The organism is Streptomyces sp. SAS_270, from assembly GCF_052543295.1.
Window position 1 is genome coordinate 115604 of the sequence record NZ_JBMNDS010000007.1, and the last position, 56705, is coordinate 172308.

Consider the following 56705-nt stretch of genomic DNA (forward strand, 5'->3'; position numbering starts at 1 on the left):
CACCGAGCGCCACCCCGTCCAGGGCGACCACGACGGCCGTACGGCCTTCCGCCTCCGCCGCGGCCTTGGCCCGGGCCGGTCCGTCGGGGAGCACGTCGGCGCCGGCGAACCGACCGACGGTGACCTCGCGGCCCTCCACTCGCCCGCGCACCCCGAGCCCGGGCACGTTCTCGAAGTGCTCGACCGCGGGAAGGGCCCCTGTGCGCTCCTCGGCGCCCGCCGCGACCGCCTGGGCGATCGGGTGCTCGGAGGCGTGCTCAAGGGCGCCTGCGAGCCGCAGCAGCTCGTTCTCGGAGGTGCCGTCGGCCGCGTACACCTCGTGGAGGGTCATCCGGCCGGTCGTCACGGTTCCGGTCTTGTCCAGGACGACGGTGTCGACGCGGCGGGTGGACTCCAGGACCTCGGGGCCCTTGATGAGGATGCCGAGCTGGGCGCCGCGACCCGTGCCGACCATGAGGGCGGTCGGCGTGGCCAGCCCCAGCGCGCACGGGCAGGCGATGATCAGGACCGCCACGGCGGCGGTGAAGGCGGCGACCGTGTCCCCGGTGACGCCGATCCACACCCCGAAGGTGCCGAGCGCGAGCACCAGCACCACCGGCACGAAGATCCCGGAGATCCGGTCGGCCAGGCGCTGCACCTCGGCCTTGCCGTTCTGTGCGTCCTCGACGAGGCGTGCCATGCGGGCGAGCTGGGTGTCGGCGCCGACGCGGGTGGCCTCGACGACGAGCCGGCCCCCGGCGTTCACGGTCGCGCCCGTCACCGTCGAGCCCGCCGAGACGTCGACCGGCACCGACTCGCCGGTCAGCATCGAGGCGTCCACCGCCGAGGTGCCCTCGACGACGGTACCGTCCGTGGCGATCTTCTCGCCGGGCCGTACGACGAAGCGGTCGCCGACGGCCAACCGGCTGACAGGAACGCGTACTTCACGGCCTCCCCGGAGCACGGACACGTCCTTGGCGCCCAGTTCGAGCAGTGCCTTGAGCGCGGCTCCCGCACGGCGCTTGGAGCGGGCCTCCAGATAGCGGCCGAGCAGGATGAACGCGACGACTCCGGAGGCGACCTCGAGGTAGATCGACGACGCGCCGTCCGTGCGGGAGACGGTGAACTCGAAGCCGTCCTTCATGCCCGACATCCCCGCGTCGCCGAAGAACAGCGCCCACAGGGACCAGCCGAAGGCGGCGAGCGTGCCGACCGAGACGAGCGTGTCCATGGTGGCCGCGCCGTGCCGCGCGTTGGTGAACGCGGCCCTGTGGAACGGCAGCCCGCCCCAGACGACGACGGGTGCGGCGAGCGTCAGCGACAGCCACTGCCAGTTGTCGAACTGGAGGGCCGGGACCATCGCCATCAGGATGACGGGGACGGCGAGCAGGACGGAGACGGTGAGGCGCTCACGCAGGGAGGCCAGTTCGGAGTCCTTCGAGGGCGGGGCCTCTTCCTCGTCCCGCACCGGCGCGGGCGGCGGGGGCTCCTCGGCCGTGTAGCCCGTCTTCACGACGGTGGCGATCAGGTCGGCGACCTGTACCCCCGCCGGGTACGAGACCTTCGCCTTCTCCGTCGCGAAGTTCACCGTGGCGGTGACGCCGTCCATGCGGTTGAGCTTCTTCTCGACACGCGCCGCGCAGGAGGCGCAGGTCATGCCGCCGATGGCGAGTTCGACCTCGGCGGCCGCCTCTGTCTGCGCGGTCCGCGCTATGGGGCTCTCGGGTACTGCGGTGGTCATGTCCGGCTCCAGTGGGTGAACCGGGCCGTACGGAGCCAGTATCAGCTGGTCGGTACGGCCCGGTGTGGAGAGGTGCGTTCCCTCTGCCCGAGGGGGCGAGGGCGCTCAGGCCTTGACGACGAGCTCGAAGCCGGCCTCGTCGACGGCGGCGCGGACGGCCTCCTCGTCGAGCGGCGCGGCGGAGACGACGGTGACCTCGCCGGTCGAGGCGACGGCCTTCACCGAGCTGACACCGGCGATCTCGGAGATCTCGCCGGACACGGAGCCTTCACAGTGTCCGCAGCTCATCCCGCTCACCTGATAGACGGTCGTGACGGTGCCGGGGGTGTCGGTCTGGGCGGTCATGGCGTTACTCCTCGTCGAGGCGTGCGTGGCGTGCGTGTGCGGGAGGGGGTCCCTGGGTTCCAGGGTCCTCGCCCCATGCTCGCCACACTATACCCCTAGGGGGTATTTCTCCAAGTGGGGTCGCGCCGGGCCAGCGATCGCACCCAGGCCACCCCGGCCAGCGAGACGAGGACCAGGCCGCCCATCGAGAAGAGCGTGAAGAGATGCTCCTGGTCGTCGCTCGGCGTGGGGATGTAGCCCTGCGCGAAGAGGCTCCGGTCGAGCCCCGCGCCGGCCAGCCGTGCCACCAGCCAGATCGCGATGCCGTGCGTCGAGTCCCACAGAGCGTGCAGCAGCGAGACGCCGAGGTAGGCGCCGAGCACCGGCGCGGCGAGGTGGAAGCGCCCGTTCGGGCGGCGGTACGCCAGCAGCACGGCACCCGAGATCGCCGTCCACAGGCCGTGCCCGAAGGGGGCGAGCACCCCGCGCAGGATCTCCGTCTCCAGCAGGGCCCGCAGATCCACGCCCTTCATCGAGACGGCGGCGTTGAACGCGTACCCCGAACTCTCCAGCGCCGCGAAGCCGAAACCGACGGTCGCCCCGAGCACCAGCCCCGCCCGCAGCCCCCGGATCCGGGTGTGCCGGCGCAGCACGAACATCAGTGCCGCGAGCTTGGCCGCCTCCTCGATCAGTCCGACGCCGACGTACATCCCCAGTGAGGGGTGCAGCAGGTAGTACTCCATCGCCGACGCGCCCAGCACCCCCAGCGTCCCGCCGATCAGGAAACAGCCGAGGATCAGATGCACGCCCAGGTCACGCCCGTGCCGCTCGTACGCCCACAGCACGAAGGTGACCGGGACGAGGAAACCGCCGAGCAGGATCAGGGTCGGCAGGAGGGTCGTGTTCCTTGTCGCGTACGTGACGACCGCGGTCAGCGCCCAGAGCGCGAGCCCGCCGCCCAGGCACTGCCGCCACAGTCCGGCGCGGATGCGGGGGTAGGGCGGCGGGGGCTGCTTCGGTCCGGGAATGCGGGCTCGGGGCGCGCCGGGCGGCGGAGACTGGGTCACGTCACATCCCTCGGGCTCGACACATCGCATACGGATATGCGGATTTATCCGCACCTTATGGTGAATCTCCGCTATGCCGCAGTCCGGAAGGGGCATCCGGATCAAGCCCGCTGTCAGGTCTGTCGGCGTGGGCGACAGGAACCGGTGGAGGTCCTAGCGTTCCTCCGGACGGTGTTGATCTCCGGGCTGAGGGGCGAGACGGATGCGGGCAGTGGTGTTCGAGCGGTACGGGGAGCCGGCCGAGGTGCGCGAGGTGGCGGACCCGGAGCCCGCGGAACACGGCGTCGTGGTGCGGGTGGAGGCCACCGGGCTGTGCCGGAGCGACTGGCACGGCTGGATGGGCCACGACCCGGACATCACGCTGCCGCACGTCCCCGGACACGAACTCGCCGGGGTCGTCGAGGCGGTGGGCGCCCGGGTCACCGGCCGGCACCCCGGCGACCGGGTCACCGTGCCGTTCGTGTGCGCCTGCGGCAGCTGCCCGTCCTGCGCCGCCGGTGACCAGCAGGTGTGCGAGCGGCAGACCCAGCCGGGGTTCACGCACTGGGGTTCGTTCGCGGAGTACGTCGCGCTGGAGCACGCCGACGTGAACCTGATCGCGCTGCCGGACGAGCTGTCCTACGGGACGGCGGCGTCGCTGGGCTGCCGGTTCGCCACGGCGTTTCGCGCGGTCGTCGCGCAGGGCAGGGTGGCGCCGGGGGAGTGGGTGGCCGTGCACGGCTGCGGGGGCGTCGGGCTGTCGGCGGTGATGATCGCGGCGGCCGCCGGAGCGCGGGTGGTCGCCGTCGACGTGTCCGCCCAGGCCCTGGACCTGGCAAGGAAGTTCGGAGCCGCGGAGTGCGTGGACGCCGGACGGGTCGAGGACACCGCCGAGGCCGTACGCGAACTGACCGGAGGCGGCGCCCACCTCTCTCTCGACGCCCTGGGCTCACCCGTCACGTGCGCGGCCTCGGTGAACGGCCTGCGCCGCCGCGGCCGCCACGTCCAGGTCGGCCTGCTCCCCTCGCCGACGGGTTCGAGCGCCGTCCCCATGTCCCGCGTGATCGGCCTGGAACTCGAAGTCCTCGGCAGCCACGGCATGGCGGCCCACGCCTACCCGTCGATGCTGGAACTCGTGACTGCCGGGGTGCTGCGCCCCGACCTCCTTGTGACCTCGGCCATCACCCTCGACGCGGCGCCCGCCGCGCTGGCGGCGATGGGAACGGCACCGGGGGCGGGCGTGACGGTCATCGAACCGTGGAGCTGACCGCGGCGATGTCGGGGTGCCCGCGGTGGACCGCCCAGTCCTGCGCGAGGACCGCCATGACCGTCTCGTCCAGCAGGTCCTCGCCGCGCACCAGCGCCTGCCGTCGGACACCTTCCTCCACGAAGCCGACCTTCTCGTAGACACGGCGGGCCCGGTGGTTGTCGCTGAACAGCTCCAACTGGATCCGGTTCAGCCCCAGTTGCTCGAAGCCGTACCCGACGATCAGCCGGGTCGCCTCGGTGCCGAGACCCCGGCCGCGTCCGCGGGGCCCGACGAGTGTGCGGAAGGTGCAACTGCGGGCGTCGGGGTCCCACTCGTACAGGACGACCTCGCCGACGAGTTCCCCGGTCGCCCGGTCCGTCACGGCGAGGTCGAGCCGGTCGGTCTGTGCGTTGCGGGAGGCGTACCAGGAGCGCAGCCGCTCCTCGGTGAGCACGGTCGACGGCTCGAAGGTGAAACGGATGACCTCGGGGTCCTCGATGATCTCGGCGATCCGGGTCGCGTCGTCCTCGGTGAACGGCCGCAGCAGCGACCTCTCCCCGGTGAGCACGGGCTTGACGGAGAAGTTCATCCGGCGATCCTCGGCGGCGCGGCGGCACACCTGCAACCGAATAGAACTGTGCCCCACGCGGGGGTGGGGCACAGGAGGGGTGGCGTGCTCAGTCGTCTCTTCGGCCGCGGTTGCCGGGCCGGGAGGCGACCCAGGCCCGCACGGTGTCGGCGTACCAGTAGGGCTTCCCGCCCTCGACGTGATCGGGCGCGGGCAGCAGCCCGTGCTTGCGGTACGACCTCACGGTGTCCGGCTGCACCTTGATGTGCGCAGCGATCTCCTTGTACGACCAGAGCCGACGGTCGGTCATGAGTGGCACCTCCCTGCGCGCGCCGCGGCGGCGGCCGGGGGCGGCCGTCGGGGGAGCCGGGCGCTGCGCTGGCGATCACAAAGCCTGTGCCCCGTGAACGACGCAGCGTGAGCGCCGGGCAGCCCCTGTCGACCGGGTGTGACACAAGACCCGCGTACACGGGACATGTGTGACAGGAGTGCGTTATTTGTGACAGGAGTGACGCAAACGGCCCACGTCGGTGCGGTCGGTGCGGTCGGTGTCGGGCGAGGGCTACGCCCCGCACGACCTCAGAAACGCCCGGGTCCGCTGCGCGATCGGCAGCGGGCGGTCCGGCTCGCACGGGTACATGTCCTGCTCGACGATCGCGAAGAGATCGACGTCCAGTTTCTGTGCCGCCGCCAGCACCGGCTCCAGCGCGGGCACCCCGGACGGCGGCTCGCACATCACGCCCTTCGCCACCGCGGGTCCGAACGGGATCTCCTCGGCGCGCACCTCGGCCAGGATCGCCGGGTCCACCTGCTTGAGGTGGAGGTACCCGATCCGCTCCCCGTACGTCTCGATCAGCTTGACGCTGTCCCCGCCGCAGTAGGCGTAGTGCCCGGTGTCCAGGCACAGCGACACCAGCGACGAGTCCGTCCCGTCGAGGAAGCGGACGACGTTCTCCTCGCTGTCGATGTGGGTGTCGGCGTGCGGGTGGACGACGATCTCCAGCCCGTACCGCTCCCGCACCTCGTGTGCGAGCCGCTCGGTCTGGGTGGTGAGGTGCCGCCACTGCGTCGGTGTCAGCGTGCTGTCCTCAAGGACCTCGCCGCTCTTGTCGTCGCGCCAGAAGGCGGGGATGACGACGAGGTGCGAGGCGCCCATCGCCTGGGTGAGCGCCGCGATGTCCGAGACGTGCGCCCAGGTGGAGTCCCACACGTCCGGCCCACGGTGCAGCCCCGTGAAGACGGTGCCGGCGGACACGGTGAGCCCGCGCCGCTCGGTCTCGTCCTTCAGGACGGCCGGGTCGGTGGGCAGATAGCCGTACGGGCCCAGCTCGATCCACTCGTACCCGGACGCGGAGACCTCGTCGAGGAACCGCTGCCAGGGCACCTGCCGGGGGTCGTCGGGAAACCAGACTCCCCAGGAGTCGGGAGCCGAACCGACCCGGATGCGGGACAGTGAGGACTGAGGCGAAGGCGCAGGCGAGGACTGGGGCGAAGGCCGCGGTGACAACGACGTCATGGGCGTCAGCTTCCGGCCGACCGGGAGAGGTGTCAAGCTCTGGTCCGAATGTCTGGACAAAACATTGACAGGGCTCCCCGCGGACGACTAGACCATGGGGGGACAGCGGCAGCGAAGGGAAGTCGATGGCGTACGACCTGATCACCATGGGACGGATCGGTGTGGATCTGTACCCGTTGCAGACGGGCGTGCCCCTGCCGCAGGTGTCGTCCTTCGGGAAGTTCCTCGGAGGCTCGGCGACGAACGTCGCGGTGGCCGCGGCCCGGCTCGGGCGGCGCACGGCGGTGGTCACCCGGACGGGCGACGACCCCTTCGGCACGTATCTGCACGAGGCGCTGCGCGACTTCGGCGTGGACGACCGCTGGGTGACCCCGGTCCCGGGGCTGCCCACTCCGGTCACGTTCTGCGAGGTGTTCCCGCCGGACGACTTCCCGCTGTACTTCTACCGGCAGCCCAAGGCCCCGGACCTGGAGATCGACGCGCACGACCTGGACCTGGACGCGATCCGCGAGGCCCGCGTCTTCTGGATGACGGGGACGGGCCTGAGCGAGGAGCCCAGCCGCACTGCGACTCTCGCGGCGCTCGCCCACCGGGCGAAGTCGGGCACGACGGTCTTCGACCTCGACTGGCGCCCGATGTTCTGGAAGGACCCGGCCGCGGCCCGCCCCTTCTACGCGGAGGCCCTGCGCCACACCACGGTCGCCGTCGGCAACCTGGACGAGGTGGAGATCGCCACGGGTGAGCGCGACCCGCACACCGCGGCCCGCGCGCTCCTGGACGCCGGTGTCGAACTCGCGGTGGTCAAGCAGGGGCCGAAGGGCGTCCTCGCGGTGCACCGCGACGGTACGACGGCCGAGGTCCCGCCCCTGCCGGTGGAGGTCCTCAACGGCCTCGGTGCCGGCGACGCGTTCGGCGGCTCCCTCTGCCACGGCCTGCTGGCCGGCTGGGATCTGGAGCGCATCATGCGGCACGCGAACGCCGCGGGCGCCATCGTCGCGTCCCGCCTGGAGTGCTCCTCCGCGATGCCGACCCCGGCGGAGGTCGAGGAGGCGCTCGCGGCGGGGGCGGTCCGATGAGGGCGGGTCACGTCGCAGGAGCGGGCGGCGGCACCCCGGGCATCCCGCGAACCCCCGGCTCTTTCAGCGGCGTCGACATCCCCGCCCTGGTCCGCACCCGCACCCACCACCCCGAGGCCGTCGCCGAGGCGGCCGCCCGTCGCCTGCGCCGTCCGCTCCTCGGCGACACCGGCCGTCTGATGATCATCGCCGCGGACCACCCGGCCCGCGGCGCCCTCGCCGTAGGCGACCGGAAGCTGGCGATGGCGAACCGGGCCGGCCTCCTGGAGCGGCTCTGCCTCGCGCTCTCCCGCCCGGGCGTGGACGGCGTGCTGGCCAGCGCCGACGTCCTCGACGACCTGCTGCTGCTGGGCGCGCTCGACCACAAGGTGGTCATCGGGTCGATGAACCGCGGCGGACTCGCGGGCGCCGCCTTCGAGCTGGACGACCGGTTCACCGGGCACCGCCCCAGGGACCTCCAGCGGCTCGGCTTCGACGCGGGCAAGCTCCTGCTCCGCATCGACTACGACGACCCGGGCTCCCTGCGCACCATGGAGTCCACCGCCCGGGTGATCGACGAGATGGCCGAGCGTCGGCTCCCCGTCTTCGTCGAGCCGTTCCTCTGTCACCGCGACCCCGTCACCGGCGCCCTGCGCAACGACCTGCGCGCCGAGGCCGTCACCAAGTCCCTCGCCATCGCGAGCGGCCTCGGCGGCAGTTCGGCGTACACCTGGCTGAAGGTGCCCGTCACCGAGAACCCGGACGACATGGCCCGGGTCATGGAGACGTCCACGCTGCCCGCCGTGCTGCTCGGCGGCGACGTCGGGGAGGACCAGGACGGCGCGTACGAGAAGTGGCGCGGCGCCCTCCAACTCCCCACCGTCCAGGGGCTGGTGGTCGGACGCTCACTGCTCTACCCGGCGGACGGCGATGTGGCCGCGGCCGTGGACACCGCCGTAGGACTGCTGTGAGGGCCGCATGACCAACGACCTGTACGTCCCCAAGGGCGCCACCGCCGGCCCGCACTACGCCGTCGACATCGACCCCAAGCGCGCGGGCTGGACCCACAGCAGCCTGCGCGTGGTCGAGCTCGCGCCGGGCGGCACGCACACCTTCACCACCGGTGACAGCGAGTGGATCGTGCTTCCGCTCAACGGTGCCTGTAGCGTGCGAACAGGGGACGGTGCAGAGGATAGAGAGTTCCAACTCCTGGGCAGGGAAGGCGTGTTCGCGTCGGTCACCGACTTCGCGTACGTGCCCCGTGACGCCCGGGTTCAGATCGCCTCCGGCGCGGGAGGCCGCTTCGCCCTGGCAGGAGCGAAGTGCGAGCGCCGACTCCCCGCCCGCTACGGCCCCGCGCCGGAGGTTCCCGTCGAAGACCGAGGCAGTGGCAACTGCGCCCGCACGGTGCGCAATTTCGCCTCCGCCGACGCCTTCGACTGCGACAAGCTCATCGCCGTCGAGGTCATCACCCCCGGTGGCAACTGGTCCTCCTACCCGCCGCACAAGCACGACGAGAACCGCCCCGGCGAGGAGACGGAACTCGAGGAGATCTACTACTTCGAGATCGACGGACCGAACGGATTCGGCTATCAGCGCGTATCTCCTTCACACGAGGGCGGTTCCGACGTCCTCGCCGAGGTCCGCACCGGCGACGCCGTCCTCGTCCCCGACGGCTGGCACGGCCCGTCCGTCGCCCAGCCCGGTCACGCGATGTACTACCTGAACGTGATGGCGGGGCCGGGTGACGAGCGGCAGTGGCGGATCTGCTTCCACCCGGACCACGTAGACAGCACAGGGGGATACCGATGACGGTGCAGACCTCGACGACGAGGCTCACGGTCGCGCAGGCGCTCGTGCGCTTCCTCGCCGCCCAGTACACCGAACGCGACGGCAGCCGGCAGCGGCTGATCGGCGCCACCTGGGGGATCTTCGGCCACGGGAACGTCGCCGGGATCGGCCAGGCGCTCGTCGAGTACGCCGACGACATGCCCTACCACCAGGGCCGCAACGAACAGGCCATGGTGCACGCGGCCGTCGGCTACGCCCGCCAGTCGGGCCGCCTGTCCACCCATGCCGTCACCACCTCCATCGGCCCCGGCGCCACCAACCTGGTCACCGGCGCCGCCCTCGCCACCATCAACCACCTCCCGGTCCTGCTGCTGCCCGGCGACACCTTCGCCACCCGCCCCGCCGACCCGGTCCTCCAGCAGCTCGAAGTGCCGTACGCCGGAGATGTGTCGGTCAACGACTGCCTGCGCCCGGTGTCGAAGTACTTCGACCGCGTCACCCGCCCCGAGGCGCTGATCCCGGCCGCCCTCCAGGCGATGCGCGTGCTCACCGACCCCGTCGAGACGGGCGCCGTCACGCTCGCCCTTCCGCAGGACGTCCAGGCGGAGGCGTACGACTGGCCGGAGGAGTTCTTCGCCGAGCGGACCTGGACCGTACGCCGCCCGGGCCCCGACACGAGCGAGCTCGCCGAGGCCGTGAGCGCGATCCGCGCCGCCCGCCGCCCGCTGATCGTCGCCGGTGGCGGGGTGCACCACAGCCGCGCCGAGGAGGCGCTCGCCGAGTTCGCCGCGACGACCCGCATCCCCGTCGCCTCCACCCAGGCCGGCAAGGGCTCGCTGCGCTTCGACCACCCGCAGGACGTGGGCGCCGTCGGCCACACCGGCACGGCGACCGCCGACGAGCTGGCCCGCACCGCCGACCTGGTGATCGGCGTCGGCACCCGGTACACGGACTTCACCACCGCCTCCGGCACCCTCTTCACCGGCGAGGGCGTCCGTTTCCTCAACCTCAACATCGCCCCCTACGACGGCCACAAGCTCTCCGGGCAGCCCCTGATCGCGGACGCCCGCAGCGGCCTCGCGGAGCTCACGGTGGCGCTGCGGATGCACGAGCACCGGGTCGCGGCCTCGTACGTCGCCGAGTACACGGAGGACAAGGAGCGCTGGGAGTACCGGGTCGACGCCGCGTTCGAGGCCGAGGACCCGGACCTGCGCCCCACCCAGCCCCAGGTGCTCGGCCTGCTCGACGAACTGGTCACCGAGGAGGACATCCTCATCAACGCGGCCGGTTCGCTCCCCGGCGACCTGCACAAACTGTGGCGGGCGCGCTCCGCGGACCAGTACCACGTCGAGTACGGCTACTCGTGCATGGGCTACGAGATCCCGGCCGCGATCGGCGTACGGCTGGCCGCGCCCGACCGTCCCGTGTGGGCGCTGGTCGGCGACGGCACGTATCTGATGATGCCGACGGAGATCGTCACCGCCGTGCAGGAGGGGATCGCGATCAAGCTCGTGATCCTGCAGAACCACGGGTACGCCTCGATCGGCGGCCTCTCCGAGTCCGTGGGCGGCGAGCGGTACGGCACCGCCTACCGCTACCGCTCCGAGGACCGCACGTACACGGGGGCGCCGCTGCCCGTCGACCTCGCCGCCAACGCGGCCAGCCTGGGCATGCGTGTCCTACGCGCGAAGACGGTGCGTGACCTGCGCGCCGCCCTCGCCGAGACACGCGCCGCCGACACTCCCACATGTGTCTACGTGGAGACCGAAACGGCAGACACTGTGTCGGGCGCGCCCCCGGCCCAGGCCTGGTGGGATGTACCTGTGGCCGAGACCGCGACCCGTTCGTCGGCGGTCAAGGCACGCGAGGAGTACGACCGGCACGTCTCAACCCGACGCCGCCATCTGTGAGGGAGTTTTCGGCATGACGAAGATCGTCAACCACTGGATCGGCGGGAAGACCGTCGAGGGCGCGTCGGGTACGTACGGGCCGGTCACCGACCCGGCGACCGGCGCGGTGACCACGAAGGTCGCCTTCGCGAGCGTCGACGAGGTGGACGCCGCGGTCGCCGCGGCGAAGGACGCCTACGCGACGTGGGGCACCTCGTCGCTGGCCAAGCGGACCACGATCCTCTTCAAGTTCCGCGCGCTGCTCGACGCGAACCGTGACGCGATCGCCGAGCTGATCACCGCCGAGCACGGCAAGGTGCACTCGGACGCGCTCGGCGAGGTCGCCCGCGGTCTGGAGATCGTGGACCTGGCGTGCGGCATCACCGTGCAGCTGAAGGGCGAGCTGTCGACCGAGGTGGCCTCCCGGGTCGACGTGTCCTCGATCCGCCAGTCGCTCGGTGTCGTCGCGGGCATCACGCCGTTCAACTTCCCGGCCATGGTGCCGATGTGGATGTTCCCGATCGCCATCGCGTGCGGCAACACCTTCGTGCTGAAGCCCTCCGAGAAGGACCCCTCGGCCGCCATGAAGGTCGCCGAGCTGCTCGCGGAGGCCGGTCTGCCCGACGGCGTCTTCAACGTCGTGCACGGGGACAAGGTCGCCGTCGACCGCCTCCTGGAGCACCCGGACGTCAAGGCGGTCTCCTTCGTCGGCTCGACCCCGATCGCCCGCTACATCCACACCACGGCCGCCGCGAACCACAAGCGCGTGCAGGCGCTGGGCGGCGCCAAGAACCACATGCTGGTCCTCCCGGACGCCGACCTGGACGCGGCCGCCGACGCCGCCGTGTCCGCCGCATACGGCTCGGCCGGCGAGCGCTGCATGGCGATCTCCGCCGTCGTCGCCGTCGGCTCGATCGGCGACGAGCTCGTCGCGAAGATCAAGGAGCGCGCCGAGAAGATCAAGATCGGTCCCGGCAACGACCCGGCCTCCGAGATGGGCCCGCTGATCACCGCCGCCCACCGCGACAAGGTCGCCTCGTACGTGACGGGCGCCGCGGCGCAGGGCTCCGAGGTCGTCCTCGACGGCACCGGCTACACGGTCGAGGGCCACGAGGACGGCCACTGGATCGGCCTCTCGCTCCTGGACCGCGTACCGGTCACCTCGGACGCCTACCAGGACGAGATCTTCGGCCCGGTGCTGTGCGTGCTGCGCGTCGACACGTACGAGGAGGGTGTCGCCCTCATCAACAACTCGCCGTTCGGCAACGGCACCGCGATCTTCACCCGCGACGGCGGCGCCGCCCGCCGCTTCCAGCTGGAGATCGAGGCGGGCATGGTCGGCGTGAACGTGCCGATCCCGGTCCCCGTCGGCTACCACTCCTTCGGCGGCTGGAAGGACTCGTTGTTCGGCGACCACCACATCTACGGCAACGACGGCACGCACTTCTACACCCGCGGCAAGGTCGTCACCACCCGCTGGCCCGACCCGTCCGAGGCCCCGACGGGCGTCGACCTGGGCTTCCCGCGCAACCACTGAGCGTCACCCGCCGGGCCCGAGCGGCCGTCCGCCATGCGGACGGCCGCTTTTTTTTGCGCGCGCCCGCTGCGGTTCCCGTAGGCGCGGAAGGAACCGCTCGGACTGACCAGTTGCGCTCTGTACGACAGTCGAGGGGCGTGTCGTCAACGGATTCCGTAGGTAAACACCCATTGACGTGACGGTTTTCGTCGAGGTTCTATTCGGCAACCGGGAGCGGACAGATGACGTACGACACGAGCCGCCGGAGGCGATAGCGCTCCCGCCCGAATCACCTGACGCACGAGTCGATCGGAACCGCTTCATGACGGACACGCTCCGCCCTGTCGAGACCGCCGCCCCGCAGGCCGCCCCCACGGCCACCGGGAATCCCCAGAAGCTCAAGCGCTCCATAGGCATCGTCGGCGGCACCCTCCTCACGCTCTCGTGCGTGACCCCCGCCTCCACGCTCTTCGTGGTCGTCCCCGACCTCTTCGGCTCGCTCGGCACCGCGACGGCCCTCACCATCGCGATCGGCTCGCTGCTCTGTATCGCCGTGGCGTTCTGCTACTCGGAGCTGGGCACCCTCATCCCCAGCGCGGGCGGCGAGTACGCCATGGTCTCCACGCTGGCCGGACGGCTCGCGGGCTGGCTGGTCTTCGTGCTCTCCCTGCTGGTCGTGATGATCGTGCCGCCGGTGATCGCCATGGGCACCGCCGACTACCTGGCACCGATCGTGCACCTCAACGCGTCCATGGCAGGCGCCGGCGTGATGATCCTCGCCACCCTCGCCGGACTGCTCGACCTGCGCGCCAACGCCTGGATCACCGGTGTCTTCCTGGTCCTCGAAGTCATCGCCGCCGCCGTGGTGGCGGTCCTGGGCTTCGCCCACAGCGAGCGCGGGGCGGGCAGCCTGGTCTCCCTGCAGGTCGCGGGTTCCGGCGGCCACACGGACACCGTCACGGCCATGCTGATCGTCTCCGGCCTCGCCATCGCCCTCTTCGTCACCCAGGGCTTCTCGACCGCCGTCTACCTCTCCGAGGAGCTGGAGAACCCGCGCCGCAACGTCGCCCGTACGGTGCTGGCCACCCTCGCCATCTCCTCCGTGATCATCCTGGTCCCGGTCGTCGCGATCACCATGGGCGCCTCCGACCTTTCGACCCTGACCGGCGGCGACATCAGCGCCATGGTCACCGCTTGGTCGAACTCCGCCGTCGGCACCTTCGTCAGCCTCTGCGTGGCCCTCGCGATCATCAACGCGGGCATCGTCATGGTCATCCAGAACTCCCGCGTCCTGTTCGCCTCGGCCCGCGACAAGGCCTGGCCCGAGCCCGTCAACCAGGGCCTGTCCCGCCTCGGCCGCTTCGGCTCCCCCTGGGTCGCCACCCTCCTGGTCGGCGTCCCCGGCGCCGCCCTCTGCTTCGTCAACCTGGACACCCTGTACGGCGTCACGGGCGTCTCGGTGACGGCGATGTACCTGCTCGTCGCAGTGGCCGCGCTGCTCGCCCGGCGCGGGCACCACCGCCACACGCCCGCCTGGCGCATGCCGCTGTGGCCCACCGTGCCTGTGCTGCTGATCGCCGTCCTCGCGTACATCCTGAGTCAGCAGGAGACGACGTACCTGCTGTGGACCGGCGGCATCACCGCCGTGGCCACCCTGTACTGGGCCTTCTACCTGCGCCCGCGCCGCGACACCCGCTGGCTGGTGTCGATCCCGGAGGACGCTCAGGCGTAGGTCCTCGGGACTACCCGAAGTCCCACGTCACCACCGTGCACGTCCCGTCGTCCTTGCCACCCGCGCTGCGGTAGGTGGCGAGGGCGACGTCGTTTCCGGTGTCGACGCCGACCCACATCCCGTAGCAGCCGTGCTCGCGGGCGAGGGCGGCGAGCGTACGGATCAGGGCCCGGCCGGTGCCGCGCCGCCGGAACGGTTCGGCGACCGCCAGCTCGTACAGGAACATCTCCGTGCCCTTGTCGGGGTGGACCGTCTCGACACCGCTGACGAAGCCGACGGGAGCGTCCTGCTCGTAGGCGAGGAAGAGATGGTGCCCGGCGGTGGTCAGGAAACGCTCGGCCCACTCGGGGCGCACCGGGTTGTCGAAGAGGTGCTCGGCGGCGGACAGTTCGTCGACGGTGGTGGCGCGGCGAATCTCCATGCGGTGTTCGTACCACGGCCGCGGTATGCGGGGAGAGCCCCGTACTCCCGCAGGAGGGCGAGGGGTTCAGACCGGTGGCTGCATCGGTTGTCGGCGGCGGCCCGTACCGTTGACACATGGATCTTCGACTGCCCCGACTGCGCGGGCCCGCACTGCGGGGGCCGCGGCGCTGGATCGCCGCCGCGGCCGCCGTCGTCGTGCTCGCCGGCGTGGGCACGTGGACGGCCGTCGCCTCGGACGACGCCCCGCCCGTGCACCGCGCCGACCGTGTGATGGCCCTGGGCGACGGGGTGCGGATCGACACGTCGTACTTCACCGAGGGCTCCGGCCGCCGCCCCGCCGTGCTCCTCGGGCACGGCTTCGGCGGCAGCAAGGACGACGTGAAGGGCGAGGCGGAGAAACTCGCCCGCGACGGGTACGCGGTGCTGACCTGGTCGGCCCGCGGCTTCGGCAGGTCCACCGGGAAGATCGGGCTGAACGACCCGAAGGGCGAGGTCGCCGACGTCTCGAAGCTGATCGACTGGCTGGCGAAGCGCCCGGAGGTCCGCCTCGACAAGGCCGGCGACCCGCGCGTGGGCGTCACCGGCGCCTCGTACGGCGGGGCGATCTCCCTGCTGGCCGCCGGGTACGACAAGCGGGTCGACGCGATCGCCCCCTCGATCACGTACTGGAACCTGTCGGACGCCCTGTTCCCGAGCGGCGTCTTCAAGAAGCTCTGGGCCGGGATCTTCATCAACTCCGGCGGCGGCTGCGACCGGTTCGAGGACCGGCTGTGCGCCATGTACAACCGGGTCGCGGAGTCCGGGAAGCCCGACGCGGCGGCCGAGAAACTCCTTGAGGAGCGCAGCCCCTCCGCCGTTGCCGGCCGCATCAAGGTGCCCACACTGATCGTGCAGGGCCAGTCCGACTCCCTCTTCCCGCTCGGCCAGGCCGACGCCATGGCCAAGGCGATCAGCGCCAACGGCGCACCCGTGGACGTCGACTGGATCTCCGGCGGGCACGACGGCGGCGACCGGGAGGCGGACCGCGTCCAGGCCCGCGTCGGCTCCTGGTTCGACCGCTACCTGAAGGACGAGCCGAACGTCGACACCGGCCCCGCCTTCCGCGTCACCCGCACCGGCGGCATCGACTCCACCGACGGCGCCGCCCGGCTGCGGGGCGCGAGCGGCGACGCCTACCCCGGACTGTCGAGCGGAGAGCACACAGTCGCGCTGAGCGGCGGCGAGCAGAGCTTCGAGAACCCGGCCGGGGCGAGCCCGCCCGCGATCTCCGCGCTGCCCGGCCTCGGCGGCACCGGCGGCCTCTCCCAGCTCTCGGCGCTCGGCGTGGGCGTCTCCCTGGACTTCCCGGGTCAGTTCGCGAAGTTCGACTCCGCGACGCTGACGCGCGACCTGCGCATCACCGGCTCGCCCACGGCGACGGTGCACGTGAAGTCGACCACCGACGACGCGGTCCTCTTCGGGAAGGTGTACGACGTCGGCCCCGGCGGCACCCAACAGGTGCTGCCCTCCCAACTGGTCGCCCCGCTCCGCGTCGAGAACGCGAAGTCCGGCAAGGACGTCACGTTCACCCTCCCGGCCGTCGACCACGAGGTGCAGAAGGGCCACCGGCTCCGCCTGGTCCTCGCCTCCACCGACCTCGGCTATGCCTCACCGGCGGCCCCGGCGACGTACACCGTCACCCTCAAGGGCGACCTGCACGTCCCGACCGCCCCCGGCGTGACGACCGCCGCCGCCCCGCTGCCCGCCTGGGTCTGGTGGCTGCCGCTGGCCGGAGCCGTCCTCGCCCTGGCGCTCCTGCTGACGGGCCGCCGCCGTACGACGACCCCGGCGCCCGATCCCGGACTGGCCGAAGTCCCGCTGCAGATAACCGACCTGAGCAAGCGGTACGCGAAGTCGGCGGACCGGTACGCGGTGCGTGAGCTCGCGTTCCGCGTGGAGAAGGGCCAGGTCCTGGGCCTGCTGGGCCCCAACGGCGCGGGCAAGACCACGACACTGCGCATGCTGATGGGCCTGATCAAGCCGGACGGCGGCGAGATCCGCGTCTTCGGCCACGCGATCCGCCCCGGCGCACCCGTACTGTCCAGGGTCGGCGCCTTCGTTGAGGGCGCGGGCTTCCTCCCGCACCTGACCGGGCGCGAGAACCTGGAGCTGTACTGGCAGGCCACCGGCCGCCCGCCCGAGGACGCCCACCTGGAGGAGGCCCTGGAGATCGCGGGCCTCGGCGACGCACTGGCCCGAGCGGTGCGCACGTACTCCCAGGGCATGCGCCAGCGCCTGGCCATCGCGCAGGCGATGCTGGGCCTGCCGGACCTGCTGATCCTCGACGAGCCGACCAACGGCCTCGACCCGCCGCAGATCCGCGAGATGCGCGAGGTGATGATCCGTTACGCGGCGGCCGGCCGCACGGTCATCGTCTCCAGCCACCTCCTCGCCGAGGTCGAGCAGTCCTGCACGCACCTGGTGGTCATGGACCGCGGCCGCCTCGTCCAGGCGGGCCCCGTCGCCGAGATCATCGGCTCCGGCGACACCCTGCTCGTCGGCACCGCCCTGCCCGTCGAGGAGGTGGTGGCCGACAAGGTCGGCGCCCTGCCGGGCGTGGCCTCGGCCGCCCTCGCGGACGGCGGCATCCTGGTCCGTCTCGACCCCGGCGGAAGCGCACAGCGCCTGGTCGTGGAGCTCGTCCGGCTCGAAGTGCCGGTGGAGTCGGTCGGCCCCCACCGCCGCCTCGAAGACGCCTTCCTCACCCTGATCGGAGGCTCCGCATGAGCACGCTCGCCGAGCACACCGAAGTCGCCTCCGGCTACCGGGCGCGGCGCACACTGCCGCTGCGCGTCGAACTCGTACGGCAGTTGAAGCGGCGCCGCACCCTCGTCATGGGCGCCGTCCTCGCTGTGCTGCCCTTCGTGCTGGTCATCGCGTTCGCGGTGGGCGGCGAACCGGGCGCGCGCAACGGGCAGGTGACGCTGATGGACACGGCCACCGCGTCCGGCGCGAACTTCGCCGCGGTGAACCTGTTCGTCTCCGCGGGCTTCCTCCTGGTGATCCCCGTCGCGCTGTTCTGCGGGGACACGATCGCCTCCGAGGCGAGTTGGTCCTCACTGCGCTATCTGCTGGCCGCCCCGGTGCCGAGGGCGCGTCTGCTGTGGTCCAAACTGACCGTCGCGCTCGGCCTCAGCCTCGCCGCGATGGTGCTGCTGCCGGTCGTCGCGCTGGTGGTCGGCACGGCGGCCTACGGCTGGGGGCCGCTGGAGATCCCCACCGGCGGCGCGCTCTCCGCGGGCACCGCCGCCCAGCGCCTGCTGGTGGTGGTGGCGTACGTCTTCGTGTCCCAACTGGTCACCGCGGGGCTCGCGTTCTGGCTGTCGACCAAGACCGACGCGCCACTCGGTGCGGTGGGCGGAGCGGTCGGGCTGACGATCGTGGGGAACGTCCTGGACGCCGTGACCGCGCTCGGCGACTGGCGCGACTTCCTGCCCGCGCACTGGCAGTTCGCCTGGGCCGACGCCGTCCAGCCCACTCCGGAGTGGGGAGGCATGATCCAGGGCACCGCGATTTCGATAACGTACGCGCTCGTGCTGTTCGCCCTGGCCTTCCGCGGTTTCCGGCACAAGGACATCGTGTCGTAGGTCTCCGGAGGATCACCTACCGGTATCGGCGGCCCTTCACCGTGGCCGCTTCGAGATCCATCCGCAACACCCCGTACCGCACATCCGGGCCCCCTCGGACGTCACAGTCACAGATGTCGAACCCCAGACATCACTGGACACCGGCTGACAGGTGACTCACCGAGGGGGCACGGATGGGGACGGATCACATACGGCGACTGCGGGGCGCGCTGCTCGCGCTCACCGTCACGGGCGGCCTGCTGCTCACCGGCTGCGGCGGCGGCGCGGGCGACCACGACGGCACGTCGAACGGCGCGAGCAGGACCGGCGGCTCGACCGGTGGGCTGCCCGCCCCCGCCCAGCCCACGGGTGCCGGCCAGGGCGAGCGGAACAGCGACCAGGACGGCGAGCAGAAGGGCGAGGAGAACCGGGACATCGCCCCGTCCGCGTCCCCCGACTACCTCTCCACCTTCGCCCTCGACGTGGACACCGCCTCCTACGGCTACGCCCGCCGCACCCTCGCCGACGGCCGGATGCCCGACCCGTCGACCGTCCGCCCCGAGGAGTTCGTCAACAGCTTCCGGCAGGACTACGAGCGCCCGGACGGCAACGGCTTCTCGGTCACGGTCGACGGCGCCCGAACGGACGACGAGGGCTGGTCGCTCGTCCGGGTCGGCCTCGCGACCCGTGCGGCCGAGGACGACCGCGAACGCCCGCCCGCCGCTCTCACCTTCGTCATCGACATCTCCGGTTCCATGGACGAACCGGGCCGCCTCGACCTGGCCAAGGACTCCCTCGACGTGATGACGGACCGGCTGCGCGACGACGACTCGGTCGCCCTGGTCACCTTCAGCGACGAGGCCGAGACCGTCCTGCCGATGACCCGCCTCGGCGGCCACCGCGGCCGCGTCCACGACGCCGTCGACAGCCTGGAGTCCCGCTCGTCGACCAACCTCGGCGCGGGCGTGAGCACCGGGTACGACACCGCCGTCGAAGGTCTGCGCAAGGGCGCCACCAACCGGGTCGTCCTGATCTCGGACGCGCTCGCCAACACCGGCGACACCGACGCGGACTCGATCCTCGAACGCATCTCGGGCGCCCGTCGTGAGCACGGCATCACCCTGTTCGGCGTCGGCGTCGGCAGCGACTACGGCGACGCGCTCATGGAGCGCCTCGCCGACAAGGGCGACGGCCACACGGCATACGTCGCGACCAAGGACGAGGCCCGTACGGTCTTCTGCGACCAGCTCCCGCAGAACATCGACCTGACGGCCCGCGACGCCAAGGCGCAGGTCGCCTTCGACCCGGAGACGGTCAGGGAGTTCCGGCTCATCGGCTACGACAACCGCAAGGTCGCCGACGAGGACTTCCGCAACGACCGCGTCGACGGCGGCGAGGTCGGCCCCGGCCACACGGTCACCGCGCTGTACGCGGTCCGCACCAGGCCGGGCTCCTCCGGTCACCTGGCCACCGCGAGCGTCCGCTGGCTGGACCCCGACACCCGCGCCCCGCACGAGAAGTCGGGCCGGCTGGAGACCGGCGCCCTCGGCGACGACCTGTGGTCCGCGCCCGCCCGCTTCCAAGTGGCCGCCGTGGCCGGGTACTTCGCCGACGCCCTCCGCTCGGGCGACGAGCGCTGGTCACAGCTCCCGGACCGCCCCTCCCTCTCCCGACTCGCCGACCGCGCCGACACGCTGGCCGGTACGACGGAGGACAAAGCGGTACGCGAGCTGGCGGACGCCGTCGAAACGGCCGCCCGGTCCAGGGACTGAGAGCCGAACACCCGCCGTCCCAGGATCAGTTCGCGCAGGCCCCATTGACCGCACCCTACGCGCGAGTAAGTTGACGCCCCGGCACCTGCACGCGCCGACACGTCAGCACGCGGACACTTTGAGTCAGCACCGGGAGTCGTCATGGGCGTACACAAGGATCTGCGACGGGCACGGCGACGCGCCGACCTGGCGGCCCGCGGCAGCACCGAACTGATCAGGGACGACACCGGCACGGTCCGCGAGGCGCGCACCGCCCCCCTGGTGCCCAAGGCCACCACCGGCAGCATCGCCGACCTCCCCTACACCAACGCGGCCGAGGCCCCGGGCACCGTCGTCCTGCGCCGCAACGAGAACGGCGCCTGGCGCCCGGTGACCGCGGCGGACTTCGCCCGCGAAGTCACCGCCGCGGCAAAGGGGTTGATAGCAGCCGGCCTCGAACCGGGCGGCCGGGTCGCCGTGATGTCCCGCACGCGCTACGAGTGGACGGTTCTCGACTTCGCGGTCTTGGCGGCCGGCGGCCAGAGCGTCCCCGTCTACGCCACCTCGTCCGCCCAGCAGGTGGAGTGGATCGTCCGGGACTCCGGCGCCCGCCTCGTCATCGCCGAGACCGCCGAGAACGCGGACACCGTCAAGGCCGGCACGGCCGGTCACCCCGAACCCCCGAGCCTGTACGTCCTGGACGCCGGCGCCCTGCCCGAACTCACCGCCCTGGGCCGGGACCTCCCCGACGAGGAGGTCACCAAGCGCCGTACGGCCCTGACCCCCGACACCATCGCCACGATCTGCTACACCTCCGGCACCACCGGCCGGCCCAAGGGCTGCGTCCTCACCCACGCCAACCTGCACGCCCAGGCCGCCAACACGGTCGAGCTGCTCCACCCCCTCCTCATGGAGGTCACCGACCAGCCCGCCTCGACCCTCCTGTTCCTCCCGCTCGCCCACATCATGGGCCGCAGCCTGCAGATCGCCTGCCTGATGGCCCGCATCGAGCTGGGCCACTGCCCGAGCCTCAAACCCGACGAACTCCGGCCCGCCCTGCGGGAGTTCCGCCCCACCTTCCTCATCGGGGTGCCGTACCTCTTCGAGAAGATCCACGCCGCCGGCCGCGCCACCGCCGAGAGGATGGGCCGCGCCACCTCCTTCGACCGCGCGCACCGCATCGGCGTCCGCTTCGGTGCGGCGTACCTCGACCGGGTTCTCGGCCGCGGCAGGGGACCGGGACCTCGGCTGTACGCGGCCTGGGCGCTGTACGACCTGCTGGTCTACCGCCGCATCCGCAAGGAGCTCGGCGGCCGTACGCGCTACGCCATCAGCGGCGGCTCTCCGCTCGACCGCGACCTCAACCTCTTCTTCGCCGCCGCCGGAATCATCGTCTACGAGGGCTACGGCCTGACGGAGACCACCGCGGCGGCCACCGTCATCCCGCCCCTCGACCCCCGCCCCGGCACGGTCGGCCTGCCTGTCCCCGGCACAGCGGTCCGCATCGCCGACGACGGCGAGGTCCTCGTCAAGGGCGGCATCGTCTTCGGCGCGTACTGGAACAACGCGGCCGCGACCGATGCCGTGCTGAAGGACGAGTGGTTCGCCACCGGCGACCTCGGCGCCCTCGACGAGGACGGCTACCTCACCATCACCGGCCGCAAGAAGGACATCATCGTCACCTCCGGCGGCAAGAACGTCTCACCCGCCGTCCTGGAGGACCGGCTGCGCGGCCGCGCCCCCGTCGGCCAGTGCCTCGTCGTCGGCGACAACCGCCCGTTCGTCGCCGCCCTGATCAGCCTGGACCCCGAGACCGTCGCCCACTGGCTCGCCGTACGGAGACTTCCCGCGGACACCCCGCTGTCCGCACTCGCCGAGGACCCGGCGATGTGCGCCGACGTCCAGCAGGCCGTCGACCACGCGAACGAGGCGGTCTCGCGCGCCGAGTCGATCCGCGCCTTCCGGCTGGTGCCGGGCGAGTTCACCGAGGACAACGGCCTGCTCACCCCGTCCCTCAAGGTCAAGCGGCACGCGGTGACGGCGGCGTACGCGGAGGAGATCGAGGCGCTCTACCGGACCTGAGAGGCGACCCGGGTCCGGACATGGCGACAGCGGGCCGCTCCGAGGAGCGGCCCGCTGTGCGGGGTGCCGAGAGGGTCAGCTGTCCTTGGCGCCGTTGCCCGACAGGACCGGGATGTTGTCCAGGATGTGCGAGAGCGGCTCGTCGCCCTTGGCCTGGGTGGAGTTCTCGGTGCACTGCTGGTTCTGCGGGGCCGAGAGGATCGGCACGTCCTGCAGGACGGTGATCGGGACCACGCCGACGACCGAACCGACGTTGAGCTTGGCCGGCAGGCCGACACAGGGCTTGTTCAGGGTGCCCTGGACGAGCGAGAGCTGGGGGCTCATGTCGCCGTGCGTGGCCTGGTTGCCGTACTTCTGAACGGCGCCGTTGCCGTTCGTGGTGGTGACACCGTCATCGTTGCCGATGGCCATCGCCTGGGGCGCGGCGGCACCGGCGATACCGGCGACGGAGGCGGCAACGGCCGCGGTCGCCCACAGCTTCTTCATGTTCGTTCCCTTCGGAGAGCGGACTCCGTTGCGGAGCCGCACAGTGATCAACAACGTGGTGAGTGGCGTGGATGCGGGGTGTGCCCCGATCGGCCCACAGGGTTACTCCGGGACCGGAGTGATGACGCGTCACCGACGACGCGTCTTCGACAGCGACAGCGGGCCACCGGAGGACCGGCGGCCCGCTGCACGTGCTGCCGAGGAGATCAGCTGTTCTTGGCGCCGTTGCCGGAGAGCACCGGGATGTTGTCCAGGATGTGCGAGAGCGGCTCGTCGCCCTTGGCCTGGGTGGAGTTCTCGACACACTGCTGGTTCTGCGGGGCCGAGAGGATCGGCACGTCCTGGGCGACGGTGATCGGAACCAGGCCGACGACCGAGCCGACGTTGCCCTTGACCGGCAGACCGATGCAGGGCTTGTTCAGCGAGCCCTGGATGAGCGCCATCTGCGGGCTCATCTTTCCGTACGTGGCCTGGTTGCCGTAGACCTGCTCGGACCCGTTGCCGTTCGTGGTGGTGACGCCACCGTCGTTGCCGATCGCCAGCGCCTGGGGCGCGGCGGCAGCCGAGGCTCCGACGACGGAAGCGGCGACAGCCGCAGCAGCCATAACCTTCTTGATCACTTGCATGGTCCCTTCTGGAGTAACCCCGTCCACCGGAGCGCTCTGGACAACTCCGTCAGGGCCCGGTGGTTGCTCTCATTCACTCCAATGGCCCCATTGAAGGGTCCGTTGAGTGGCGTACGCGCGCGAGATTCTCCCGTGAATCCGGATACGTCGAACGAGCCGTCCGGGTGACATCGCGCAACCATTTCCGCGGGCTCCGGTTGAGGGGGAGCAGGAACATGGGTCTCCAGCCAGGAAAGGACCGGAGAAAATGCTCAAGAAGTCAATGGCCGCTGTGGCGGTCGCGGCTTCCGTCGTCGGTGTCTCGGCGGCCGCCGCGCCCCAGGCGCTGGCGATCGGCAACGACAACGGCGTCACGACCACCAACGGCAACGGCGCCGTGCAGTCGTACGGCAACGCCAAGACCGAGGGCCTCATGAGCCCCCAGCTCTCGCTCGCCCAGGGTTCGCTCAACAAGCTCTGCGTCGGCCTTCCGGCCAAGGTCAACGTGGGTTCGGTCGTGGGCATTCTGGTGCCGGTCACAGTGCTGCAGGACGTCCCGGTCCTGTCGGCCCCGCAGAACCAGCAGTGCGCGGAGAACTCCACCCAGGCCAAGGGCGACGAGCCGCTCTCGCACATCCTGGACAACATCCCGGTGCTCTCCGGCAACGGCGCCAAGGGCAGCTGACCTTTCGCCGGCTGATCTCCCGCCAGTCGATCTGCCGTCACGAAGCGGCTCGGGCCGCCCGTTGCGCATGCGCGCGGGCCGCTCGGGCTCTTTCGTGATTTCCCCCTTGCTCCCCTCTGTTGTCCGACGCTTTTAGAGAAGCGTTTCTGCGCGCGTGAGGCTCCCCTGGTGTATTTGTGCAGGGCGATTCGAGTGAATTCCCAAGCGACTCACGTTCTTTAGTTTCCTCCGAGGTCTATCCCTCGTTTACAGGCTGCAGGTCATGGTGCGAGCCGTTCATGCTGTGCTCGCTCGGTTTCGGCCGTCAAAGGGGCATGACCGCAGAGAAGGGAAAGTACGTGAAGCACAAGAAGAGCGCTGCTCTCGTCGCCGGCGCGATCATGGCCCTGGGCATGGCCGCCCCGGCCTTCGCGGACGCGGACGCCCACGGTGCCGCGGTCGGTTCCCCCGGTGTCCTCTCGGGCAACGTGATCCAGGTTCCCGTGCACGTGCCCATCAACGTGTGCGGCAACTCGGTCAACGTCATCGCGCTGCTGAACCCCGCGTTCGGCAACCGCTGCATCAACGACTGACGCAGCGTCACGCCAGCCGTCTCGGCTGAGTCAAAAGCCGGCCTTGGAACGCACTTTCGGTTCCAAGGCCGGCTTTTCCAACTTCTTCAAGTAGGAAGACAACGAGATTGCGACAGACCCTGAGCAAGGGAATGGTCGTGGCCGCGGCCGCGACGAGCATCCTCTCCCTGTACGCCACCCCCGCCCTCGCCGACTCGCACGCGGTCGCCGGGGCCTCGGACTCGCCCGGCGTCGCGTCGGGCAACAACGTCGAGGTCCCGGTGAGTGTGCCGGTGAACGCGTGCGGCAACTCCGTCGACGTGGCCGCCGCGCTCAACCCGGCCTTCGGGAACTCCTGCGCCCACGAGTCCGACCGACACGGGTCGCACGGTGCGCCGCACCACTCCTCCCACCACGAGAGCTCGCCGGGCTACGGCTCCGACGACTCCGACGACTGGGGCGGGTACGGCTCCGGCTACGGCTCGGACCATGGGTCGGGTTACGGCTCGGACTACGGGTCGGGTTACGGCTCCGACTACGGTTCCGGGTACGGCGGCTCGCCGGGCCACGGCGGTTCCGGCTCCTCGGCGCACGGTGAGACGCACGGTTCGCCCGGCGTCGGGTCGGGAGACAACGCCCAGGCACCGGTGGATGTCCCGGTCAACGCGTGCGGCAACACAGCGGACGTGATCAGCGCCCTCAACCCCGTGTTCGGCAACGAGTGCGCGGGCGAGAAGCCGCATGGCGGCCACGGGGCCCACGGCGGCCAGGGGGGCCATGGAGGTCACGGCGGTCACGGGGCCCACGGTGGTCACGGCGGCCATGGTGGTCACGGCGGTCACGGTGGCACGCACGGAGGCCCCGGAGGTACGCACGGAGGTTACGGGGACACCCCGGGAGGCTACGGGGACACACCCCCGACGACGCCTCCGGGCACGCCGCCCGGGTCACCTCCGGGCCCTCCCGGCACCCCTCCCGGCACTCCGCCGGGTACGCCTCCCGGCACTCCGCCGGGTACGCCTCCCGGTACGCCCCCGGGCACACCTCCCGGCACCCCGCCGGGCACACCTCCCGGCACCCCGCCGGGCACACCTCCGGGGACGCCTCCGGGCACCCCTCCCGGTACGCCCCCCACGCTGCCCCACACCGGCAGCGAAGGCATGCTGGCGACCTCGGCCGCCAGCGCCGCCCTGCTCGCGGGCGGCACGCTGCTGTACCGACGGGGCCGAGCCGCGTCCCGTAATTAGTGCAGCAAGCAGTGCCGTGAGCAGTGACGAAGCAGTTCAGTAAGCAGAGGCACCGCTCAGGGTGCCGGACGCCGGCGTCCGGCACCCAAGCCCTCGTCAGCGGCGCGCCGTGTCCAGCGCCGCGCGATCGCGCCCCTTCCCGTTCCCGGGCGCCGGAATCCGCCCGCTCGCCGGGCTCGCGTGCAGCCGCCGTCGTACGCCCCGCACGAGCGTTCCCGCCGTGAACGAGGCTCCGTGCACGAATCGCATGGCCGGGCCGAAGCCGGACGCCGTCACCAGGCCCGCCATGAACAGCCCGGGCCACGAGGACTCGAACCCCCGGCCCACCCGCGGCGAACCGTCGGCCTCCGCCACGAGCCCCCTGCGCAGTTCCTCGGCGAGCAGCCCGAGCCGTTCGCAGCTCGGCCTGAACCCCGTGGCCGCGATGACGTGTTCGGTCTCCAGCGACGTCAGTCCGCCGCCCCGGTTCACCGCCTCCAGCCGTACGCCGCCGCCCGAGGCGTAGGCCGCCGCGATCTCGTGTCCGAGCAGCACCTCGACGGACGGTTCCACCCGGTCGCGCACCCACCAGGCGCCCGCCGGGCCGAGGGCGGTGGCCGCGATCCGGGTGCGGGTGGGTTCGGGGAGGCGGTGGAAGAGGCCGGGGCGCTCGGCGTAGAACCAGTTGCGCCAGCCGCAGCCCAGACCGCTGTGCGGGGCGCGGGCCGACTCCCACCAGGGGCGCTCCCAGGCGGGGGGCAGGTCGTTCCAGTTCAGCTGCCCGGCGCGGGCCAGCACCCGGACGTGGGTGCCCTGTTCGGCGAGGAGTGCCGCCGTCTCCAGCGCGGCCTGGCCGCCGCCGACCACCGTGACGTCCTTGCCCCGGAAGCGGGTGAGGTCGCCGTGGTGGCTGCTGTGCGAGACGTGCGAGGGGCCGAGGTCGCGCAGGGCGGCGGGCACCTCGACGAAGGGCATGACCCCGACGGCCAGCGCGACAGTCCTGGCGCGCAGCACCTCGCCGTCCTCGGTGACCGCCTCGAAGCCCCCGAGGCAGGGCTGAACGCGCGTCACCGTGCGCTCGTCCACCGCCGGTACGGCGTGGCGGGCGAACCACAGCCCGTACGCGGCGAACATCTCGACCGGGATCGGCTCGCCGTGCCGGGCGTCGACGCCCTGCTCCGCGCAGTACACGTCGAGGCGCCGCAGGCGTTCGGGGTCCGAGAGGTTCGACGCCCAGGGCTCCGACTTCAGGAACATGCCGCGGGGCATGTGGTCGCGCCAGGACGCCATGGGGCGCCCCATGACGCGCAGCCTCAGGCCGGCCGCGGCGGCATGGGACGCGATGGACAGGCCGTAGGGGCCGGCTCCCACCACCAGCAGGTCGTACATCAGCAACGGCTCGCTTTCTCGTTGTCGGTCACGGAACTCGGGGGGCCCGCCTGCCGCCCGATCCGCACGCTCGCCGGGGCGGGCGCGGAACGGCGCAGGCGGTCCAGCAGGCGCAGTGCCACATGGCGGCACCACAGCGCCCACATCGCGAAGCCGGGCGCGCGGTCGTCGCGGGCGTACCAGGCCAGTTCGCGCTTGCCGGGGCGGCAGCGCAGCGCGCTGAGCGGGGCGTAGTTCTCCACCACGAAGGCCCGGCCCGGCAAGGGCGCCGGTGCCGGCAGCGGACGGTGGGTCAGGTCGAGGTGCTGGGCGCGTACGACGTCGACGTCGCAGGCGTCGGCGAAGAGCCGGAACTGCGCGCCCGGCCGGGGGTTGAAGTCGAGCAGGTGGTAGCGGCCCGTCGCGCTGTCCCGGCGGAAGTCCAGGTCCAGGATGCCTCGGTAGCCCAGCGCCCCGGTGAGCCGCTCGGCGAGCGCCTGCACCTGCGGGTTGGGGGTCCAGCGGCCGACCGCGGTCAGCCCGGCGGTGCGCGGCCAGGCCCGCTGCTTGCGTCCAGGACCGCCGCCGCGCACCGTCCCGGACCGGTCGGCGTACCCGTGGAAGAACCAGTCGAGGTCAGGCCCCGGCGGCAGGAACGCCTGCAGCAGCAGCCGGCTGCCCGCCTCCGCCGAGCGCAGGTACAGCGCCTGGGCCTCCTGCGCCGAGTTCACGACCACCGTGCTGCGCAGCCCCGATCCGGCCGGCACCAGCCACGGGCGGCTCCATTTCGCGACCACCGGCAGGCCCAGCCGCCATGCGGCCGCGGCCGCCTGCGCCGGGCTCTCCGGCACCAGCGTCACCGGGTGCGGGATGCCGACGTGCTCGCACAGGGCGGCGAGTTGCGCCTTGTCGGCGACGCGTTCGGCGAGGGCGCCGGGCTGCTGCGGCAGCAGGTAACCGGGCGTCAGTTCGTCGCGCATTCGGCCCACCGCGACGGCACTGGCGTCGTCCATGGGGATCAGCACGGCGGGACGGGACACGCGCGCGGCCACCCGGCGCAGCACACCGGCGATTTCCGGTGCGGATGCATTGGGTCGCGGCGGGGGATGCATCTCGGAGACAAATCGGGATCGCCGTACGGGACTTCCCGCGGAATCGGCGACGACATGCACCTCCACGCCCGCTCGGCCGAGTGAGCGTACGGCTCCCAGCGTTCCGTGGTGAAAGGGGTTCCGGTCGATCCGCACAAGCACGGCGGGGACGCGGGTGTCGAGAAACGGCACGGACAATTTCCTTCGGCTCGGTCACCCGTGCGGGTGATCGGAACACTCAAAGGCCGGAGCCTCGGTTGGCGGATTCCGCATTCGTATGACTGAGTGTCAGTAGGTGGAAAAGCGTGACCGGAAACGCGGAGAAGAATCGGTCCGGAGTGGAGAGAGGAGCAGGCATGGCCCCACAGCAGCAACGGCCCCGGTCCCGGCGGCCGGTGTGCGTCGCGGCGGCGGTCGTCGCGACGCTCGTCCTGACGTCGGCGCCGGGATACGCCATGGGCGCCGAGGTGGTGCGCGTCGCCGATCCTCCGGCGCCGACGCCCACGTCGGTGGCACCGCCGGCACCCTCTCCGGCCGCCCCCGTGGTGGCACCGACGCCGCCGACCGCAACGCCGCCGCTGACCCCGAGGCCGACGACCACGCCGCCCGCGCCGAGCACCGAGGAGCCGAAACCGGCCGCCTACGTGCCCGCCTTCGGCGCCTACCTCGACTACGGCGCCCGCGGTGTGGCCCGGATCGCCGAGCTGAGCGACTGGCTGGGCGGCAGCGATCTGCGCGTGGGCCACACGTATCTGCCGGGCGACCGCTGGAGCAATATCGAGGGCGCGCACGGCTTCCTCGACGTCTGGGCGGACTGGCGGCGCGAGCGGGACGACCGGATGCTCGTCCTCAACGTGCCGATGATGGAGCGCAACGAGGAGGGCGTCTCCGACTGGGAGGTCCGCGCGCTGCTGGGCCGGGCGGCGGCCGGTGAGTTCGACCACCACTTCAAGGCGCTCGCCGAGCGGCTCGTCGAGCTGAAGGTGCCGGACACCGTCATCGTGCTCGGCTGGGAAATGAACGGCAACACGTACACCCATCGGTGCGGGCCGGACCCGGAGGCCTGGAAGAAGTACTGGAACAGAATCGTCACCACCATGCGTTCGGTGCCGGGCCAGAAATTCCGGTTCGACTTCGCTCCGAACCGCGGTCAGGACGCCGTTCCCTGGACGCAGTGTTATCCGGGGGATGCCACGGTCGACATCGTCGGCATGGATTCGTACGACCAGCCGAGCGGGCTTTCATTCGACGAACAGGTGAAGGAGCCTTACGGCCTTCAGGCGCAGGTGGACTTCGCCAAATCCCACGGCAAGCCCATTTCCTATCCTGAATGGGGCCTCTTTCGCAACGGAGACAACGAGACGTACATGAAGCGCATGCTCGCGTGGATGGACGAGCAGAAGCCGCTGTACAACACGCTCACCGACTACTGCCCGCACGGCGTCTGGCAGTGCGAGGACAACCCCAGGGCGTCCCAGGTCTACCGCTCGATGCTCTCCGGCCGACTCGACCCCACGCCCGCGCCGACGACACCGGTCCCGACGACGCCGGTTCCCACGACCCCGGTCCCGACCACTCCGGTGCCCTCGCCCACCACACCGGTGCGGCCGCCCAGTTGTTCGCCCATCGAGCTGGGCGACTGGGTCGAGTACTGGCTCGGCGGGAAGCTGTGCCTGCGGTTCGACTGGTGGTCGCGCAACCGGTGACGGCCGGCTGAGCGCGGTGGCGGCGGGCCGTTCACGGTCCGGCGCCACCGCGTTCCCGTTCCCTCCAACTGCGCAGGAGTTCCTTGCCCCGGTTACGGGCGACGACATCGCAGACGACCGCCGACATCAGCGGCGCCGTACGCCGCCGGGCCAGCAGCAGCCGCTGGTTGACGACGGGCTCCGGGCGCCAATGGTGCTTGTACGGCTCGTCGCCGCGCAGCAGGCTCAGCGCGCCACGGCCGCCCGCCTCGGTGTGCCGGGCGCAGGCGTCCAGCAGCATCACCGCGACGTCCGCCTTCCGCTCGCGCAACTGCGGATGGGCACCGTACAGATAGCCGCCCGCCAGACGCCGCGACAGCAGCGTGAGGTCCACGGCCATCACGGTGTCGTCGAGCCGGAACTCGGTGACCACCGCGTCGCCGGAGCGCACCATCGGGCCCACCGAGCGGACCAGGTGCTCGCAGAACCGGTCCTGAAGGTGCTCGGAGGTGACCTTGCGGCCCTGCCACTGCAGTTGGTGCAGTTCCAGCAGCCGCCGCAGCGCCGCGTCCACCTCGTCATGGCCTACGACGCGCTGCTCGACCCCGAGCGCGCTGAGCTTGCGCAGCTTGGCGCGCACCCGCTGGGCCTTGGCCGACGGGAGCCTGCCCACCAGTTCGTCCATGGAGGTGGCGGGCAACTCCAGGCAGAGCGAGTCGCGCACCCGGCGGCGGGGCCCGCGCCAGCGCTCGTAGATCCGCTCCGCCGCCCCACCGGGCCGCACCTCGCGGAAGTCGATCAGCGCGGTGCGGGCGGCCGCGGCGAGGCCCTCGGCGAGGGTCGTCGCGGCCCGGTCGGCACGCTCGTCGTCCTCGTCGTCGAGGAGTACGTCCGCGTAGTCGGAGATGGCCCCGCCGAGCGGGACGAGCGCGGGCAGCGGGCGGCGTACCCGCATGAGGGGGGCGGCCGCGCGGAGTTCGCCGTCGCTGTCGCGGACGAGCACCAGGCGAAGCCGGCCGGGAGCGCCGTAGGAGAGCCACCAGGAGTGCAGCCAGGCGTGGCTCTGGAACGGCGTGGCCGCACCGCACCGGCGGTACAGCCGGCCCCAGGGTGCGGCCAGTTCGGCGAACTCCCGTTCGTCCGTGCAGAGTTCGGCGCGCAGTGTGCCGCTCACAGCTGCCCGTGGACGTCGGCGGCCATCGCCGGGCCCGGCACGGACGCCGCGCGGGCGGACTCCGCTGTGCGACGCGGGCGGACCAGGAGCACCAGTCCGCCGAGCAGCCCGCCCGCACTCGCGCCCACCAGGCCCGTCACGGTCGGCGGCGCCGAGGACGCCTCGGTGGGCTTGACGGCACGGGAGAAGGAGACGAGTTCGACGTGCGTGCTGTCCTGGCTGTCCTGGGCGTGCCGGGTCAGCGCGCGGGAGACGGCGTTGGCCATGTCGGCGGCGACGTCGGGGCGCGAGGAGGTGGCGGAGACGGCGACCATCGGAGCGTCCGGGGAGGTCGCGGTCTGCACGCTGCGCTGGAGCGTCTTCACCGGCACGCCGGCCCAGACCTGCGCGTCCCCGAGCACCGCGAGCTGGGTGGCCACCCGCCCGTACGCCTGGGCGAAGCCGAGCGCCGACGCCGTGTCCGACTTCGTGGTCGGTACGGCGATGACGTAGCTGGTGGCCGTGTACTGCGGGGGCTTCAGCACACCGTACGAGCCGCCGAGCAGGCCACCGAGGACGGCGCCGGCGGCGAGCAGGGTCCAGGGCGGCAGGGCCTTCGCGCGGGCGAGGGGTCCTCCTGCCGGTCGGGCCGGACCGTGCTGGCGGGTGGGGCTTTCGGTCATGAGGAACTCACTCCCAGAGCTGACAGAGAAGAGCGGGAGGCCGCGGCCGCGTACACGTCCATGAGCTGTGCGGCGCTGCGGGTGATGCTGTAGTGGCGGGCGGCGTCCGGTACGGCGCGGGAGCCGGGGCCCTCGGCGCGGACCTTCAGGAGGGCGCGGGTGAACGAGTCCGCGCCGCCCTGGACGCGGAGGGTGCGGGGGGCGGCGCTCGGCGGCAGGTCCTCGACCGCCGGGCAGGAGACGTAGAGCACAGGCAGTCCGGCGGCCATCGCCTCCACGACCGCGAGGCCGAAGGCCTCCTCGGCGGAGGGCGAGGCGACGACGTCCATGGCCGTTATCAGCGACGGCAGATCGGCGCCGGGGGAGCCGTCGGCGGGGCGCTCGCCGGTGAACAGCACCCGGTCCGCGACCCCCGCCTCGTGCGCCGTACGCCGCAGGACGCTCTCCTCGGCGCCGCCGCCGACCAGCAACAGCCATACGTCACCGGGCAGTTCGGCCAGTGCACGGATCAGGGTGTCGAAGCGTTTGCCCGCCGCCAGCCGGCCGACGCCGCCGACGACGTATGCGCCCTCCGGCAGCCCGAGCCGCCGCCGGGTGCGCTCGCGCAGCATCGGGTCGAAGCGGAAGCGGGCCACGTCGATGCCGTTGGGCACGATCTCGATGCGCGGCGCGGGCACGCCCCAGCGGCGCAGCCGGTCGGCGACCGTGGGCGAGACGGCGACGGTCGACCGGCCCAGGCGCTCGCTGGCGAGGTAGAGCGCGCGGACTCCCCTGCTCAGCGCGCGCCCCTCCATCTGCGAGTCGCCGAGCGAGTGCTCGGTGGCGACGACGGCGCGAACTCCCGCCAGCCGGGCGGCGATCCGGCCGTACACGCAGGCCCGGTAGAGGTGGGTGTGCACGAGGTCGTAGTGGCCCGCGCGGATCAGCTTCACCAGGCGGGGGAGGGCGGAGAGGTCGCGGTTGCCGGTCATGCCGAGGTCGAAGACGCGGACACCGTCGTCGGCGAGACCGGCGGCGACCGCGCCCGGGTTGGTGAGCGTCACCACGTCGCAGTCGACGGGCAGGTGGCGCAGCAGCAGCCGCAGTTGCTGTTCGGCGCCGCCCACACCGAGGCCGGTGATGATGTGCAGGGCCTTCACGTCAGATCCCCTCGACGGGGCGGCGGCGCAGGCGGTGCAGACGTTGCTTGAGCAGCAGGCGTACGGCGGTGTCGTTCTCGCCGATGTGGACGCGGGGGAGGGCGTGCGGGCCGGTCAGCGCGCCGGGGTCGATCGCGCAGGCGTACGTGTATCCGGCGTCCCGTACGGCGTCGACGATCCGCTGGTCGAGGGTGCCGTACGGGTAGCAGAAGCCGTTGATGCGAGCGCCGATCAACTTCGAGAGCACTGCTCTGCTCTCAGCGACCTCGGCGTGCAGAACGGTGTCGTCCGCCTCCGTCAGGTCCACATGCGTCAGCCCGTGCGAGCCGACCTCGATGCCCTCCGTCGCGGCCGCCAGCCGGATGCCCTGCTTGTCGAGAAGCGGCTTGCGCGGACCCAGCGGATCCCAGGCGTTCTCGCCGCCCAGCCTGCCCGGCAGCACGAACAGGGTGGCGCCGCACTCCCAGCGGCGCAGCACCGGAAGAGCGGCCGTCACGAAATCGGCGTACCCGTCGTCGAAGGTCAGACCCACCAGGTCCTGGCCCGCACCGCGGGCGCGCGCCGCGAGCAGCTCGGTCATGCCGACGCCGCGCAGACCCCGGCGGCGCAGCCAGCCCAGCTGCTGGTCGAGGCGGTCGGGCGAGACCGTGATGCGGTAGGGGTCGTCGGAGCAGTCGCCCACGGAGTGGTACATCGCCACCCACGGGAGTGTGCCGGGGCGTCTGTGGGTGTGGGTGGGGCGTGCGGTGCGCGCCGTGGCGCTGTCAGCGGAAACGGACATGCGGCAGCCTTCCTGCGACGGAACGGACGGCGGGTGCGAAGCCCTGGACCCGCAGGGCCCAGGCCAACAGGGCGAACACGACGGTCACGAGCGTGCCGCCGACGACGAGGCCGAGCACGGGGGAGTCCACGCGGCTCGCGCAGAACGCCCCCACGGCGGCGGCGACCACCGCCGCCCGCACCGGTTTGCCGATCTCGGCGACCACCCGGCGCGTACGGATCGGGATGCTGCGCGGGCCCATGCCGCGCAGCAGGAGCAGGGCGCTGAGCGTGATCCCGGCGGCGTTGGCCGCGGCGATCCCGCACACCCCCCAGGAGCCGACGGTCCACGCGCCGAGCCAGGACGTCACGATGATCCCGGCGGCCATCGCGAACAGCGGGTACCAGGTGGGCCGCCCTCCCGAGAAGTACGAGCGTGCGAGGGCGCCCACCAGGGTGTGGCCCAGCAGCCCGAGCGCGTACACCCGCATGACGGCCGCGGTCGCAGCGGTGTCCTGGGCCGTGAACGCGCCCCGCTGGAACAGCAGTTGGATCATCTGGGGCGCACACGCGACGACCACCGCCGCACCGAGCAGCACCGTGCAGGAGACCAGCGTCAGATCGCGCTCCACGCGGTCGCGGGCGCGCTCGGTGTCGCCCTCGGCGACCGCCTGCGCCACCACCGGGAAGGTGACGGTGCACAGCATCAGCGAGAGCACCATCGGCATCTGGGCGACCTTCTGCGCATAGTTCAGATGCGAGATGGCCCCGGAGGGGAGGGAGGAGGCGAGGAAACGTTCGACGAGGACCTGGGACTGGCGGGTGAGTGCGAAGAGCAGGACCGTGGCGATGAGCGTGAGGTCCATCGGGCGCTGGTCCGCCGCCTCCACCGGCGCCGTGCTGCCGTCCGGGCGCCTCAACTGCCGCCACAGCGACGGAACTTGTGCCGCCATCATGAGCGCACCGCCCACCGCGACCCCGAGCGCCGCCGACCGCACGCCCCAGTGGCCGCCGAGGACGAACATCGCCGTGATGATGCCGATGTTGTACGCCACGTAGATCGCCGCGGGCGCCACGAACCGCCGGTGCGCACGCAGCGCCGCGCTGCAGTACCCGGCGAGCCCGAAGCTCAGCACGCAGGTCGCCGTCAACCTGGTGCAGTCCACGGCGAGTTGGGGGTCGGGCAGGCCTGGCGCGAGCGCCTCGACCAGGTACGGTGCCCCGGCGATCAACAGCGCGGCGAAGGCCAGGAAGGCGAGCGACAGCCGGGGCAGCGTCGTCGCGACGAGGGCGCGCACCGGGTCGCCCGCGGCCCCTCGTGCGCGCCGGGCCACGGCCATGCTGAACGCCGGCACGAGCACGAAGGCGAGACCGTCCTCGATCAGCAGCGTCGCCGCGAACTCCGGCACCGTCCACGCCACCAGGAACGCGTCCGTCTCGGACCCCGCCCCGAAGAGATGCGCCAGCGCCTGGTCACGCCCGAGTCCGAGCAGCGCGCCGGCAATGGAGAGCGCGACGGTGACCAGGGCGGCCTTGGCGAGGAATCGGCTGGAGGGAGGGGCGGTGCCGGTCGGCGTGCTTTTGGCCGCCGGGCCGCCGGATGCCCTGCGGTTGGCCACCGGGCCGCCGGGCGTCGAGCGGTCGGGCATCGCCAACGTGCCATGGGTGGTGGGCCCGTTGGCGGTCGGTGGGTCCGCCACCGCGGTTCGGGGCGCCGGGCTGTCGGCCGGGGAGCCGCCGGGTGCCGAGCCGGCCGACGCCTGGCCCTCGGCCACCGGGCCGCCCGGCACGGCCCGGTCGCCCGGCACCACCGAACCCCCGTCGGCCGTCGCGCCGTAGGCCACGCGAGGTGGCGTCACCGTCATCGGGCCGTGGCCTCCCCGGACGGAGTGGAGCCCGGTGAGGCCACGGAGGCCGGGTCCGCCAGTGCCCACCAGGCCACCAGGCCGAAGCACACGGCGGTCAGCACCGTCGAGGGCCCGCCGATGTCCGCGTACGCGAAGTCGATCAGCTGCCAGACGAACAGCCCGCAGGCGACGAGCGCACAGTCGAGCCCACCGTGCGCCGCACCCGCGGCCTCCGGCGACGTTCCGGGCCACCTCGGCACCCCCGAAGAGCCGCGGCGCACCCGCATCAGCCCCCGCAGCCCGCACACCAGCAGGGCCAGCCAGCTCCCCGCGAGGGCGAGCAGTCCGATCAACCCCTGCTCGCTCAGCACCAGCAGGTACATGTTGTGCGGGGAGAGCAGCGGCTGCTTGCGGTAGGCGGCACCCGCGCCGCCGATGTCGCTGCCGGAGGAGAGGGCCAGTGACGCGTGCCCGTCGCGCTGGTCGGGGAAGGCCTTCAGCCCGACGCCGGTCAGCGGATGGTCGCGCCACATGTCGACGGCCGCGGCCCACATCGTGTACCGGTCGACCACCGACTGGTCGGGCGCGTCCGCGACTTGGCTGATGCTGTCGATCCGCTCCTGGAGCATCGCCGTGCCGACACCGAGCCCGCCCACGAGGATCACGGCCGCGGCGGCCACGGCCGCCCCCGCCTTCGCCGCCCGCCGCAGCCCCGCCAGCACCAGCTGCGCGCAGCACGCCACGGCCGTGGCGATCCACGCGCCGCGGCTGAACGACAGCGCGAGCGGCGGCAGAAGCAGCAGCGAGCACGTCACCGCGGCGGTCCGCTGCCTCGCCGCGACCGGCCCGAGCGCACCGAGCGCCAGCGCGAGCGCGCACACCAGCCCGAACGCGACGACGGTCGCCATCCCCATGACATCCGTCGGCCCGAACGTGCCCACGGCCCGGATGTCCTCACCCATGTAGGAGGCACCGGTCCCGGTGACGTACTGGTGCACCCCGACCGCCCCCTGCCACAGCGCCAGGGCCACGAACGACCAGGTGAGCAGCCGGAAGTCGCGCCGGTCACGGATCAGCAGCAGCACGGCGCCCGGCACCAGCACGAAGATCTGGAGGTAGCGGGCGAGGCCGGTGATCCCCGCCCCGGGGCTTGCCGCCCCGACGGCCGCGATCGCGATGCCGACCACGGGCATACCCATGACCACCGCTGCGGTACGGGTCAGGGGGCGCCGCCGCTCCCGTACGAGACGGACCGCGCAGCACACCACCACGAGCCCGGAGACGGCGTCGGCGACGGTCGCGCCGCCCTCGCCGTCCGGAGCGATGGGCAGACCGAGCATGGCGATCACCGCGACGACGGGCAGCACCGGCAGCGCGCGTCGCAGCGCGCCGACCAGGGTGCCCAACGGCGAGGTGAGCGGCAGGACTTGGCTCATCGGCTCAGCTCCCCGTCGGACGCACGAGCGCGGCGACCGTGCGCAGCAGGATGCAGATGTCCTGCCACAGCGACCAGTTGTCGATGTACGCGTTGTCGAACCGGCAGCGGTCCTCGATCGAGGTGTCACCGCGCAGCCCCTGGATCTGGGCCAGCCCGGTGATGCCGCTCTGCATCCGGTGGCGGGCCGCGTAACCGGGGTATGTCTGACTGAACTTGCCGACGAAATAAGGCCGTTCGGGGCGCGGCCCGACCAGGCTCATGTCGCCCCACAGCACGTTCCACAGCTGGAGCAGCTCGTCCAGCGACGTACGCCGCAGGAACTGGCAGAAGCGGCTCATCTCCTGCTCGTTGGCCACGCTCCACCGGGTCGCCGCCTCGTGCGCGTCGACCGGGCGGTGCGTGCGGAACTTCAGCAGCGTGAAGGGCCGCCCGTCCTTGCCGATCCGCTCCTGCCGGAACACCACACCGGGCCCGTCGCTCAGCCGCAGCACCACCGCGCACAGCAGCAGCACCGGACTGACCATCAGCAGCAGCGTCCCGGAGACGGCCACGTCCAGCAGCCGCTTGGCGAGGCTGCCGCGCGGCTCGGCGACCCCGATCCGGCGGCAGGAGAACGCGGCGAGCTGCCCGCCGCGCCGGTCGTACGAAGGTCTCGTGCCGTACGACGGCGACTCCGGGTCGATCTCCCACAGCACACAGCCCGCCCCCGCCAACGCCCGCAGCAGCGGGGCCCGTTCACCGGGCGGCTGCACGACGAGCACGGCCCGCACGGTGTTCTGGATCAGGGCCCGCTGGACTTCCTCGCCGGTGGTCAGGACCGGCAGTCCCTCACCCCCGGCCGACTGGTCGGCGACGATGCCCACGGGCCGTACGCCGCACTGCGGATGGCGCAGGAAGGCCGCGGCCACGCGCTGTGCCGTCGGGGCGGGGCCGATCACCAGCGCGGTGTCGGGGCGCAGGGCGAGGGCTCGGCGGCGCCGCCAGTGCACGGTGCCGCGGCCCGCGCAGCTCACCGCGGACTGCAGCACGCAGCCCACGGCGAGGGTGCGGGCGGACAGCACGGCGGCCGGGGCGAGTGCCGCGACGAGTGCCGCGAGGGTGCACCAGGTCACCGCGATCCGCGTGCAGAGCGCGGGCAGTTCGTCCAGCATCGCGGGCACCACCTCGCTGCGGTACAGCGAGGCGTGCGCGTTCAGACAGACCACGCCGAACAGCAGCGCGACGACGAGCGGCGGGTGCCGCTGGACCTGCGCGAGCGCGAGGCCGGTGAGCAGCGCGGCGCTCCCGTCCACGGCGAGCAGCGGCAGCCGCGAGGCACGCCGCACGGAGGGCCGCCGGCCGGCGGGGAATCCGAAGCCGTCTGCGGTTGCGCGCGCAGGCATGACCGAGACGGGCGAGAATCCGTACTCCCGGGGCTGTCCGCCCGGGGAGGGAACGGTGCTTTCCGCAGTCACGTGTGGATGGACTCCCTGCACTCGGTGTGTTCCACGCCGGGGGCGCGCCCTGCGCCCCCGGCGTGCTCCACGGACTTCGCGGTCTCGGCATGCCGCCCCCGCCCGGTACGCCGCACGCTTTCGGCGCGCTTCGCGTCGAGCAGCTCGCGGTACACGCCCGCCACCGCGTCCGCCATGTGCCGGACGTCGTGGGTGGCCAGGACGTGACGGCGGCCCTGGTGGCCGAGCGACTCGCGCAGCAGCGGTTCGGACAGCAGGTCCGCGATCGCCCGGGCCAGCGACTCCGGATCCCGTGGCGGCACCAGGCAGCGCGGGGCGAGCGCCGTCGGCAGACTCTCCGAGGCGCCGTCCACGTCGGTCATCACCACCGGCCGCCCGCAGGCCATGGCCTCCAGCGGGGCCAGCGCCATGCCCTCCCAACGGGACGGCAGGACCACGAGATCGGCGGCCTGGTACCAGGGAACGGCGTCTTCGGCGGACCCGGCGAACAGAACCGAACCGGCGGGCGCGAGGGCCCGCAGCAGCGGGGCGTCCGGCCCGTCCCCGACCAGCACCAGCCTGGCCCCGGGCACCCGCCGGACCACTTCGCCCCACGCCTCCAGCAGGACGTCCTGCCCCTTCTGTCGGCACAGCCGCCCCACGCAGACGACAAGCGGAGCCGCCGGATCCACACCCGCTCCCGCGAGCAGCGGAATCCCGGCCCGTACGGTGTCCACGGCCGCGGGGTGGAAGCGCTCCAGGTCGACCCCGTTGGGGATGACACTCCACCGGGCGGCGACCCCGGCCCGCTGCCCGGTCCCGCGCTCGGCCTCGCTCACGCACACCACCCGGGAGGCCCAACGCGCCCCCCACCGCTCCCACCTCAGCGCGAGCGCGGCCACGCTCCCGCCGACCGCCTCGAACGACCAGGCGTGCGGCTGGAACACGGTCGGAATGCGCCCGCGCACGGCGAGCCGGGCGGCGAGCCCGGCCTTCGCGCTGTGCGCGTGCAGCACGTCCGGCCGCGCCGCGGCGACCACGCGCGCGAGCCGCCGTACCTCCTGAGGCAGCAGCGGTCCGGGCGAACGGGCGGCCGACCAGTGCAGTACGTCGCCGCCGAGCGCCCGGAGCGTGTCCGCGAGGCGGCTGTCGTCCGGGCAGGCGACGGTGACGTGGATTCCGGCGGCGAGCTGTGCCTTCACCAGGTCGGTGACGACCCGGGCGACACCGCCGTCGACCGGCTGGGTGATGTGCAGGACCCGCGACGAAGCGTCGGTCGGGGACTGTTGCATGCGCGGTTCCTCGGCTAAGGGCCGGCGCCGGCGGGCGCCCGTCACTGCTTCGCGTCGACGGCGGCGAACAGCGCCCCGACCCAGGCGGCGTCCCGCCGCGAGGAGAGCCGGAAGACCAGCCCGTCCCCGCCGCGGCGCAGCGCCTTGTCCAGGTCGAGGACGTCGGAGTCGTAGCCGAGCGTGTTCGCGTAGGCGGGCACCCGCGCCATCGCCGCCGGGCCCGGCTCGCTGATCGTCGAATTCAGTACGTCGTCAAGGGGGTTGGCCGTGTCGCCCAGGGTGGTCGTGGGGCCGCGCTCGCCGGTCGACACCGTCAGGGAGTCGCCGCTCTGTCCGCGGTCGCCGTCGTACGCGACCAGTCCGGCACGTCCGCGGGCCCCCTTCGGGAACGGCAGTGCGCGCAGCCGGATCACCTGGTCCTCGCCCGGACCGAGCGTGTCGAAGCCGTCCCACATCGCCAGCCGCCGCAGCGGCTCCGACTCCTTCTCGTACGCCACCATCAGCGTCCAGCCGCCCCAGGCCCCGGGGGCCGACCTGCCCATCGCCACATTGACCTGCGCGACCGTGTAGAGGCCCGATTCACTGCTCCGCACCAGCTTGGTGACGTCCGCCGAGGCCTGGAACGCGTCCGCGCCACGGGCCACCCGGTGCCCGACGACAGTGTCCGCGAGCACGGCCTTGTACTGGCCGCCGGGCTCCGCGATGAGCACCCGCCCGTTGTCCTTCGGCGGCTTCTGCTCACCCACCCGGAGATTGCCGCCCCAGTACAGCCGTGCGTACGTGACGTGCGCCCCTTCCGGTAGACGCACCTCCGCACGGCTGGAGTTGTAGGTGTTCGGGTCGTCGTCGACGTCGACGTAGAACATGTCGAAGTCGTTGTTCGCGGCAGCCCTGCCCTCGCGCGCGGTAGAACACGAGGGCGCGGCTGCACGGGTGGCGGTCGTGTCGGTCGCCTCGGCTGTCTCCGCTGTCTCCGCGAGGTATGTACGGGCGACGGCCGCATCGGAGGCGTCCGGGTCGGGGGCGGGTGTCCCTACGGGCGCGAGAGGCGTACGGCAGCTGATCGACGCGTTGGCCGCCCGGACGATCCCGCCGTGCTGCAGTGCGGCGTACCGCTGCGTGAACGCGAGGCTGTCCGCCTGTGCGGCGGGCGGGGAGGGCGCAGCGGCCGCCACGGCGCAGCCCGGCGCCCAGAGGGTGGCCAGAGCGGAGCAGCCCACCGTCACACGGCGCAGCAGGAGACCCGGGGAAATACGCATGACCGGCGTTGCCCTTTCGGTGGGAAAAGGTTCTGGACCAGCGGATTGACATCAATGTGTTAATCACATTTGTGCCGCGTTGAGCTCCCACGTCTTTACGCCTGTTTCCAAGCGGCCTCAGGAGGAGGGCAACTCTAGCCGCTATCGGTATTCGTCGGTGAAACCCTGCAAGTGTGTCGGAATGGTGAAGCCTGCCTTTTCCGACATCACTCAAACGGAGGCACAACCCCAGCGCGCGCCGCGCGTTGATTCAGCGCCGGGCATCCCCGCCCGGATGTTTGTGACCAATCCAAGGAGCACTTCTCCATGTCGCGTATCGCGAAGGGCCTGGCCCTGACCTCCGTTGCCGCAGCCGCCGTGGCGGGCACCGCCGGCATCGCCGCCGCCGACAGCGACGCACACGGCGTCGCCGCCCACTCCCCGGGCGTCCTGTCGGGCAACGTCCTGCAGGTTCCGATCCACGTCCCGGTCAACGTCTGCGGCAACACCGTCAACGTGATCGGTCTGCTGAACCCCGCGTTCGGCAACACCTGCGTCAACGACTGACGTCAGCGCGGACCCTTCTGCCGGCCGTCCTCCCCTCGGGGAGGGCGGCCGGCCCGCGTTGCCCTGAATGGTGGAAGCGGGTTCCATGTCCCGGCATGGCTCCTCACCAGCGACGACGCGAGTGATAGGGGCGCCGGATCGCTACGCGGAGCAGTCGATCGGTTGCAGGCGGCGATGACCGCTTTCACGGTGAGCACAAGATCCGATGCAATCATCGAAGGGAACATCCATGCGTGTTCTGCCCGTACGGCGCCTCGCGTCCTCCGCTCTCTGTGCCTCGCTCCTGCTCGGCATCGCCGGACCAGCCGCCATGGCCGCGGACAGTGACTCGACGCGCGCCCGCACTCATGCGGCGGCGCCCGTCCCCGGCGCGGACGGGCTCCTGGCTCAGGTGCAGTCGCTGGGAAACATCGGCGCCGTGCTGACCCCGGTCACCGACCTGCTCAACGCCGCCCTCAAGGCGGACAACGGACAGCTCTCCGCCGACCAGGCGACCCAACTGGGTCAGGCGGTGAAGGATGCGATCGCCAAGGTCACCGCGGCGGTGCCGGTAACGCCGCCGGTCGCGCTCCCGCAGACTCCCGGCACGTCGACCACGTCCACGACCCCCACCACCTCGGCCCTCCCGGCCACGCCGACGCTGCCGGCTGCTCCCGCGCTGCCCGCCCTGCCCGGGCTCAAGAGCGCGGAGCGCGACGCCGCGAGCGAGGACGGCAAGGCGCCGCGAGCCGCCGCGCCGGCGGACCTCAAGGGCGACGCGCTCGCGGCTCTGCAGAAGTCGGTCGACACGCTGCTCAAGGCCGTCACCTCCGGCGACCCCACGCAGTTGGTGCCCGCGGCCACCGCCGTGGTGACGGGCCTCGTCAACGTCGTCGTGGCCGTGGTGCTCGGCGGCGGCCTGCCCGTGCCGAACCTGCCCGGGCTGCCCGCACTGCCCGCGCTGCCGACGGGTGCGCTGCCGACCTCCGGCCTCCCGACTTCGGGGCTGCTGCCTTCCTGAGCCACGGGTTTCGCGGTATTCCGCCGTCGTGCCGACCTTCCCGGTCGGCACGACGGCTGTTTTATATGAGAATGCGACACGCCGTTCATTCGGGTGGGTTGCAGTAATTTTCTGCACACGGGGTTTCCGTCACGCTCGGGGCTCGTTAGCCAGGACGCAGTGAGAGACCAGGCATTTCAAGATGTCTGCACAGTGAAAAATCCCTCTGGTGACGTGAGTTGCCGAAGAAAGGAACACGATGAAGTCCCTGAAGGCTGCCGCTGTCGTTGCCGGATCCGTGGTCATCGCTGGTGTCGCCGCCCCGGCCTTTGCCGTGGAGGCCGCCGATGTCACGCCCACCAGCCTCAACGGCGCCCTGGAGACGATCACCAGCCAGCGCTCGCTCAACCTGCAGGACGTGATGCCCCTGCAGCACCAGTCGGACGCGCTCGACACCGAGAACAAGGACTCGGCGCTCAACACCGTGAACGGCGCGACGACCGCACTGAACTCGGCCGCCAGCCCCTCTCAGCTCCTCGGCGGACTCCCGCTCCAAGGCTGATCCGATTTTTCCTCGCGTGTCCTTGCGGAATGCCTCGCCGAGCCGTCCATAGGCTGGGGAAAATTCCCGAGGAAAGGGCTGACGATGAACACTGCCAAGAAGGCCGCTCTGATTTTCGCCGCCGCCGGAATGGCCGCGGGTGCCGCCTCGGGCAGCGCCTTCGCCCACAGTGACGGTGGCGGCGCCAGTGCCGAGGGTGCCGCGGTCAAGTCCCCGGGTGTCGCCTCCGGCAATGTCGTCCAGGTTCCGGTGGACGTTCCGGTCAACGTCTGCGGCAACACCGTCGACGTCATCGGCGCCCTGAACCCGGCGTTCGGGAACACCTGCGTCAACCGCTGACGTCCTTCCCGGATTCGCCCGGACAAGTGGCGCCGTTCGCACGCCGAAAGGGTCGGTTCCGCATCCGCGGAATCGGCCCTTCGTGCCATGTGGCGCTGTTCGATATCCGTCCCTCGTTCGTGTGGTCACCCCGTCGGATATCGCCCGGTCGGGTGAGAAAGCGGCCGGGCGTATTCAGTCGCGTCGATAGGGTTTTGCGGTGACCTCAACCTCAAGCGAAACGCGCCCTCTTCGAGCCGGCGATCTCGGCACGCTCGCCGTGATGGCGTTCAGCGGCGAAGCCCCTGACGGCGACATGCCCTACCTCCTCGCCTACTCCCTAGGTGACGGCGAGAACGGCCCGGAAGGCTCTTCGGAAGCCGTCACGCAGTTGCTGCGCGACAACGGGCTGCCCGTCGGCGACAAGCTCGTCGACGGCTCCCGGCACCCGAGCCTGCCGCTCACCCTCCTCGTCGAGGCGGGCCAGGCCGTCGTCAACATGCCGCACCTCAACGCCCAGTGCATCGTGCCGCCGGAGTGGCTCGCCGCCGTCGGCGAACGCGGCTACGCCTACTTCCTGTTCGCCACCCGCGCCTGGCCCGACGCCGTGCCCGGCCGGCCCGTCGCCCCGGAGAGCCTGACCGCCTTCGCCGGCGACGAGGAAACCCTGACCAGCGCCGCCCACGTCCTGCTGCCGGCACGCAGCCTGCGCGGCTGATGGTCCGGGCCACGGCCTGAGCCGGTCGCCCCGGCGGCACCCACGAGGAGCGACCAGGCCTCGGCCCTCGGGTTCCCCGGCCCGAAGCTGGGCCTGGTGGCGTACGGCATCTCCACCGGTCCTACTACTGCATCACTCGGGGGAATCTTGAACTGATGCCGTTCTCAGGATCGTTACTCGGTACGCACGCAGAGCCCCCATGAATTCCGAAAGGGACCGTACCTGAGATGAAGCCGACCACCCGAGGAACCCTCGCCGCCGTCATCACCTGCGTGGCGGCCGCGGCAGGTGCCGCCGCGACCCCCGCCGTCGCGGCGGGCTCGGTCCCCGTTCCCGTACCGCTGGACGGTGTGGAGAAGTCCCTCAACGTGCAGCTGCCCAAGGTCGGCGGAGAGCTGCCGCTGCTTGTGCCGGGCAAGCCCGAGGGGCCGCAGTACGTCGAAGGGCGCCTGATCCCGCAGGGGGTCGTGCCGCAGCTGCCGCTCAGCGGCGGGCTGCCCGGCGCGGGACTGCGGGCGCCGCTGCCGCACGTCCTCGGCGACGGCTCCGACCATGTCGAGGTCGGCGCCCCCGCGTCCGACCTCCGCACGCTGACCCCCGGGCTGTCCCTGGACACCCCGCTGACCCCGCCGAACCCCGACAACTTCGGCCTCCCCGACCTGAAGCTCCCGCAGGCCGCCGTCCTCGGCCCCGTGCTGCAGACGGTGCCGGCCGCGAACCTGGGGCTCGCGGGAGGCGCGTAGTCCCCGGCCCACCGGGCCTGACGTCCTGCGGGCCGTGCCGTCGCAGGGTCCGCTGCCCGGCTCCCGGGCGGTCACCGTTACTGAACACGACGAGGAGAGAACATTGTTCGTCAGCAGAGTGTCGGTGAGTACGTCGGCGGGTTCGGCGAATCCGGTGGGTGCAGTAAGCCCGGTGGGTCCGGTGGGCCACGTAGGTCAGCAGAGTCCCGTGGGGTCCGAACGTCCGGTCGACCCCGAGGACAGAAGCCGCCGGTATGTGATGCGCGGAATGGTGGCCCTGGTCGTCGCCGCGGCCGCGATCCCGGTCGTCGCGGCCTCGCGCCCCCCGGTCGCCGACGACATCGTGGCCGACCCGCCTGACACGACGGACACCTTCGAGGAGACCTATCGCGGCCGCCTGATCCGCGGGACCTGGGCGGGCACGGGCCGGGCAAGCTATGACGCGGGGGAGTGGCAGGTCACCGTGGACGGGCGGCCACTGCACCTGATGCGCCGCGCGGACGGCACGTACCTGAGCATGGTGGACCACTACCAGTCGTACCCGACACCGCTCGCCGCCGCCCGGGCCGCCGTCGACGAACTCGGGCCCGCGGAGCACCTGCGCGCCATGGGCCCGAGCGGGGACGAGGGTGGTCGTTCCAGGGACGGGGGGCACCGTGGCGTACACGCGTAAGGACGTCAGTACCCTCACCGTCGCGGAGCGGCGGCGGTTCGTGGGCGCGATGCTGGAGATCAAACGCCGTGGCGAGTACGACGAGTTCGTGCGGACGCACATCGACTACTACGTCGCCGACGGCGACGGCGGACTGCGCGCCGCCCACATGGCGCCGTCCTTCCTGCCCTGGCACCGCAAGTTCCTGCTGGAGCTGGAGCGGGCACTGCGGCGCGTGGACTCCGGCGTGAGCGTGCCGTACTGGGACTGGACGCGGAACCGCACGCCCTCCTCCGCGCCCTGGACCAAGGACCTGCTCGGCGGCAACGGGCGGCGCTCCGACCACCGGGTCATGACCGGCCCCTTCGCCTACGGCAACGGGAAGTGGACGATCAAGGAGGGCGTGACCGACGTCAAGTTCCTCACCCGGGACTTCGGTCACCCCCAGGATCCGCTCGAACTGCCCACCCGTACCGAGCTGTCACGGGCCCTGGACGATGCCGTCTACGACACCTCGCCGTGGGACTCCACCTCCACGAAGGGCTTCCGCAACCGCCTCGAAGGATGGGGCCGGGGGAGCGGCAGCGGTGCGTGGGGCAACCACAACCGCGTCCACCGCTGGGTGGGCGGGCACATGCTCGGCGGCGCCTCGGTCAACGATCCCGTCTTCTGGCTGCACCACGCCTTCATCGACCTCCAGTGGTCGCTGTGGCAGCGTCGCCACGGGGGCGCCCGCTACCTCCCCGCGAATCCGCCGGGCCCCGGCAGTTCGCAGTACGAGCGGATCGTCGCCCGGCACGAGGGAATGCCGCCGTGGAACGTGACGCCGGACCAGATGGAGGACGTCGGCCGGATCTACCGTTACGCGTAGCGCGCGCCATGGCCCGGGACGGGCGGGCGGAACGGGAAGGGCGGGTAGTGCGAGGCCCCCGGCGGTGGAACCGCCGGGGGCCTTTCCGCGCTTACGACGAATCAGTTGCCGTAACCGTAGCCCGAGGGGCCGGGGTGACCGGGGTGGCCCGGGTGGCTGGGCTTGTGGCCGCCGTCGTTGACACAGGTGTTGCCGAAGGCCGGGTTGAGCAGGCCGATGACGCTGACGGTGTTCCCGCACACGTTGACCGGGATGTGGATCGGGACCTGGATGACATTGCCCGACAGGACGCCGGGCGAGCCGACGGCCTCGCCCTGAGCACCCGCGTCCGCCAGGGCCAGGCCGGCCCCGCTGAGCACCACGGCACCCGTGCCGAGCGCGACACCGGCCGCCTTCGCGATGCGAGACATCACGTTCTCCTTTGATTCGGTGAGTGCGGCTGCTCGAACGCGACCGCACTCCCCTTCAACGCGCCCGCTCACCACTGGTCACGGACTTCCTCGGGGGATCACCCGTTCCGAACAGGCCCTTCGTTCGCACGGCCCTTCGAACCCCGGCAAATTCGCTTCGGACCACGAGGTACCTCAACTAGCCTCCGAACCATGGCAACCGACCCATTGATCCGTCTGTTCGCCGAGGAGCGCAGGGTTCTGGCTTTCGCCGCCGTGGCCCTCGGCGCCGACACGCCGGAGAAGGTCGCCGAGCACTCCGGGCTGTCCCCGAGGGAGGCAGCGGAGGCCCTGCGGAAGCTCCAGGACCGGCAGGTCGTCACGGTGGAGGCCGACGGGAGACTGGCCGTCGCGTATGGGCACCTGCGCGAGCTGGCCCGGAATAATGCCGCGCAGCCTTCGGCGGAGACCGCGGGGGCTGCGGAGAACGCGGAGCGCAGGGAGGGCGCGAAGGGTGCACATGGCCCGGAGGGCTACGGCTACGGTGACGAGCAGACCGAAATGGTCCTGCGGACCTTCGTGCGCGAGGGCCGTCTTGTGCGGCTGCCCGCCCGGTGGCAGCGCAAGCTGGTCGTCCTCCGGTACATCGCCGAGCAGACGTTCGAGCCGGGCGTCGAGTACCCGGAGCGCACCGTCAACGACAAGCTGCGCGCCTGGTGCGAGGACGCGCCGGTCGACCATGTGACGCTGCGGCGGTACCTGGTGGATCTGCATCACCTGCAGCGGCAGTACGGCTTCTACTGGAGGCCCGCCGCCGCGGCCTGAGCGCTGGGGCGGCCCGGGCTGTCGGCCGAAGAGACGCACGGGGCCCCGCCCGTTCCTGTCGGCTCCCGGGGAAGTTGCGACAGCTGTTCGCTTCGCGTGGGAGTATCTGGGCTCCATGAGTGCGTCACCGGCGGTACGGAGCCTGCGCGCGGCGGTGTTCGCCGTGCTGTGTGTGCTGCTGGCTGCCGGGGGCCACGCTCTGGCGTCGGGGCAGGCGCCGCCGTTGTGGGTGGACGCCGCCGGGTTCCTTCCCGTCTTCGCGGCCGGTGTCCTGCTGGGCGGCCGGGAACGCTCGCTCATGGGCATCGGCTGCGGCATGCTGGCCGCCCAGGCCGGGCTGCACCTCGCCTTCGAGGCCGCCGAGTCGCGCATGCGCACCCCCATGGTCATGCACGGGGCGTCCATGGCGCAGGCGCATATGTCTCACGGACACGCGGTGCGCGCACACATGGCACACCCGCACGCCTTGGTGGCCCACGCCACCGCCGGTCATGTGGCGGCCGCACTCCTCGCGACCTGGTGGCTGCGGCGCGGCGAGGCCGCACTCTGGTCGCTGCTGCGGCGGGCAGCGGTGCTCGTGCCGGGGCTCGCGGCCTGGTGGCGGGTGCGGACGGCGCCGCCCCAACCCCTCGTGCCGGGTGGCGCCTGCCGAGGTGTGGTCGCTCTGCGGCCGTTCCAGCAGGTGCTGCTGCGGCACGCCGTCTCCCGGAGGGGGCCGCCGGCAGGGATCCCGTACACGCCCTGACCGCCTTCACACCAGTACGGAGTTCCCCTGATGTCCCCGACACGCACCACCCTGCGCCGGGCCGGTCTCGTCGCCGCCCTCACCACGGCCGGCGTCCTGGCCGCCGCAGGCGCGGCCTTCGCGCATGTGACGGTCCACCCCGGCAGCTACGCCAAGGGCGCCACGGACGGCGTCCTGACCTTCCGCGTCCCGAACGAGGAGGACACCGCCAGCACCACGAAGGTGCAGGTCTTCCTGCCGACGGACCACCCCGTCCTCGGCGTACTCGTCACGCCCGAAGAGGGCTGGACGGCGAAGGTGACGACCAAGAAGCTCAAGACCCCCGTCAAGACCGACGACGGCACCATCACCGACGCCGTCTCGGAGATCACCTGGACCGGCGGGCGGATCCGGCACGGCGAGTACCAGGACTTCAACGTCGCCTTCGGTCAACTCCCGGACAACGCCGATGAGTTGACGTTCAAGACGCTGCAGACCTACTCGGACGGCAAGGTCGCCCGCTGGATCGAGGAGGAGACGAAGGGCGGGGAGGAGCCGGAGAACCCGGCACCGGTTCTCAAGCTCACCGCCAAGTCCGCCGATTCCGCCGAGGACGGAGGGGGCACCTCTGACGAGTCCTCCGGTTCGGGTACCGCCTCGTCGTCCGACTCCGGCACCGACTCCGCCTCGGGTTCCAGCCCGGCGGCCAAGAGCGATGCTGCGAGCAGCGATTCGGACAGCGACTCGACGGCTCGTGGCCTGGGCATCGCCGGCCTCGTCGTGGGTGTTCTCGGTCTGATCGCGGCCGGGATCGCCATCGCGCGAGGTCGAGGCGCCCGCTCCTAGCGGGGCGTTACCGGTCTCGGGAGGAGCGCGGCCCCGGACGCCCTGAGGGGCGGGCCGGGGCCGCGTGCTCACGGAGCCACCTGCGGTCGCTCACTGTTGAGTTGCCAAGGTGCAGTGGTGCGGTGCTGCTCGGTTCCGTCACTCCTGCCTGAATCCCTGACACGCCGGTCCTGGGGGTGTCAGTCCTGCGTGGGCGCCTTCTTCGTGCGGACGAAGAGCACTGCCGCGCCGCCGAGGACGACCAGGCCGATGGCTACGCCCGCGATGATCGGCGTCGCGCTGGAACCGCCGGTCTCGGCGAGGTTGGTGTCGCCCGTGGCGGTGCCGCCCACGGTGGCCGGGCTCGGCTCGCTGAGGGTCTGGGTCGCGTCGCCGCCCGCGCTGCCCTGCGTCCGGCAGTCCAGTACGCCCTTGAACCGCTTCTCGAACCCGTCCGGCCCCTTGATCGTGAAGTCGTACGCCTGGTCCTCCTGCAGCGGGATCGTCACCGTCTGGGACCTGCCGGCCTCGATGGTGTGCTCGATCCCCATCAGCTCGAAGGTGAACGCCGCGTCGCCCTTATTGGCCGCCGTGATGTCCACGCCGTTCTTGGCGCAGTTCTTCTCGGCCGAGAGCGCGGGTATCGCGCCCTTGTCGGCCCAGGTGGCGGTCGCCGTCGCGGAGACAGTCGACTCGCTGGAGCCCGCGAGGATCTGCGTCTGGCTGCGGGTCTCCGAGGCGAAGGCACGGCCGACCGGCACGGTCGTCGACGCCTGCACGGTCAGCGCGGCGGAACCGTCGGCGCTGTCCTTCGGTATGTCGAAGTACAGGGCACTGCCGTTCACGGCGGAGGTGATCGCCTTGCCGTTCCTGTCGACGATCTTCACTCCGTCGGCCATGGCATCCGCGGGCGGCGTCACCGTCACGCTGTCCGCGTTGGTGCGAACCCTGACCGGGCCCAGCTTCCCGCCGGCGTGACCGGAGACCGCGGGCGGGTCGAGGGTCAGTGAGGCCTTGGGCTCGGCGAGACTCCGCGCGCTCTTCTGCAGATAGTCCGCGAGCTTCTCCGCCTGTGGGCTCACCGCGTCGACGTCGGCGCCGTCCGAGTACCGCCAGATGGCGACCTGGGTGCCGGCTGCCGCGTCCTGCTCGGTGAGTCCGCTCGCGCCCGCTTTCCGGGCCAGCGCGGCGAGGTCGTTCACCTGCGGATAGGAGTTCTGCAGGATCCAGCGGATCTTGCCCGCGTCCGCGTTGCCGTTCAGCGACGTGCCGCTCCAGGGGGTCTCCTGGTACTTGGCGTCCTTCTGCGTCGGGTTGTGGATGTCGATGCAGTAGGTCTGCAGCGTGCCGCCGTTGTCGACGGACATCTCGAACAGCCCCGCCGAGACCTGCTGGTCCGCGCCGCCGTCATGGATCACGGCAGCGCCGTACGTCTTCAGACCGCCTATGGTCGCGGTCGCGCCGCCCAGGTTCTGCGGCGTCTCGTCGGCGACGGCTGTGCCCGCGGTGGCCAGTGCACCGGCGGTCACGAGCCCGGACGCCAACGTCGCGGCGGCGAGGCGGGCGGCCAACCGCCTGCGCGCGGACAACGCAGAGAACGAAGAAAACACAGAATTCCCCTTCGAGCAGGACCCGTTGACATGGGGGGATGGTCCCGCCAGCAGAATCAGAAGCCCCGTGAGCTATGCCCGGCATCCTAAGGAAACGGCGCACCACACTCCCCAGTCATGCCATCGGATAACCGATCCGAGCCGGAATCGTTATCGCTCGGCACGCCTGTGAGCTGCGCCTATCGACAAATCCATGGGGGATCGTTCCGAACGTATTCGCCGATAAGCCGCAGTTCGCTCAGGGTTCACTCGGCCTGTGCGGCAGGTGCTCGCATGACGTCATGAGGTCATGTCGACTGCCGCGCGCACCAGTCGAGTTCATGATTCTGCTGGGCGGAGACCTGCTCCTGACGTCACGTCACCCCGGCTGGCTCCGGCTCCTGTTGGGCCGACAGATGCGGTGGGGAGCCGGGTTCCGATGGGGATGCAGGTTCCGATTGCTGAGTCTGCGGGTCCGTCTCCCAACTCGGCTCCGGCCGGGCCGGCGAGGCCACCGCCGTATCCCCCTTGGACGCTCGCCGGAACGCCGACGTACCCCGCGACAGGTCGTGTCCGATCGACACCGCGTCCACGTCGGCCGACGTCCAACTCTGGCCGTCGCGCAGCTCGGTGCGGACTTTCAGCCGTCCGTGCACGACCACCGGATCGCCCACGGACACCGACGCCCCCACGTTCGTGGCGAGCGACCGCCTGGCCCACACCGTGAAGAAGTTGGTGTGGCCGTCCGTCCACGTGTTCTTCTCGCGGTCCCAGTACCGCGCCGTGACCGCCAGCCGGAACCTCGCCGACGCCCCGTTCGCCAGTTCCTTGTACACCGGCTGCGTAGCCACGTTCCCCACCACGCACACCATCGTCTCGTTCATCGCGGACCCCTCTCCCGTACGGCTGCGTCTGTCCCGTGCTCTCGCGGCGAGCGCATCGGCGCATCGGCGTATCTGCGCACCAGCACATCTGCGCATCGAGTGCATCTCGTGCCTGCATCCGCTGCGATCGCCGCGAGTTCAGACTGCCTCCGCCCGGCCGGGCCCGCTGAGCGCTGTGGGCTACCGGCCGGTTGTGGAAAACCGCGCCACCCGTGTGGGTGGCGCGGCTGACCCGTCCCGACTCGTCAGACAGGCGTGGACACCCCCATGACCCGCCCGTACTGCTCGCGCACCTCCCGGTACCGCAGAAGTTCCGCCGCCACCGGATCCAGTACCCGTGCCCTCCCGCAGCCGGCCGCGGCCTCGCGCAGCCGTCGTTCCGCCTCCAGCCCGTACCGCCGAGCGGGCCCGCGCGCCGCCATCCTGCTGCTCCACTCGACCACCGGACCGCCGATGATGCCCGTCACCATCAGCAGCACCGGGACCCCGAGATTCGGCGACATGAAACCGATGATCTGCGCCACCAGCCACAGCCCGCCCACGACTTGCAGGATCGTCATCGACGCCTGCGCGAGGACGGCGACCGGCCACCAGCCGGGCCGCGGCGGCCGCCCCACCGGTGTCGTGGCGCGCGCCGCCATCTCGTCCAGCGCCTCGGGCAGCCCCTGCGCCCCGCGTACGGCCGCCTCGCGCACCGCCTGCGCCCAGGGGGCCGGGAGACCACGAGCCGCACGGTCCGCCACCGTACGCACGGCCTGCTCGACGCGCTGTCGCGCCGTGGCCTCCTCGTCCTCGGGCGCCCGCACGGCCAGGCGACCCGTCGGAGGTTCACGCCGGTCCTCGTACCACCGCCACAGCCGCAACCAGGGGGTGCCGCAGGCGCGGTTGGCGTTGCGCAGCCACGCGCGCTCGGACGCCTCGCCCGCCGCGGTGGCGCCCACGGCGTCCGCGAGCCGGTCCGCGAACTCGCCGCGGGCCTCCTCGCTGAGCCCGGTCCGGCGCCCGGTCGCGTAGACGGGCCTCAGGCGCATCGCGGCGGCGTCCAGGTCGGCGGAGATGCGGCGCGCCGCCGCCCCCCGCTCGGCCAGGAACTGGCCGAGGGACTCGCGCAGTTCGCCGACGCCGTCCCCGGTGAGCGCGGACAGCGCGAGTACGGTCGCGCCCGGCTCGCCGTACTCCCCGAGCGCGATGCCGTCCTCGTCGAGCAGCCTGCGCAGATCGTCGAGGACCTGATCGGCGGCCTCACCCGGCAGCCGGTCCACTTGGTTGAGGACTACGAAGGTGACCTCCGCGTGGCCCGCCATGGGCCGCAGATAGCGCTCGTGGAGGATGGCGTCCGCGTACTTCTCGGGATCCACGACCCAGATGACCGCGTCGACGAGCGCCAGGATGCGGTCCACCTGCTCGCGGTGCTGGGCGGCCGCCGAGTCGTGGTCGGGCAGGTCGACGAGGACCAGCCCGCGCAGCTGCGCCTCCGCCTCGGCGCTCTGAAGCGGACGCCTGCGCAGCCGTCCCGGGATGCCGAGTCGGTCGATGAGGGTCGCGGCGCCGTCGCTCCAACTGCACGCGATGGGTGCGGCGGTCGTCGGCCTGCGCACCCCCGTCTCCGAAATCGCCACCCCCGCGAGCGTGTTGAAGAGCTGCGACTTGCCGCTGCCCGTGGCTCCCGCGATGGCGACCACCGTGTGCTGGCCCGAGAGCCTGCGCCGCGCCGCCGCCTCGTCGAGGACCTGGCCCGCCTCGGCGAGTGTCCTGCTGTCGAGCCGGGTTCGGGAGAGCCCCACCAACTCGCGCAGCGCGTCGAGCCGTGACCTCAGGGGGCCGTCGTACGCGAGAGGGGGCACGACCTGCGCGGCGGAGGGCCTGGTGTCCACGGCCACGCTCTGCACGGCCTCCGTGGAGGCGGCCGTCTCGGAGACGCGGCGCGCGATGAGTCCGTCGTCCCAGGCGGACTCGGACTCGGGCTCCGCGCGGGGCGGGGAGTCCTGGGTCGACGGATCGGGTTCTGACGCGGCGGGGGTGGGGGGTTCGGCGGGCTGGACAGGCTGGGCGGGCTCGGTGGATCCGGCCGTTGCAGCCGTTGCAGCCGTTGCAGCCGTTGCAGCCGTTCCGGACGATTCGGCGGATTCCGCGGAATCGGTCTCCACGCGCGCGTGCTCGTCGCCTTCGCGGTCGTCGGCGTCCTCGGAGCTGATCCCTTCGGAGTGGGCCCCTTCGAAGCCCGCCTCTTGAAGAGGTGTGTCCTCGGCTTGAAGGCGGGTGTCCTCGGCGCGCTCGGCGTCGGAGGGCGCGCCGCCCGGGGAGTCGTCCCTGAGGCGGCCGTCCCCGGGGGAGTCGGCTCCCGGGGAGTCTCCTCCGGTGTGGTCGGCGTGATCCGTGCGGTCAGTGACGGCAGTCACCGCGGTCACCTCTCCTTCTGCAGTACGGACAGCGCGGCGATGAGTTCGGCCTGGGGTTCTGCGTGTACGTCGAGTGCGTCGAGCGGGGCGAGGCGGCGCTCGCGCTCGGTGTGCAGGGTCTTGTCGAGGTAGTCGGTGAGCAGCCGTCCCCCTCGGTCGCGCAGCCGCAGGGCGCCGTGCGCGCCGATGCGTTCCGCGAGCCCCTCGCCCGCGCTGCGCGCCCTGCGCCCGCCCAGGAGGGCGGTGGCCACCAGCGCGGCGACCACCTCGGTGTCCGGAGCGGAGCCCTTGTCGAGGTCGCGCACCTCTTCCTCGGCGTACTCCTCAAGGACGCGCCGCCAGCGCCGTACGGCCATCCCGATCCGGTGTTCGGCGCTCTCGGCCGTCGGCTCATGGCCGGTCAGCTCCGGTGCGCCTGCCGCCGGTTCGCGCCGCCAGGCCTCGTCCACGCGCTCGTCGGCTGCCGTGACGGAGCACAGCAGCAGCGCGCTCAGGCTCTCGACGAGCGCGTCGAGCAGTTCACGGGCGGAGCAGTCGAGCGGGTAGGCGCGCCACCGCTTCAGCGCGTCTCCGGAGAGCACGGCCCCGGCCTGCAGACGCGCCTTCACGCGCGCGTGCTCGCTGTCGTACGCGCTGTCCACGGCGGCGGTGAGCCGCAGGGCCGCCGCGTACTGCGCGGCTGCGGCGCCGGCCAGTTCGGGCATCCGCGTGCGCAGCGAGTCGAGGACCCCGTGCGCGGTACGGGCCATCGCCTCGTGCCGGGCTCCTGGGTCCTGCGTCTGGTGCATGAGCCAGGTACGCAACGGCGCGACCGCGGTCGCGGGCAGCAGCCCGCCGCCCCAGGCGGACTCGGGCAGCTCGGGCACGGTGAAGCGGGGCACCTCGCCGAGTCCGGCCTTGGCGAGCAGGGCGCCGTACTGCCGGGACACCTCCGACACCACCTGGTGGGGCACCCGGTCGAGCACGGTGATCAGGGTCGCCTTGTGCTCCTTGGCCGTACGCAGCAGGTGCCACGGCACGGCATCGGCGTACCGCGCGGCCGTGGTGACCATCACCCAGATGTCGGCAGCGCAGATCAGCTCGGCGGCCAGGACCCGGTTGTCGGCCACCAGGGAGTCGATGTCAGGCGCGTCGAGGAGGGCGAGGCCGCGGGGCAGGGTGTCGGCGGTCTCGATCCGCAGCACGCGTTCGCCGCGGTCGGTGAGCGCGGGCAGGTCGTCACCCGGCTCCTGATGGGGCATCCACACGCGCGTGAGGTGCGGCAGCACCCGCATCCCGCTGAACCAGTGATGGTCCTCCGGGTGGCACACCAGCACCGGTGTTCGTGTCGTGGGCCGCAGCACCCCCGCCTCGCTGACCCGCCGTCCCACAAGGGAGTTGACCAGCGTCGACTTCCCGGCGCCGGTGGAGCCGCCGATCACGGCCAGCAGGGGGGCTTCGGGCTCCCTCAGCCGGGGCACCAAATAGTCGTCGAGTTGTGCGAGGAGTTCGTCGCGGTTGGCACGCGCGCGTGGAGCGCCTGCCAGGGGCAGCGGAAAGCGTGCGGCGGCGACACGGTCGCGCAGGGCGGAAAGTGCGTCGAGCAGCTGAGGCCGTACGTCCAAGGTCACCACATGCGAAGAATGCCCAATTTTGGAGGCTTTCTGAAGCATATGAGTATGTCTGCGCGCCGACAGGACACAGGGGACGGAAGGGACGACTGGGGCGCAGGCATAACGAGTGCACAACACCCGATGCGCGAGACGCCAAAAGCGGTGCACGATTCGTACCTGCCTGCGATTATCAGGACCGCTTCACCGAACCTCCACATCGAGCCACGGAGGAGAAGCACCAAGGGCAAGGACGCGGGAGCCCTATCCTTGTCCCGGCAAGGTCACGGATCAGCCCACACCCGGGCACCAGGACACAGGCCACCACACCCGGCCCCCGTAGCTCAGTGGATAGAGCAGGCGCCTTCTAAGCGCTTGGCCGCAGGTTCGAGTCCTGCCGGGGGCGCCACTGAGTGCCCTTCCTTCGGGGAGGGCCTTTTTTGCTGTTCAGGGGTGTTTGGTTGCCGTCGGTCGCGGTCCGAAAGTTGTCCGGAAACGTAACGGGCGCAAGTGGTCGGCGGGGCAGGGGAGTCAATGGGCTCCGTTTGCGCGGGAGTCGGGGCCCGGTGGAGTTCGGGCGGTGAAGGGGCAGGTCCATTCCGGGGCGGTCATACGGCCGCTGTAGTGGCGGGCTTCGTCCCGGTAGGTGGCCAGGCTGGGGTTCATCGCGCCGTGGAACTCCTGTTCGCGGGCCCTGATCTTCTTGCGGAGCTTGAAGAACCTGAGGCCCATGGCGTTGAACTGCAGGTGGGAGTTGAAGACCAGCGCCGGCAGTTCGAGGCGGCGGCTCGGGCGGGACGCTCCCGGGTGCAGGCCCACCACGAAGAAGGGGTGGCCGGACACGGAGAAGGCGAAGTAGGGGGACGCGGGGTCGGAGTCGTACTGGCCGGTCCATCCGTGTTGCACGCTGTCCCGGTCGTGCATGCCCTGCAAGTGCCGCCAGACCGCCTGCTCGAAGATCTCCTCGGAGGTGTCCGCCAAGCCGTCGAACGTCGCGACGAACGACGAGAAGCTCCGCGGGCCGGGCTCGAACGACTTCAGGAACTCCCGTACTCCTTCCAGGTGGTTGATGACGCCCGCCGTGCCGCCGAGCTCTCCGCAGTGCCGGTGGACGATCGTGTCGCG

At 71.7% G+C, this 56705-nt stretch carries 52 protein-coding genes and 1 tRNA gene (2 of these 53 running past the window's edge); 27 read left to right on the top strand and 26 right to left on the bottom strand.

Going from position 1 to position 56705, the window contains the following annotated elements; all coding sequences use genetic code 11:
* The 3 genes from ACN6LB_RS07260 to ACN6LB_RS07270 form a co-directional block, all read right to left on the bottom strand.
* Positions 1–1720 carry the 5' portion of a heavy metal translocating P-type ATPase gene (locus ACN6LB_RS07260; protein WP_445025048.1) on the bottom strand. Its footprint begins 551 nt before the window's first position, so the window shows 1720 of its 2271 coding nt (coding positions 1–1720); its start codon is at positions 1718–1720; the stop codon falls past the left edge of the window.
* 105 nt (positions 1721–1825) lie between these two features.
* Positions 1826–2065 (bottom strand): heavy-metal-associated domain-containing protein, encoded by a 240-nt coding sequence (locus ACN6LB_RS07265; RefSeq protein WP_356132987.1) that lies wholly within the window; start codon positions 2063–2065, stop codon positions 1826–1828.
* Positions 2066–2160: 95 nt separating this feature from the next.
* Complete coding sequence (locus tag ACN6LB_RS07270) at positions 2161–3111, bottom strand: PrsW family intramembrane metalloprotease (RefSeq protein WP_445025049.1); 951 nt, start codon at positions 3109–3111, stop codon at positions 2161–2163.
* Positions 3112–3313: 202 nt separating this feature from the next.
* On the opposite strand from ACN6LB_RS07270, the gene ACN6LB_RS07275 reads away from it, so the two are divergent.
* Positions 3314–4357 carry a zinc-dependent alcohol dehydrogenase family protein gene (locus tag ACN6LB_RS07275; protein ID WP_445025050.1) on the top strand — a complete coding sequence of 348 codons (1044 nt, stop codon included), beginning with the start codon at positions 3314–3316 and terminating at the stop codon, positions 4355–4357.
* Here ACN6LB_RS07275 and ACN6LB_RS07280 read toward each other — a convergent pair.
* The 3 genes from ACN6LB_RS07280 to ACN6LB_RS07290 all read right to left on the bottom strand — a co-directional run bounded on the left by ACN6LB_RS07280 (position 4338) and on the right by ACN6LB_RS07290 (position 6423).
* Positions 4338–4928, bottom strand: coding sequence for a GNAT family N-acetyltransferase (locus ACN6LB_RS07280; protein WP_445025051.1), 591 nt, complete (start codon positions 4926–4928; stop codon positions 4338–4340). The two genes, ACN6LB_RS07275 and ACN6LB_RS07280, sit on opposite strands and share 20 nt — an antisense overlap.
* Positions 4929–5016: 88 nt before the next feature.
* A complete protein-coding gene (locus ACN6LB_RS07285) occupies positions 5017–5217 on the bottom strand; it encodes a helix-turn-helix transcriptional regulator (protein WP_356132995.1) in 201 nt (66 codons plus the stop codon).
* Positions 5218–5469: 252 nt separating this feature from the next.
* Complete coding sequence (locus ACN6LB_RS07290; protein ID WP_445025052.1) at positions 5470–6423, bottom strand: sugar phosphate isomerase/epimerase family protein; 954 nt, start codon at positions 6421–6423, stop codon at positions 5470–5472.
* 125 nt (positions 6424–6548) lie between these two features.
* Here ACN6LB_RS07290 and iolC point away from each other — a divergent pair, with 125 nt between their 5' ends.
* The 6 genes from iolC (at position 6549) to ACN6LB_RS07320 (ending at position 14406) form a co-directional block, all read left to right on the top strand.
* On the top strand, positions 6549–7499 hold the full coding sequence (gene iolC / locus ACN6LB_RS07295) for a 5-dehydro-2-deoxygluconokinase (protein ID WP_445025053.1): 951 nt from the start codon (positions 6549–6551) through the stop codon (positions 7497–7499).
* 77 nt (positions 7500–7576) lie between these two features.
* Positions 7577–8449: a Cgl0159 family (beta/alpha)8-fold protein gene (locus ACN6LB_RS07300; protein WP_445025103.1), complete on the top strand. Its 873-nt coding sequence runs from the start codon at positions 7577–7579 to the stop codon at positions 8447–8449.
* 7 nt (positions 8450–8456) lie between these two features.
* Complete coding sequence (iolB, locus tag ACN6LB_RS07305; RefSeq protein ID WP_445025054.1) at positions 8457–9290, top strand: 5-deoxy-glucuronate isomerase; 834 nt, start codon at positions 8457–8459, stop codon at positions 9288–9290.
* A complete protein-coding gene (iolD, locus tag ACN6LB_RS07310) occupies positions 9287–11179 on the top strand; it encodes a 3D-(3,5/4)-trihydroxycyclohexane-1,2-dione acylhydrolase (decyclizing) (protein WP_445025055.1) in 1893 nt (630 codons plus the stop codon). The genes iolB and iolD overlap by 4 nt, the downstream gene beginning before the upstream one ends.
* Before the next feature lie 13 nt (positions 11180–11192).
* A complete protein-coding gene (gene mmsA, locus ACN6LB_RS07315) occupies positions 11193–12695 on the top strand; it encodes a CoA-acylating methylmalonate-semialdehyde dehydrogenase (RefSeq protein ID WP_445025056.1) in 1503 nt (500 codons plus the stop codon).
* A gap of 301 nt (positions 12696–12996) precedes the next feature.
* Positions 12997–14406 carry an APC family permease gene (locus ACN6LB_RS07320; protein ID WP_445025057.1) on the top strand — a complete coding sequence of 470 codons (1410 nt, stop codon included), beginning with the start codon at positions 12997–12999 and terminating at the stop codon, positions 14404–14406.
* A gap of 10 nt (positions 14407–14416) precedes the next feature.
* Here the strand turns inward: ACN6LB_RS07320 and ACN6LB_RS07325 are convergent, their stop codons facing one another.
* Positions 14417–14827 (bottom strand): GNAT family N-acetyltransferase, encoded by a 411-nt coding sequence (locus ACN6LB_RS07325; RefSeq protein ID WP_445025058.1) that lies wholly within the window; start codon positions 14825–14827, stop codon positions 14417–14419.
* Positions 14828–14943: 116 nt separating this feature from the next.
* Between ACN6LB_RS07325 and ACN6LB_RS07330 the strand changes: the two genes are divergently transcribed.
* From ACN6LB_RS07330 to ACN6LB_RS07345, 4 genes are all read left to right on the top strand, one after another.
* Positions 14944–17595, top strand: coding sequence for an alpha/beta fold hydrolase (locus ACN6LB_RS07330; protein ID WP_445025059.1), 2652 nt, complete (start codon positions 14944–14946; stop codon positions 17593–17595).
* Positions 17592–18455 (top strand): ABC transporter permease, encoded by an 864-nt coding sequence (locus ACN6LB_RS07335; protein ID WP_356133016.1) that lies wholly within the window; start codon positions 17592–17594, stop codon positions 18453–18455. Before ACN6LB_RS07330 ends, ACN6LB_RS07335 begins: the two co-directional genes overlap by 4 nt.
* Positions 18456–18628: 173 nt before the next feature.
* Entirely contained in the window at positions 18629–20206 is a 1578-nt protein-coding gene (locus tag ACN6LB_RS07340; protein ID WP_445025060.1) for a YfbK domain-containing protein, read from the top strand.
* Between the two features lie 141 nt (positions 20207–20347).
* Positions 20348–22267 carry an AMP-dependent synthetase/ligase gene (locus ACN6LB_RS07345; protein WP_445025061.1) on the top strand — a complete coding sequence of 640 codons (1920 nt, stop codon included), beginning with the start codon at positions 20348–20350 and terminating at the stop codon, positions 22265–22267.
* A 75-nt stretch (positions 22268–22342) separates the two neighbouring features.
* Here the strand turns inward: ACN6LB_RS07345 and ACN6LB_RS07350 are convergent, their stop codons facing one another.
* Positions 22343–22753 carry a rodlin gene (locus ACN6LB_RS07350; RefSeq protein WP_445025062.1) on the bottom strand — a complete coding sequence of 137 codons (411 nt, stop codon included), beginning with the start codon at positions 22751–22753 and terminating at the stop codon, positions 22343–22345.
* 206 nt (positions 22754–22959) lie between these two features.
* Positions 22960–23373, bottom strand: a complete 414-nt coding sequence (locus ACN6LB_RS07355; RefSeq protein WP_445025063.1) for a rodlin — start codon at positions 23371–23373, stop codon at positions 22960–22962.
* 253 nt (positions 23374–23626) lie between these two features.
* Here ACN6LB_RS07355 and ACN6LB_RS07360 point away from each other — a divergent pair, with 253 nt between their 5' ends.
* The 3 genes from ACN6LB_RS07360 (at position 23627) to ACN6LB_RS07370 (ending at position 25841) form a co-directional block, all read left to right on the top strand.
* The gene (locus ACN6LB_RS07360; protein ID WP_356133024.1) at positions 23627–24043 is read left to right on the top strand and encodes a rodlin; all 417 of its coding nucleotides are present in this window, start codon (positions 23627–23629) and stop codon (positions 24041–24043) included.
* A gap of 314 nt (positions 24044–24357) precedes the next feature.
* A complete protein-coding gene (locus ACN6LB_RS07365; protein WP_445025064.1) occupies positions 24358–24615 on the top strand; it encodes a chaplin in 258 nt (85 codons plus the stop codon).
* A gap of 107 nt (positions 24616–24722) precedes the next feature.
* Positions 24723–25841, top strand: coding sequence for a chaplin (locus tag ACN6LB_RS07370; RefSeq protein ID WP_445025065.1), 1119 nt, complete (start codon positions 24723–24725; stop codon positions 25839–25841).
* A gap of 96 nt (positions 25842–25937) precedes the next feature.
* Here the strand turns inward: ACN6LB_RS07370 and ACN6LB_RS07375 are convergent, their stop codons facing one another.
* Positions 25938–27209 (bottom strand): NAD(P)-binding domain-containing protein, encoded by a 1272-nt coding sequence (locus tag ACN6LB_RS07375; protein WP_445025104.1) that lies wholly within the window; start codon positions 27207–27209, stop codon positions 25938–25940.
* Positions 27209–28471 (bottom strand): carboxylate--amine ligase, encoded by a 1263-nt coding sequence (locus ACN6LB_RS07380; RefSeq protein WP_445025066.1) that lies wholly within the window; start codon positions 28469–28471, stop codon positions 27209–27211. Before ACN6LB_RS07380 ends, ACN6LB_RS07375 begins: the two co-directional genes overlap by 1 nt.
* Positions 28472–28635: 164 nt before the next feature.
* Here ACN6LB_RS07380 and ACN6LB_RS07385 point away from each other — a divergent pair, with 164 nt between their 5' ends.
* A complete protein-coding gene (locus tag ACN6LB_RS07385) occupies positions 28636–29985 on the top strand; it encodes a glycoside hydrolase family 26 protein (RefSeq protein WP_445025067.1) in 1350 nt (449 codons plus the stop codon).
* A gap of 31 nt (positions 29986–30016) precedes the next feature.
* Here ACN6LB_RS07385 and ACN6LB_RS07390 read toward each other — a convergent pair whose 3' ends face one another.
* The 9 genes from ACN6LB_RS07390 to ACN6LB_RS07430 are packed head-to-tail and all read right to left on the bottom strand — an operon-like array spanning position 30017 to position 40967.
* Positions 30017–31138, bottom strand: coding sequence for a GNAT family N-acetyltransferase (locus ACN6LB_RS07390; RefSeq protein ID WP_356133034.1), 1122 nt, complete (start codon positions 31136–31138; stop codon positions 30017–30019).
* Complete coding sequence (locus ACN6LB_RS07395) at positions 31135–31800, bottom strand: lipopolysaccharide biosynthesis protein (RefSeq protein WP_445025068.1); 666 nt, start codon at positions 31798–31800, stop codon at positions 31135–31137. Before ACN6LB_RS07395 ends, ACN6LB_RS07390 begins: the two co-directional genes overlap by 4 nt.
* Entirely contained in the window at positions 31797–32939 is a 1143-nt protein-coding gene (locus ACN6LB_RS07400; RefSeq protein WP_445025069.1) for a glycosyltransferase, read from the bottom strand. Before ACN6LB_RS07400 ends, ACN6LB_RS07395 begins: the two co-directional genes overlap by 4 nt.
* A gap of 1 nt (position 32940) precedes the next feature.
* A complete protein-coding gene (locus ACN6LB_RS07405) occupies positions 32941–33720 on the bottom strand; it encodes a polysaccharide deacetylase family protein (RefSeq protein WP_445025070.1) in 780 nt (259 codons plus the stop codon).
* Complete coding sequence (gene murJ, locus ACN6LB_RS07410; RefSeq protein WP_445025071.1) at positions 33704–35563, bottom strand: lipid II flippase MurJ; 1860 nt, start codon at positions 35561–35563, stop codon at positions 33704–33706. The genes ACN6LB_RS07405 and murJ overlap by 17 nt, the downstream gene beginning before the upstream one ends.
* A complete protein-coding gene (locus tag ACN6LB_RS07415; RefSeq protein ID WP_445025072.1) occupies positions 35560–36981 on the bottom strand; it encodes an O-antigen ligase family protein in 1422 nt (473 codons plus the stop codon). The genes murJ and ACN6LB_RS07415 overlap by 4 nt, the downstream gene beginning before the upstream one ends.
* Before the next feature lie 4 nt (positions 36982–36985).
* Positions 36986–38437 carry a sugar transferase gene (locus ACN6LB_RS07420; protein WP_445025073.1) on the bottom strand — a complete coding sequence of 484 codons (1452 nt, stop codon included), beginning with the start codon at positions 38435–38437 and terminating at the stop codon, positions 36986–36988.
* Entirely contained in the window at positions 38434–39708 is a 1275-nt protein-coding gene (locus tag ACN6LB_RS07425; protein ID WP_445025074.1) for a glycosyltransferase family 4 protein, read from the bottom strand. Before ACN6LB_RS07425 ends, ACN6LB_RS07420 begins: the two co-directional genes overlap by 4 nt.
* Positions 39709–39749: 41 nt before the next feature.
* Complete coding sequence (locus ACN6LB_RS07430) at positions 39750–40967, bottom strand: DUF3344 domain-containing protein (RefSeq protein WP_445025075.1); 1218 nt, start codon at positions 40965–40967, stop codon at positions 39750–39752.
* Between the two features lie 306 nt (positions 40968–41273).
* On the opposite strand from ACN6LB_RS07430, the gene ACN6LB_RS07435 reads away from it, so the two are divergent.
* From ACN6LB_RS07435 to ACN6LB_RS07470, 8 genes are all read left to right on the top strand, one after another.
* Complete coding sequence (locus ACN6LB_RS07435; RefSeq protein ID WP_356133048.1) at positions 41274–41513, top strand: chaplin; 240 nt, start codon at positions 41274–41276, stop codon at positions 41511–41513.
* A gap of 229 nt (positions 41514–41742) precedes the next feature.
* Positions 41743–42513: a hypothetical protein gene (locus tag ACN6LB_RS07440; protein WP_445025076.1), complete on the top strand. Its 771-nt coding sequence runs from the start codon at positions 41743–41745 to the stop codon at positions 42511–42513.
* A gap of 238 nt (positions 42514–42751) precedes the next feature.
* The gene (locus ACN6LB_RS07445; protein WP_356133052.1) at positions 42752–43054 is read left to right on the top strand and encodes a hypothetical protein; all 303 of its coding nucleotides are present in this window, start codon (positions 42752–42754) and stop codon (positions 43052–43054) included.
* An 84-nt stretch (positions 43055–43138) separates the two neighbouring features.
* Positions 43139–43393 (top strand): chaplin, encoded by a 255-nt coding sequence (locus tag ACN6LB_RS07450; RefSeq protein ID WP_445025077.1) that lies wholly within the window; start codon positions 43139–43141, stop codon positions 43391–43393.
* 199 nt (positions 43394–43592) lie between these two features.
* Positions 43593–44090, top strand: a complete 498-nt coding sequence (locus ACN6LB_RS07455) for a DUF5949 family protein (RefSeq protein ID WP_356133058.1) — start codon at positions 43593–43595, stop codon at positions 44088–44090.
* Positions 44091–44317: 227 nt separating this feature from the next.
* On the top strand, positions 44318–44833 hold the full coding sequence (locus ACN6LB_RS07460) for a hypothetical protein (RefSeq protein ID WP_356133060.1): 516 nt from the start codon (positions 44318–44320) through the stop codon (positions 44831–44833).
* A 208-nt stretch (positions 44834–45041) separates the two neighbouring features.
* The gene (locus tag ACN6LB_RS07465) at positions 45042–45506 is read left to right on the top strand and encodes a tyrosinase cofactor (protein WP_445025078.1); all 465 of its coding nucleotides are present in this window, start codon (positions 45042–45044) and stop codon (positions 45504–45506) included.
* Positions 45490–46356, top strand: coding sequence for a tyrosinase family protein (locus ACN6LB_RS07470; protein ID WP_445025079.1), 867 nt, complete (start codon positions 45490–45492; stop codon positions 46354–46356). The genes ACN6LB_RS07465 and ACN6LB_RS07470 overlap by 17 nt, the downstream gene beginning before the upstream one ends.
* Positions 46357–46457: 101 nt before the next feature.
* On the opposite strand, the gene ACN6LB_RS07475 is transcribed toward ACN6LB_RS07470, so the two are convergent.
* Positions 46458–46766 (bottom strand): chaplin, encoded by a 309-nt coding sequence (locus ACN6LB_RS07475; protein WP_356133065.1) that lies wholly within the window; start codon positions 46764–46766, stop codon positions 46458–46460.
* A gap of 192 nt (positions 46767–46958) precedes the next feature.
* Here ACN6LB_RS07475 and ACN6LB_RS07480 point away from each other — a divergent pair, with 192 nt between their 5' ends.
* The 3 genes from ACN6LB_RS07480 (at position 46959) to ACN6LB_RS07490 (ending at position 49140) form a co-directional block, all read left to right on the top strand.
* Positions 46959–47570, top strand: coding sequence for a DUF2087 domain-containing protein (locus tag ACN6LB_RS07480; RefSeq protein ID WP_445025080.1), 612 nt, complete (start codon positions 46959–46961; stop codon positions 47568–47570).
* A gap of 115 nt (positions 47571–47685) precedes the next feature.
* Positions 47686–48315, top strand: a complete 630-nt coding sequence (locus ACN6LB_RS07485) for a hypothetical protein (protein WP_445025081.1) — start codon at positions 47686–47688, stop codon at positions 48313–48315.
* Positions 48316–48345: 30 nt separating this feature from the next.
* Positions 48346–49140: a YcnI family protein gene (locus ACN6LB_RS07490; RefSeq protein ID WP_445025082.1), complete on the top strand. Its 795-nt coding sequence runs from the start codon at positions 48346–48348 to the stop codon at positions 49138–49140.
* 179 nt (positions 49141–49319) lie between these two features.
* Here ACN6LB_RS07490 and ACN6LB_RS07495 read toward each other — a convergent pair whose 3' ends face one another.
* From ACN6LB_RS07495 to ACN6LB_RS07510, 4 genes are all read right to left on the bottom strand, one after another.
* On the bottom strand, positions 49320–50729 hold the full coding sequence (locus tag ACN6LB_RS07495; RefSeq protein WP_445025083.1) for a Cys-Gln thioester bond-forming surface protein: 1410 nt from the start codon (positions 50727–50729) through the stop codon (positions 49320–49322).
* Positions 50730–51082: 353 nt separating this feature from the next.
* Entirely contained in the window at positions 51083–51592 is a 510-nt protein-coding gene (locus ACN6LB_RS07500; RefSeq protein WP_445025084.1) for a single-stranded DNA-binding protein, read from the bottom strand.
* Positions 51593–51837: 245 nt separating this feature from the next.
* Positions 51838–53991 (bottom strand): GTPase, encoded by a 2154-nt coding sequence (locus tag ACN6LB_RS07505; RefSeq protein ID WP_445025085.1) that lies wholly within the window; start codon positions 53989–53991, stop codon positions 51838–51840.
* 5 nt (positions 53992–53996) lie between these two features.
* Positions 53997–55604, bottom strand: a complete 1608-nt coding sequence (locus ACN6LB_RS07510; protein WP_445025086.1) for a dynamin family protein — start codon at positions 55602–55604, stop codon at positions 53997–53999.
* Between the two features lie 309 nt (positions 55605–55913).
* Between ACN6LB_RS07510 and ACN6LB_RS07515 the strand changes: the two genes are divergently transcribed.
* Positions 55914–55989 (top strand) — tRNA-Arg (locus tag ACN6LB_RS07515).
* A 122-nt stretch (positions 55990–56111) separates the two neighbouring features.
* Here the strand turns inward: ACN6LB_RS07515 and gntA are convergent.
* Positions 56112–56705, bottom strand: part of the annotated coding region (gene gntA, locus ACN6LB_RS07520; protein ID WP_445025087.1) for a guanitoxin biosynthesis heme-dependent pre-guanitoxin N-hydroxylase GntA (this coding region is incomplete at its 5' end). The annotated region continues 118 nt past the right edge of the window; 594 of its 712 annotated nt are in view.

Excerpts from the sequence above, each read along its gene's own strand:
- ACN6LB_RS07445 (WP_356133052.1), top strand. The coding sequence starts at position 42,752 with ATGAAGTCCCTGAAGGCTGCCGCTGTCGTTGCCGGATCCGTGGTCATC.
- ACN6LB_RS07285 (WP_356132995.1), bottom strand. The coding sequence starts at position 5,217 with ATGACCGACCGTCGGCTCTGGTCGTACAAGGAGATCGCTGCGCACATC.
- ACN6LB_RS07375 (WP_445025104.1), bottom strand. The coding sequence starts at position 27,209 with ATGTACGACCTGCTGGTGGTGGGAGCCGGCCCCTACGGCCTGTCCATC.
- ACN6LB_RS07345 (WP_445025061.1), top strand. The coding sequence starts at position 20,348 with ATGGGCGTACACAAGGATCTGCGACGGGCACGGCGACGCGCCGACCTG.
- ACN6LB_RS07360 (WP_356133024.1), top strand. The coding sequence starts at position 23,627 with ATGCTCAAGAAGTCAATGGCCGCTGTGGCGGTCGCGGCTTCCGTCGTC.
- ACN6LB_RS07330 (WP_445025059.1), top strand. The coding sequence starts at position 14,944 with ATGGATCTTCGACTGCCCCGACTGCGCGGGCCCGCACTGCGGGGGCCG.
- ACN6LB_RS07435 (WP_356133048.1), top strand. The coding sequence starts at position 41,274 with ATGTCGCGTATCGCGAAGGGCCTGGCCCTGACCTCCGTTGCCGCAGCC.
- ACN6LB_RS07475 (WP_356133065.1), bottom strand. The coding sequence starts at position 46,766 with ATGTCTCGCATCGCGAAGGCGGCCGGTGTCGCGCTCGGCACGGGTGCC.
- iolC (WP_445025053.1), top strand. The coding sequence starts at position 6,549 with ATGGCGTACGACCTGATCACCATGGGACGGATCGGTGTGGATCTGTAC.
- ACN6LB_RS07340 (WP_445025060.1), top strand. The coding sequence starts at position 18,629 with ATGGGGACGGATCACATACGGCGACTGCGGGGCGCGCTGCTCGCGCTC.
- ACN6LB_RS07430 (WP_445025075.1), bottom strand. The coding sequence starts at position 40,967 with ATGCGTATTTCCCCGGGTCTCCTGCTGCGCCGTGTGACGGTGGGCTGC.
- ACN6LB_RS07290 (WP_445025052.1), bottom strand. The coding sequence starts at position 6,423 with ATGACGTCGTTGTCACCGCGGCCTTCGCCCCAGTCCTCGCCTGCGCCT.
- ACN6LB_RS07365 (WP_445025064.1), top strand. The coding sequence starts at position 24,358 with ATGACCGCAGAGAAGGGAAAGTACGTGAAGCACAAGAAGAGCGCTGCT.
- ACN6LB_RS07480 (WP_445025080.1), top strand. The coding sequence starts at position 46,959 with ATGGCAACCGACCCATTGATCCGTCTGTTCGCCGAGGAGCGCAGGGTT.
- mmsA (WP_445025056.1), top strand. The coding sequence starts at position 11,193 with ATGACGAAGATCGTCAACCACTGGATCGGCGGGAAGACCGTCGAGGGC.
- ACN6LB_RS07265 (WP_356132987.1), bottom strand. The coding sequence starts at position 2,065 with ATGACCGCCCAGACCGACACCCCCGGCACCGTCACGACCGTCTATCAG.
- ACN6LB_RS07385 (WP_445025067.1), top strand. The coding sequence starts at position 28,636 with ATGGCCCCACAGCAGCAACGGCCCCGGTCCCGGCGGCCGGTGTGCGTC.
- ACN6LB_RS07335 (WP_356133016.1), top strand. The coding sequence starts at position 17,592 with ATGAGCACGCTCGCCGAGCACACCGAAGTCGCCTCCGGCTACCGGGCG.
- ACN6LB_RS07490 (WP_445025082.1), top strand. The coding sequence starts at position 48,346 with ATGTCCCCGACACGCACCACCCTGCGCCGGGCCGGTCTCGTCGCCGCC.
- iolB (WP_445025054.1), top strand. The coding sequence starts at position 8,457 with ATGACCAACGACCTGTACGTCCCCAAGGGCGCCACCGCCGGCCCGCAC.
- ACN6LB_RS07280 (WP_445025051.1), bottom strand. The coding sequence starts at position 4,928 with ATGAACTTCTCCGTCAAGCCCGTGCTCACCGGGGAGAGGTCGCTGCTG.
- ACN6LB_RS07275 (WP_445025050.1), top strand. The coding sequence starts at position 3,314 with ATGCGGGCAGTGGTGTTCGAGCGGTACGGGGAGCCGGCCGAGGTGCGC.
- ACN6LB_RS07485 (WP_445025081.1), top strand. The coding sequence starts at position 47,686 with ATGAGTGCGTCACCGGCGGTACGGAGCCTGCGCGCGGCGGTGTTCGCC.
- ACN6LB_RS07460 (WP_356133060.1), top strand. The coding sequence starts at position 44,318 with ATGAAGCCGACCACCCGAGGAACCCTCGCCGCCGTCATCACCTGCGTG.
- ACN6LB_RS07350 (WP_445025062.1), bottom strand. The coding sequence starts at position 22,753 with ATGAAGAAGCTGTGGGCGACCGCGGCCGTTGCCGCCTCCGTCGCCGGT.
- ACN6LB_RS07325 (WP_445025058.1), bottom strand. The coding sequence starts at position 14,827 with ATGGAGATTCGCCGCGCCACCACCGTCGACGAACTGTCCGCCGCCGAG.
- ACN6LB_RS07320 (WP_445025057.1), top strand. The coding sequence starts at position 12,997 with ATGACGGACACGCTCCGCCCTGTCGAGACCGCCGCCCCGCAGGCCGCC.
- iolD (WP_445025055.1), top strand. The coding sequence starts at position 9,287 with ATGACGGTGCAGACCTCGACGACGAGGCTCACGGTCGCGCAGGCGCTC.
- ACN6LB_RS07395 (WP_445025068.1), bottom strand. The coding sequence starts at position 31,800 with ATGACCGAAAGCCCCACCCGCCAGCACGGTCCGGCCCGACCGGCAGGA.
- ACN6LB_RS07500 (WP_445025084.1), bottom strand. The coding sequence starts at position 51,592 with ATGAACGAGACGATGGTGTGCGTGGTGGGGAACGTGGCTACGCAGCCG.
- ACN6LB_RS07440 (WP_445025076.1), top strand. The coding sequence starts at position 41,743 with ATGCGTGTTCTGCCCGTACGGCGCCTCGCGTCCTCCGCTCTCTGTGCC.
- ACN6LB_RS07415 (WP_445025072.1), bottom strand. The coding sequence starts at position 36,981 with ATGAGCCAAGTCCTGCCGCTCACCTCGCCGTTGGGCACCCTGGTCGGC.
- ACN6LB_RS07425 (WP_445025074.1), bottom strand. The coding sequence starts at position 39,708 with ATGCAACAGTCCCCGACCGACGCTTCGTCGCGGGTCCTGCACATCACC.
- murJ (WP_445025071.1), bottom strand. The coding sequence starts at position 35,563 with ATGACGGTGACGCCACCTCGCGTGGCCTACGGCGCGACGGCCGACGGG.
- ACN6LB_RS07405 (WP_445025070.1), bottom strand. The coding sequence starts at position 33,720 with ATGTCCGTTTCCGCTGACAGCGCCACGGCGCGCACCGCACGCCCCACC.
- ACN6LB_RS07450 (WP_445025077.1), top strand. The coding sequence starts at position 43,139 with ATGAACACTGCCAAGAAGGCCGCTCTGATTTTCGCCGCCGCCGGAATG.